We start from the raw sequence: 57,671 nt of genomic DNA, 5'->3' as shown, positions 1-57,671 counted from the left end.
GGGCGTCCAGTTGTCGCCGTCGACCGCGGCACCGGCTACGACATCGACGGCGTCGTGATGGCGAACCGCGATGCCGGGCGCAGTGCGACCGAGCAGCTGATCGGGGCCGGATACACCCGCATCGCGCACATCGCGGGACCCGAGCACATCGAGACCGCGGTGGAGCGCGTGGACGGCTGGCGGACCGCCCTTGCGGCGCACGGTCTTGCCTCGGATCCCGACCTCCTGCGGTTCTCCTCCTTCCGGGTGGACGGCGGGCGCGAGGCCATGGAGGAGCTGCTGGCCCTCCCCGAGCCTCCGGACGCCGTGGTCGCGGGCAACAACCTCATCGGCGTGGGAGCGATCCAGGTGCTCACAGAGCACGGCCTGACTCCGCCGGCCATGGGCGTCGCGGTCGTGGGCTCGCTGCCCTTCACGACCCTGTCGCCGAGCGTGGTCACGGTGGTGCGCCTTCCCGCGCGGCACATGGGCGTGACCGCGGCGCGCATGCTGCTGGACCGGATCGGCGGCGACGACCAGCCCGCGCGCACGATCGTGCTCCGCAACGAGATCCAGGCCGCGACCGTCTCGCGCTGAGCTCTACTCGGAGTCGTGCCAGAGACGGCGCGCGAGGTTCGAGACCTCACGATCAAGCGCGTCGAACTTCACCTCGAGGCGCCCGATCTCGGACCGCACCACACGGGTGAGCAGTGTCGTCATCAGCGTCATTCCGCCGAGCATGATCGCCGCGAAGACCCCGATCAGGGTCCACACCTGCGGTTCGGTCATGTCCATGCCTCCATTCTCTTCGGTTCCGCCGAGCTTGTCATCCCCTGCGCGGGGGTGGATCGGTTTCACGGAATCGGTGGAAAGCCGCCGCAGATTCCGAGCTGTGTGGAGTGATTGCAAGCCGATTGCGCTTGAAATCGATTTCGCGTAGTGTGATCGCCGTCCGGTCAGGACGAGCGATCGAGGAGGATGCGCGTGCGATGCACCATCGGTGTCGACATCGGCACCTCGAGCAGCAAGGGCGTCCTGGTCGACGCCGGCGGCGCGATCCTCGCCCAGGCGACGCGGGCGCATGACGTGAGCCGTCCGCGCACCGGCTGGGTCGAGATGGACGGCGGGATCTGGTGGGACGAGTTCGTCGCGCTGTCCCGCGAACTGCTCGCCGCCGTGCCGGATGCCGAGGTCGCCGCGGTCGGGGTGAGCGGTATGGGGCCCTGTGTCCTCCTGGCCGACCAGGACGGCGAGCCCGTGCGCCCCGCGATCCTCTACGGCGTCGACACCCGCGCGGGGGAGCAGATCGCGCGGATGACGGCCGACCTCGGGGTCGAGGCGATCACGCGCGTGGGCGGATCAACGCTCACCTCCCAGGCCGGGGGCCCGAAGATCCTCTGGATCCAGGAGGAGGATCCGGCGGCGTGGATCCGCGCCCGCCGGATCTTCATGCCGGCCTCCTGGCTCGCGCACCGGCTCACCGGCGCCTATGTGCTGGACCACCAGTCCGCGAGCCAGGTCTCGCCCCTCTACGACATCGATCGGGAGCAGTGGCACGACGAATGGTGGCAGCGGTACGCCGCGCCCCTCGAACAGCCCGCCCTGCTCTGGGCGGGCGACGTCGCCGGCACTGTGGCGGGCGAGGCCGCGGCGCTCACCGGGATCCCCGAGGGCACGCCCGTGATCGCCGGCACGATCGATGCCTGGAGCGAGGCCGTCAGCGTCGGCGCGCACGGCGCGGGTGACCTCATGCTCATGTACGGGACCACCATGTTCATGGTCTTCACCCGCGGCGTCGCGACGGGGGAGGAGACGCTCCGCACGCCCTCGATGTGGACCACGGCCGGTGCTTTCGCCGGCACCCGCAACCTCGCCGGCGGACTGTCGACGTCCGGCGCCCTCACGGCATGGTTGAAGGACCTCACCGGAGCCGACTACCCCGAGCTGCTGGCCGAGGCCGAGGCCTCGGGAGCCGGTGCCCGCGGCCTCGTGCTGCTGCCGTACTTCGCGGGGGAGCGCACGCCGATCCAGGATCCGGACGCGCGCGGCGTGATCGCCGGCCTCACCCTCGCGCACGGCCGCGGCGACCTGTACCGGGCGGCGCTCGAGGCCACGGCGCTCGGGGTGCGGCACAACGTGCAGACCATGCGCGATGCGGGCGCGGACATCCGGCGGATCGTGGCGGTGGGCGGCGGCACGCAGGGGCGGCTCTGGCTGCAGATCGTGTCGGACGTCACGGGCCTCGTGCAGGAGGTGCCGCGGGTGACGGTCGGCGCGAGCTACGGCGCGGCCTTCCTCGCCGCGGGCGCCGTCTCCGACCCCGCCCCGGCGATCGCGGACTGGAACCCGGTCGTCACGACGATCGCGCCGGATCCCGCCCTCGGCGCGGTCTACGACACGCTGTTCGATCGCTACCTGCGGCTCTACGCGGGCACGGCCGAGGTCGTGCACGAGCTCGCCGCGCAGCAGCGGGCCGATGACGAGAAGGAGACGCCCGCATGACGCGCCGCGCCCGTCCCATCCCGCACACCGCCGAGCGTGCGGCGTTCCTCCTCGGCGGCATCGGCACCGGCAACGTGTCGCTCGGCGCCCGCGGTGAGCTGCGCGACTGGGAGCTGGAGAATCATCCCGACAAGGACCGCCGCAATCCCCGCACCTTCTTCGCGATCCACGCGGCGCCAGAGGGGGCGGATCCGGTCACCCGGGTGCTCGAGGCGCGGGTGACGGGCCGGCGCGACCTCGATGCCGGGTTCTCGTTCGACGACCTCGCGGGTCTCCCGCGACTCGACGCGGCCACGATGCACGGCGAGTACCCAGTGGTCGACATCGACTTCGCCGACCGCGTGCTTCCGGTCGAGGTGTCGCTGCACGCCTTCACCCCGCTCGTGCCGCTCGACGCCGACGCCTCCGGCATCCCAGGGGCCGTGCTGCGCTACCGGGTCGCGAACCCCGGCGACGTGCCGGTCGCGGTGACGGTCGCCGGCAGCGTCTCGCACACGGCCGGCCGCGGCGAACCCGGGCCGGACGCGCCCTGGGGGATGCGCGGCACGCAGACCGTGCGCTGGCGCGACGACGGGGATGTGCGCGGCCTCGACTTCGGCATCGACCTGTCCGAGGACGATCCGGGCTACGGCACGCTCAGCCTCACCACGACCGACCCGTCCACCACGGTCAAGCCGCAGTGGGTCACGAGCTACTGGCCCGACGGCGCCCGCATGTTCTGGAGCGATCTCACGGCCGACGGGCTGCTCGACGCCGAGCCGCGCCTCACGCTCGAGGACCGGCCGCGAGGCCTGTTCGCGGAACAGGGCGCTGATCCGGCGGCGCGGCCGCTCACCGAGGAGGAGATGCTCGCGAAGCTGCCCCGGCTGCGCACCGGATCCCTCGGGATCGTGCACACGCTCGCGCCCGGCGAGGCTCGCGACTTCGAGTTCGTGCTGAGCTGGTCGTTCCCGAACCGGCGGCGCGGCTGGCACGGGCACATCATCCTCGACGACGAGCCGACGGATCCGGCGCTATCGCCGATCGTGCGCAACCACTACGCGACGCTCTGGCCCGATGCCTGGGCCGCCGCGGCCCACCTGCACCGCGAACTCCCCTCGCTCGAGGCGGCCACCGACGCCTTCGTCGAGGCTCTGTACGGCGGCACTCTGGATCCCGTGCTCGCCGAAGCCGCCGGGGCGAACCTCGCCGCGGTGCGCTCCACCACCTGCTTCGTCCTGGAGTCGCCGAACCCGGTCATGGGGGAGGGGCCGGTGTTCGCCGCGTGGGAGGGATCCTTCGACCACGGCGGCTCCTGCGAGGGCACCTGCACGCACGTCTGGTCGTATGCGCAGACGGTCGCCTGGCTGTTCCCCGCGCTCGAGCGCAGCGCCCGCCGCCCGGAGTTCCTGCTCGAGACCGACGGGGACGGCGCGCAGAAGTTCCGCGGCAACCGGATCCTCGGATCCTCGCCCTGGTTCATGGGGCCCGCCGTCGACGGGCAGCTCGGCACGTTCCTGCGGCTGCATCGGGAATGGCGGTTCTCGGGCGACGACGCATTCCTGCGCGAGCTCTGGCCCGCCGCCGTGCGCACCCTCGAGCACGCGACCCGCGAATGGGACCGCGACGGCGACGGCCTCCTGGACGGCGAGCTGCACAACACCTACGACATCGAGTTCCACGGAATCGACCCGCTCGCCAACGGGATCTACCTCGCCGCGCTCCGCGCCGGGTCCCGCATGGCGGCGCACCTCGGCGAGGCGGAGCGCGCCCGCGACTGGGCGGCTCGCGCCGATCACGTGGCCGCCGCGATGGACGATGTGCTGTTCGACGGCGAGTACTACCGGCAGGTGATCGACGACGTCGACGCGCACCGCTATCAGTACGGGGACGGGGTGCTGTCGGACCAGCTGCTCGGACAGTTCCACGCCTTCGTGAACGGGCTCGGCCCGCTGCTGCCGCAGGAACACCTCGACAGCGCGCTCGCCGCGATCGTGTCGCACAACCACCGTGCGGACCTGTCCGCGCACGAGAGCACGCAGCGCGTGTACGCCCTGAACGACGAGGGCGGGCTGCTGCTCGCGTCGTGGCCGCGCGGCGGCAGGCCGGCGATCCCGTTCGTCTACTCCGACGAGGTGTGGACCGGGATCGAGCATCAGGTCGCGGCGACCCTGCTCTACGCGGGACGGGTCGACGACGCACTGCTCGTCGAGCGCACTCTGCGCGCCCGCTACGACGGGGCGCACCGCAATCCGTGGAACGAGATCGAGTGCGGCAACCACTATGCGCGCTCGCTCGCGTCCTGGGCGCTGCTGCTCGCGGCGAGCGGCGCGCAGTGGGACGCCCCCGCCCGCGCGCTGTCCGTCGCACCGGTCGCGGGAGCGTTCGCTGACGACGAGGTGCAGCGCTTCCTGTTCACCACCGGCACCGGCTGGGGGCGCGTCGAGATCGATGCCGACCGTCTCCTGCTCCATCTCGACGGCGGCCGGCTCGACCTCGCCGAACTGCGCCTGCACGGCACGGTCCTCGCGCGCGACCTGCGCCTCGACGGCGGCGAGATCCGTTCGTTCCCCATCCCGGTCCCTGACACTTCCGTCCCCATCCCGGTCCCTGAGCTCGTCGAAGGGCCATCCACCCGCAACCGGAGTAACTCATGACCTACGCCATCCCCGCGCCGACCGAGCGCCCCGCCTCTGCGCCGAAGACCGCCTATCTGATCACCTCCGGCGACCTCCGCGAGTCGGCGAACGTCGCGGGATGGCCGGTGCAGGAGGCGACAGAGACGGCCGTCACCGCGGCCTTCGAGGACCTCGGCTGGACGGTCATCCGGCCCTTCGGCGTGGATCCGAAGACGGGCCACGGCTACATCTCGAGCCAGCGCATGGGCATGGAGGTGTTCACGGCGATCCCCGAGGACGCGCCGCTCATCGTCGCGACCGCGAATTGGCAGTACTCGCACCATGTGCTCGCGGGTCTGCGCACGCACCGCGGTCCGATCCTCACCACGGCCAACTTCGCGCCCGACTGGCCCGGCCTCGTGGGCCTCCTCGGTCTGAACGCCGGGCTCACGAAGATGGGGAAGCCCTATTCGACGATCTGGTCGGTCGACTTCTCCGACGACTGGTTCCGGCAGGGCCTCAAGGAGTGGACCGAGACCGGCGGCATCACGCACGACGCCTCGCACGTGCGGGCGCTGCCGGCGCTGCCCGAGGGCCCGGAGCGGCAGCTCGGCGAGGCGCTCGCCGCCCAGCTGCGCGCGGACAAGGCCATCATCGGCGTCTTCGACGAGGGCTGCATGGGCATGTACAACGCGATCTTCGACGACGAGCTGCTGAACGCCACTGGCATCTACAAGGAGCGCCTGTCGCAGTCGGCGCTGTACGCGGAGATGCTCGAGGTCGCCGATGCCGAGGCCGACGCCGCCTACGACTGGCTCATCGCGCACGGCATGACGTTCGTGTACGGCGAGGATGCCGCGACCGAGCTCACCCGCGACCAGGTGCAGTGGCAGTTGAAGATGTACATCGCCGCCCTCCGCATCGCCGACGACTTCGGCCTGGACGCTGTTGGGATCCAGTACCAGCAGGGCCTCAAGGATCTGGTCCCCGCGTCGGATCTCGCGGAAGGGATCCTGAACTCCACCGAGCGTCCGCCGGTGACCTCGCGCGACGGATCCCGGATCCTGCACGAGGGGCGCGCGTTCCCGCACTTCAACGAGGCCGACGAGGGCGTCGCGGTCGACGCGCTGGTGACCGACCGGGTGTGGCGGGCCATGGGGCTCGTGCCGGACAACACACTTCACGACGTGCGCTGGGGCGAGGACTACGACGGCGAGTTCGTGTGGGTCTACGAGATCTCCGGATCCGTCCCCGCCTCGCACCTCGGCGGCTGGGACAGGGCGGAGGGCTGGCGTCAGGGGCACGTGTTCTTCCCCGCCGGCGGCGCCACGATCAACGGGGTCTCGAAGCCCGGCGAGGTCGTGCTCTCGCGCATCTTCATCGCCGAGGGGGTGCTGCAGGCGGACGTGTTCCGCGGCACGGTCGTGGAGCTCCCCGCCGAGGAGACGCAGCGCCGCAAGGACGCCACGAACCCGGAGTGGCCGATCGCGCACGTCGTGCTGCACGGGCAGAGCCGCGACCAGTTCATGGCCCGGCACAAGGCCAACCACGCCCAGCTCGTCTACGCCCCCGACGCCGAGACCGCGGACAAGGCGCTCGTCGCCAAGGCCGCGATGCTCGACGGCATGGGCATCAGGGTCAACCTCGTGGGGGACGTGAACGTGTGACCCGCGCCGGCGCCGCCCGGGCGGATGCTGGCCCATGGCGGGACGGATGCACGATCCCGATACGGATGCACGACGGATCCGGCGATCCGGTCGTGCATCCGTGCCCGGATCCTGCAGGTGAACCGCGACGACGGGTCAGGCTCGTGGCAGCAGCCCCGCGACCAGGGCGTCGACCACGTCGTCGGTCGGCGTCCCGGGGTCGATCGACGATGTGAGCCGGTCGAAGACGAGACCTTCGATCGCGTAGTGGAACAGCGCGATCTCCGCGCGGCCGCCCGGGAGTCCCGCCGCCGAGTTGAAGGCGACGTCGCCCTCGAAGCCCGCGTGCTGCCACTCCTCGAGCGCCGCGGCGAGCTCTGGTCGCCGTGCCGCCTCGAGCCGCAGCTCGAACAGGGCGAGGGTGACCTCGCGCTCGCCGAGCAGGCGGCGCACGATGTCGCGCAGGTAGTCGGCGAACAGCGCGGGACTCGGCGTCTGCACCGCGCGCCGCGCGAGGTCGTCCGGCGTGGGGGCGAGGCGCTCCCCGATGCGCTGGAACAAACCGGCGATCAGCGCCTCCCTGCTGCGGAAGTAGTTCGACGCCGTGCCGGTCGGCACGCCGGCCTCGTCGTCGACCGCGCGATGGGTGAGTCCGCGTGACCCTTCCCGCGCCAGCACCGCGATGCCGGCATCGGCCAGGGCGCTCCGGCGTGCTTCGTTCTTGGCCATGCCCTCAGAATAGCGCAACCACAACATCTGTTGTAGTCTCCAATCACTGCACCTGTTGTGGATGGTGCCCGAAGAGCGGAGGATCTATGCGCGAGCTCACTTATTACGTCGCCGTCAGCCTGGACGGCTTCATCGCGGGGCCCGAGGGCCAGTTCGACGCGTTCGTCTTCGAAGGCGACCACATGACGGCGATCAACACCCGCTTCGCCGATGCGATCCCCACCTCGTTCGCGGAGGCGCTGGGCATCGTGCAGGATCGCTCGACGTTCGACACGGTCCTGATGGGCTGGAACACCTACGCGGTCGGCCTGCCCGCGATGCCCAGCCCGTACGGTCACCTGCGTCAAGTGGTCTTCACCCGACGGGATCCGGATCCGGTCGACGGCCTCGATTTCACGGACCGCGACCCGATCGACGTGGTGCGCGACCTCAAGGCCGAGGACGGCGACGGCATCTGGCTGTGCGGCGGCGGCGCGCTCGCCGCATCGCTCGGCGGCGAGATCGACCGCCTGGTGCTGAAGGTCAACCCCGTGCTGTTCGGTGACGGGATCCCGCTGTTCGGGCGGAGCGGCTACGCCCCTGCGGCGTTCACCCGCACCGCCGCCACGGCGTTCGACTCGGGCGTGACGCTGCTGGAGTACCGTCGCGGCGCCTGAATGCGGGCGACGGATGCAGGGCCCCGCGACGGATGCACGACGGATCCGGCGCAGGGATCCTGCATCCGTCGCCGGTCCGTGCATCCGTCACAGCCCTTGAGGGCGGAGCGCGGGCGGGGGAGGATCGGATCCATGGCGACGATCGACGACGTCCGTGCTCTGGCCCTCGCGCTGCCCGGCGTCGAGGAGAAGGTCGGCGGGCACACCGGCGAAGCCGCCTGGCGCTGCAACGGCGGCCAGATCGCGTGGATGCGCGGACCGTCGCAGACGGATCGGCGCCAGCTCGCCGAGCTCGGCCGGTCCTGGCCCGACGGAGCGGTGCTCGCGGTGCGCACCGAGACGGTCGCCCTCGCCGGAGAGCTCGTGGCCGCGGATCCGGGGGTCTTCTTCACGATCCCGCACTTCGCGGGCTACCCGGCCGTACTGCTGCAGCTCGACGCGATCGCCCCCGACCACCTCGGCGAGCTCCTCGCCGACACGTGGCTGCTGCGCGCCCCGAAGGCCGTCGCGCGGGCCTGGCTCGACGAACGCGGGCTCGCCTGAGAGCGCGCCCCGAGTTGCGCCCGATCCGCGAGAAACCACTTCCTGCACGAGACGCCACGGCAGCGCTGGTGTCTCGGGCTGGATCTGGTTTCTCGCGGGTGGTGCGCGGAATCATCGCCGCGTTCGTGTGTTTCCTTCGGAGAGCAACTGCTCGACGCCCCGATCGATGGAGACGACATGCCAGCCCAGCCCAGACCCGCGGCGATGCCGTGACGCGGTCGACGACCAGCGCCCTCGATGTGCGTCACGACTCCTTCACCATCGAGCGCCACATCGACGCGGCGCCCGAGGCGGTGTTCGCCGCATTCGCCGACGACACGACCCGTCGACGCTGGTTCCGCCTGCCCGGCGCGCGGGAGGCCGATCGTCACGAGTTCCGCGTCGGCGGAGGCGCGGACGCCACCAGCACGTTCGTGCTCCCCGGCATCGCACCGGAATGCCTCGCCTACCACTCCGACTACCTCGACATCGTCCCCGATCGCAGGATCGTGTTCTCCTACACCTCGACGGTGGACGACCTGCCGCGGTGGGCGTCGCTGGCGACTGTCCTGTTCGCCGCCGACGGCGCCGGCTGCGTCCTGACCTGGACCGAGCAGGTCGCGTTCCTGACCCGCACGGGCGACGGAGGTGACGACTTCCCGCACCTGCGCGGCGCCACGGCCCTCCGCCTGAACGGCCTCGCCGCGGCTCTCCACGCCGGCCGCTGACGGCCCTGTGGGCGCGCGGCTCCCGCGAGAAACCACTTCCTGCACGAGACACCACGGCAGCGCTGGTGTCTCGGGCCGGATCTGGTTTCTCGCCGCGGGCGCGTTCAGCCGACCGGGTCAGGCCGGCGGCAGCCGCAGCACCGGACCCGCCTCGCCGACCGCGAGGTCGTCGGCGGTGCGCAGCGTGCGGGCGATCTCGTCCACGGCGGAGATCACCGTGCCGAACCGCTCCCGATCGCCGCACACGGCCTGCAGCGTGATGAGGTGCGTGCCGGTGTCCCAGGTGTAGGTCGCGAACGGCGGGGCCGTCTGCCCGGAGGGGCCGGGCTGCGGGAGCGGCACCACGAGTTTCTCGCCCGCGCCGAGGTAGGGGTTGCGGAACTCCTCGGTGTCGTCGTACTCCATGGGCATCATCGCGCGGGCGGTGCGCACCTGCGGGGTGAGCTCCTGCGCGCTCGCCATGGCCACGATGAGCTCGGGCTCCGCCTTCCAGGTCCACACCAGTACGCGCCCGTCGGCCTTGCGCATGAGGAAGGGCGCCGCCTGGCTGAGTGCCCAGGCGCCGAAATGCCATCGTCCGCCGGTCCCTGAGCCTGTCGAAGGGCGGGACTCGGCGCCGACAGCCGCGCCGGCCTGACCGAGCAGCATCCGGATCGCCGCCTTGCGGTGACGGCGGCCGTGCAGGCCCAGGGATCCGGTCACGGGGATCCAGCGTGCGGGGTCGGCGTCGGCGAGCAGGCGCATGCTCAGAGCGTAGGGGGCGAAAGTGGGGGTCAGCCGTGCGTCCGCCCCGCGACGAAATATGTACACCGCCTCTACTATTCGGTTGGGAAAGCGCATACCATGGTGCGCGAATCCTTCCCCGAACCACCCGGAGGCCGATGATGTCCCCCCTCGAAATGAACCGCCGCGCCCTGCTCGGACTGCTCGGAGCCGGCGCTCTCGTCGCCGTCGCCGGCGAATCCGCGAGTGCCCGCACGCTGCCCGGCGTCAGGGCCGCCGCCGAAGATCCGCTCGCGGTGCTCGTCCAGCGCCGCGCGATCATGCTCGCCGGCGACGGCAGCGCGGCATCCGTCCCCGAGCTCGCCGGTGTGCTGAGCGGCATGAGCGACGCGGCGGCCGCGTCCTGGAACGCGATGGTGCGCCCCGCGGCGTCCCCCGGGATCTGGAGCGACCTGCCGCTCTCCGGCGTGAGCGGCACCGTGCTGTCCGGGAACATGGGCGTCACCTTCAACCGGATCTTCGACCTCGCCCTCGCGTACGCCACCGCGGGGTGCGCCCAGCACGGCGATGCCGCACTCGCTGCCGATCTCGTGGATGCCCTGACCTGGCTCAGCGCGAACGTCTACAAGGCGGGCAAATCCCCGGTCGGCAACTGGTGGTTCTGGGAGATCGGCGTGCCCCGCAAGGCGGCCGACATCTGCATCCTGCTGCACGACGTCGTCCCGGCCGATGTGCGCACGTCGCTCCTGGCCGCCGCGCGTTACTTCACGCCCGACCCGAACTGGCGCGGTCGCGGCACGAGCCTCGCCGAGACGGGCGCCAACCGCACGGACAAGGCGCTGTCCTGCGCCCTGCGCGGGATCCTCGACGGGCGCGCCGACGAGATCGCACTCGCACGCGACGCCCTCAGCGACACGGTCCGCGCCGGGAAGAACAGCGTGTTCGGCTACGTCACGAGCGGCGACGGCTTCTACGTCGACGGATCCTTCGTGCAGCACACCTACCTGCCCTATGTCGGCACCTACGGCGTGGTCACGCTGGGCGGCATCGCCGAGATCCTGGGGCTCCTCGGCGGGAGCGACTGGGACGTGACGGATCCGAAGAAGTCGGTGGTCCTGGACGCGGTCGAAGCCTCCTACGCCCCGTTCGTCTGGAACGGCCGCATGATGGAGGCCGTCCGCGGCCGGGCGGTGTCGCGTCAGGCGGAGCCCGACTACGTCGACGGCGCCGCGGCGATCACCGCGATCCTGCTGCTCGCCCAGGGCGCGGGAGAGCCGTACCGCGCCCGCTACCTCTCGCTCGTGAAGGGCTGGCTGCAGCGCTGCACCGACGAGAAGCTCTACGGGCTGCCCACGCAGACCGTCGCGAAGTCGCTGCTCGTCACCTCGATCCTCGGCGACAGCTCGGTAGCGCCGGCCGACGCCCCCGTCTACACGAAGGCGTTCGGCGACCAGGATCGTCTCGTGCACCACCGCCCCGGCTTCAGCGCCGTCGTCAACCTCTCCTCGAAGCGGATCGGCCGCTACGAATGGGGCAACAGGGAGAACAACCTCGGCTGGTACCAGGGTGACGGGCTCACCTTCTTCTACAGCGCCGCGGATCCGGCCCAGTACAGCGCCGACTTCTGGCCCACGATCGACCCGTACCGGCTGCCGGGCACGACCGTCACCGCGGCGCCGCGGGCGAACGGCGCGACGGATGGCACGGGCATCCCGCGCGCGTTCCAGGCGTTCGGCGGCGGCCTCGCGCTCGACGAGCGCTGGGGTGTGCAGGGCATGGACCACCTGAACTTCGACAAGTCGCTCAGTGCGCGCAAGTCGTGGTTCTTCCTCGACGACAAGGTCGTGTGCCTGGGATCCGCGATCGCGTCGGCGTCCGGGTTCGACGTGTTCACCACGATCGACAACCGCTCGTTCGCGCAGGGAACCGTGCCGAACGTGCGCACCGACAACCGCAACCGCGTCCTCACCGCGGCCGACGGGGCGATCACGGTCAAGCGCAACGTGCACATCATGGGCCACGGCGGATACGTCTTCCTCAAGGGCGAGAACGTCTCCGGTGCGATCGATGTGCAGGTCGTGCCGCGCTCCGGCGACTGGCAGACGATCAACTCCGGATCCGACACAGGCGGCACGACCGACGTGAAGAACCGCGACTACGTCACGGTGACGCACCACCACGGCACGAACCCGTCCGGCGGCGGCTATGCCTACATGGTGCTGCCGAACGTGGCGCACTCGGTGACGTTCGCGGAGTCGGGGTCGCCGACCGTCGAGGTCCTCGCGAACAACGCGCAGGCGCAGGCGATCCGCGTGGCGGGGCAGGGTCTCGTCCTCGCGAACTTCTTCCAGGCGACGCCGTCGGGCACGACGCCCGCATACGGCATGACGGTCGGGGGACCGTGCTCCGTCGCCGTGCGCACCGATTCGGGACGCACCACGGTCGCGCTGTCGGATCCGAGCCGCACCCAGACGACGGCGCGGGTCGTGCTCGCCGGCGTCACGGAGTCGACCATGGTCGAGGGCGACGACGGAGTGCGAGTCGTCGGAACGTCGCCGCTCACGCTCGAGTTCGACCTCGACGGGCATGGCCACGCCAAGAGGATCGTGCTCGGCGCCTGAGCGGCGCGGAGGGTCGGCCTGCGCTCTGCGGGCCGGCCCTCCGCCGTGCGGTGCGGCCATGCCGGATCCGCCTCCCTCGGATCCCCAGGCCCCTCCGGTAGAGTGGCCAGCGCCCGATCCAGGCCATCTCCGCGGGGTTCGAGCGGCCGATGAGGTGCTCGCCGGCACCGCGGCCCAGCAAAAGGCAGCAATCACGTGACTTCCCCCGGCGACCATCGCCCGCAGGCCACCTCCGACACCGCCGCGTCCGCCGCAGCCGAGCCCGCCGCGGCGCCGCGCCCGCTGCGGATCCTCATCGGTGCCGACACCTTCGCTCCCGACGTGAACGGCGCCGCCCGGTTCACGGAGCGCCTCGCCGCCGGCCTCGTGCAGCGCGGCCACGACGTGCACGTCGTCGCCCCCAACCAGGCGTACCGCACCGCGAAGCCTCACATCGAGGTGATCGAGGGCGAGGCGATGACCCTGCACCGGCTGCCGTCGGTGCGCTGGGCGCCGCACGACTGGCTGCGCTTCGTGTGGCCGTGGCGCTCGAAGCACTACGCCAGGAAGGTGCTCGACGAGGTGCAGCCCGACGTGGTGCACATCCAGTCGCACATCGTGATCGGACGCGGCCTGTCACGGATCGCGCACCAGCGCGGCATCCCGGTGATCGCCACGAACCACGTCATGGCCGAGAACATCCTCGACCACACCACGATGCCCAAGTTCGTCGACGACATCGTGCTGCGCCTCGCCTGGGCCGACGCCGGTCGCACGTTCGCGCTCACCCGCGCCGTCACGACGCCGACCCGCCGCGCGGCGGACTTCCTCGAGCGCACGATCGACGTCGAGGGCGTGATCCCGATCAGCTGCGGGATCGACCGCACGCAGTACACGCCCGTCATCGGTCCGCGGGAGAAGAACCGCATCGTGTTCGTCGGCCGCCTGACCGCCGAGAAGCAGGTCGAGGTCATCCTCAAGGCGATGACCAAGCTGGATCCCGCTCTCGACGTGACGTTCGACATCGTCGGCGGCGGAGACCAGCGCAAGCAGCTCGAGTCGCTCACCCAGCAGCTGGGCCTGCAGGATCGCGTGACCTTCCACGGCCGCACGACCGATGCCGAGCTGCGGGCAGTCCTCAGCCGCGCCTCGCTGTTCGTGATCGCCTCGATCGCCGAGCTGCAGTCGATCGCGACCATGGAGGCGATGGCTTCGGCGCTGCCGATCGTCGCAGCGGACGCGGTCGCGCTGCCGCACCTCGTGCACGACGGCGAGAACGGCTACCTCTTCGAGCCCGGCAACGTGAACGAGCTGGCCGCACGGCTGACCGACGTGCTCACGGCGGATCCGGCCGAGTACGAGCGCATGCAGCATGCCTCGCTCGATGGTGTGGCCGTGCACGACATCAACCGCACGCTGGACACCTTCGAGGCGCTGTACCGCGACGAGCCGCTGCCGGAGTAGCCCGGATGCACATCGTCTTTTTCGGCGACCAGCACGCCGAGTCGCTGGGCGGGGCGCAGGTCTCGATGCGGCTGCAGCGGAAGTACCTCGAGCGCGCAGGGCACACGGTCACGATCGTCGCGCCGCGGATGCACTCGGCGCGCGGCGCCGGGGCGGCGGGGGATCCTGGTTACGTCGACCTCCCGTCGATCCCGATCACGGCCGACCGCGAGTACTCGCTGACCTGGCCGGGGCGGCGCACCGACCGCTTCCTCGACCAGGCGCTCACGCGCCGGCCGCCGGTCGATCTCGTGCACGTGCAGGCCGACTTCTGGGGTGCGTACATTGGGCACCGCTTCGCGCACCGGCACGGCATCCCCGCCGTGCACACGATGCACAACCGCGTGGACGTGGGCATTGCCGCGGTGACCCCGCTGCACCGGCCTGTGCTGGGCGCGCTGAACCTGTGGCGGCGCATGGCGCTGCGCGGGATCGGCGTGCAGCCGCACGCTGCGGACGGCTGGGCGTACCTCGCCGGGATCGCCGCGGAGTCGCGGGCCGTGACCGCGCCCTCGGGGCACTTCGCCCGACGACTCGAGCAGCACGGGGTCTTCGGATCCGTGGACGTGATCTGGAACGGCATCGACGACGAGGTGCGCGAGCAGGTGCTCGCGGAGGCGCCGGCGGAGCGCGTCCCCGGTCGGCCGCGGTTCATCTGGCTCGGCCGGATGAGCCCGGAGAAGCGGCTGCTGCCGTTCCTGGAGGCGGTCGTCGCGAGCGACGTGGACGCGGACATCGAGATCGTCGGCGGCGGGGGAGAGCGGCGCGCGGCCGAGCGCATCGCCGCGCGCGCGGGGCGTCCGGGGATCCGCTTCGCGGGACGGATCGGCTACGCCGACGTGCTCGTCCGGATCGCCGCGGCCGACGCCGTGGTGCAGACCTCGATCGGCTTCGAGACCCAGGGGATGACGCCGTTCGAGGCCGCGACCCTCGGCACCCCGACGGTCGTGAGCGATCCCGACATCGCGGGTGAGCTGCGGGGAGGGCTGTGGGCGGTGCCGTCGGCCGACGACGAGCCGCACCGGGTGGCGGCGCTCGCCGAGACGCTCCGCCTCGCCGCTGCGGACATCGCCGCCGGGCGTGCGCCGGAGCCGGATCCGCAGGTTGCCGCGGACTTCCGGCAGTCGTCGCGCACGGCCGCGATGCTCGAGGTGTATGGGCGGGCGATCGCGGGCTGAGTGCGCGTCGGTCCGAGTCCGCGGTAGCGCGCCGGGGCTCAGACCCGCATGAGCGTGGAGTACAGCGCAGGGATCATCATGCTGAAGAGCACTCCGAGCAGACCCACGGCGGCGACGCCGATCGCGATGCCGCCCTTGACCCCGCTGCCGCGGCGCGCCGCGATGATCCCGAACACGAGCGCCAGCACGTCGAAGACCACGATCACCAGGCCGCCCAGCACCGGGAAGACCCATGCTGGTGTGTGAAATCGGTAGGCCATGAAACTGCCGAGCGTGTTCATCCAGCCGGAGAGCACCGCGATTCCGGCGAACACCAGGGCGAGCACGGCGGCGCCGCGGCCGCCGTTCGGGCGCGCGGCCGCGGCGAACGGTGCGCCATAGCCGGGTGCTGCGGGGGAGCCGTAGCCCGGTGCTGGATATCCCGGTGCGGGGTAGCCCTGGCCGCCGCCGTACGGAGGCGCGGCAGGGGGCTGCGGGGCGGGGGCGTGCTGCTGCGGATCCGTCATGCTCCCGACGCTACCCGGGCGGCCGGGATCCTGGAATGGGCAGCGATGCCCATGCGCGAGGTCCGGCGGGAAGGCCGGTTCAGCCCCAGTGCGCCGGCGCGGGCAGCGCGTGGTCGCGCACCTCCACGCCGTCGGGGCCGACCGACGCGGTGCAGTACAGGAGGGACTGCGTCGGGTAGCCGTGCGGGCGGTTGTCTCGGATGATCGCGCGGTCGTCGGCGGGATCCAGCTCCGCGGTCGTCGCGAGCAGCCGGATCCAGGACTCCGGCCACTCCTCGTCGCGGGTCGGATGCGCGCGGAACTCCGGCAGCCAGCGCGCGATGCGGGCGGTCTCCGGGTCGTCGAGATCGGAGTGCGCGATCATGTGCACGCCAGGGGGCACCGGGGTCTCGCGGAGCTCGGTGCCGTCCCAGGACAGCACGCGCGCGCCGGTGGGAGAGACCTCGAGCAGGTTGAAGCCGTGCATGCGCTCCGAGCCCGTGGGCGAGGTGCCGGTGACGGACGCCGGCGCGAGCGTCCCGCGCGAGACGGCCTGATCGTCGGGGAGGTCGAGCACGTCGGCGCGATTCAGCAGCACCGCCAGCCGGTGCGAGGCCGGATCGACCGCGAGCCACGCGCCTCCCGCCCGGCGGTCGCGGATCCCGATCACCCCTGGGCGGTCGGGCCACCACTCGCCGAGCGCGTCCCACTCGCGCAGCGGATCCTCGTCCCGCACCGCGAGCAGCCGCACCACCGGTCCCTGGGCCCCTCCCGGGGTGCCGACCTCGATCACGACCGTGCACACGCGCCTCAGTCTAGGCACGCCACGCCCCCTCGGGGCGTCGAGGCCCCCTCGTGTGCGCGTCCACAGGCGGGGGCGCCGATCGTAGGAGGGGGCGTGGCGGGGATGGGTACGCACGGACCCGGCGCCGCGCGAGCGCTCGCGCGACACGGGCAGGCATGCGCCCGCGGGCATGCGTCCGCGGGCGCCCGCGCGCCCACGTGCACCGCTCCCAGCCCGCACTCCCGGCATGTCGGGCAGAATCGAGGGATGGACATCGTGGTGGGGGTCTCCGGCGGCATCGCGGCCTACAAGTCGGTGCAGCTTGTGCGGCTCCTCGTGAAGGCGGGGCACACGGTCACCGTCGTCCCCACGGAGGATGCGCTGCGCTTCGTGGGCGCACCGACGTGGGAGGCGATCAGCCGCAACCCGGTCACCACGAGCGTGCACGACGACGTGGCGAACGTACGCCACGTGGCGCTGGGACAAGGCGCCGACCTCGTCGTGGTCGCGCCTGCCACCGCGAACACGATCGCGCGCATGGCCGCGGGCATCGCCGACAACCTCCTCGGCACGACGCTCCTGGCGACGACCGCTCCCGTGCTCATCGCCCCCGCGATGCACGCCGAGATGTGGGCCCACCCGGCGACGCAGGCGAACATCCGCACGCTTGTCGAGCGCGGCGTGCATCTGATCGGGCCGGACGACGGCGAGCTCGCGGGCGGCGACAGCGGACCCGGCCGGATGAGCGAGCCCGAGGCGATCGCGGAGGCCGCGCTGCGCCTGCTCGCCCCGCAGGATCTCGCCGGCCTGACGGTTGTGGTCTCCGCGGGCGGCACGCGCGAGCCGATCGACACCGTGCGCTATCTCGGCAACCGCTCCAGCGGGCGGCAGGGCGCGGCCCTCGCCGTCGAGGCCGCGACCCGCGGCGCCGACGTCGAGCTCGTCGCGGCCAACCTGGCGGGGGAGGTCCTCGCCGAGGCGGGACATCCGCGGATCAGGATCCGTCCCGTCGCGACCGCCTCCGAGCTCGCGACCGCGATGAAGGAGGCGGCGGACCGCGCGGATGTCGTGGTCATGGCCGCCGCCGTCGCCGACTACCGGCCCGCCCAGGCCGCCGCGCACAAGCTCACCAAGGAGGACGGGATCCTCGAGCGGATCGAGCTCGTGGAGAACGAGGACGTGCTCGCCGCGCTCGGAGCCGCCCGGCGCAAGGGCTCGGCGCCCGAGGGACAGGTCATCCTCGGCTTCGCCGCGGAGACGGCGACGGATCCCGAAGCCCGGCGCGAACGCGCTCGCCGCAAGCGCGAGCGCAAGGGCGCCGACCTGCTCGCCGTGAACCTCGCCGACGCCGAGCACGGGTTCGAGAAGCACGACAACGCCGTCGAGGTCATCGGTCCCGACGGGGCCGTGGTCGCCGCGGCGTCCGGCTCGAAGCGCGCGGTCGCCGCGGCGCTGTGGGATGCCGTGGTCGCGCTCCGCGCCTGAAGCCGGGCCCTGTCCAGGGCTGGTGCCCGCGTGCGAGCGGGAGTAATCTTTTCATATCGCAAAAGTCAAGTTTCATAGAATGGAATGCAATGAACGCTCCTCTGCCTACCACCAGCCCGCGCGAGATCGCGCCGGAGCTGGCGCGCTCGTGGCTCCTGGTCGCGGCGACGAGGCCGGAGACGTTCGACGACGCGGCGCGCTCGCACGCCGACGCCGTCGTGCTCGACGTGGAGGACGCGGTCGACGCGAGCCACAAGGACTCCGCACGCGATGACGTCGTGCGCTGGCTGCACGTCGCCGACGCGGACGGCAAGGCCAACCGCGCGTGGGTGCGCATCAACGACGCGACCAGCGAGCACTGGTCCCCGGATCTGGACGGGCTGCGTGACGCCCCTGGTCTGCAGGGCGTGATGCTCGCCAAGACCGAGTTCGGCGGCCAGGTGATGGACACGTTCAACCGTCTCGGCGCCAGGGTGCCCGTCGTCGCACTCGTCGAGTCCGCTGTCGGCATCGAGAACGCGACCGAGATCGCGCGGGCCAAGGGCGTGTTCCGGCTCGCCTTCGGCAGCGGAGACTTCCGCCGCGACACCGGCATGTCGGCCGACCGCGAGGCGATGGCCTACCCGCGGGCGCGCCTCGTCATCTCGAGCCGCGCCGGCGGCCTGCCCGGTCCGATCGACGGCCCGACGGTCGGATCCAGCCACCCGATCCTGCGCGAGCAGTCCGCCATCACCGTGTCGATGGGGATGACCGGCAAGCTCTGCCTGCAGGCCGACCAGGCCCCGGTCGTGAACGAGGTCATCAGCCCCACCCGCACCGACGTCGAGTGGGCCTACGAGTTCCTCGAGGACTTCGAGGCGCGCGGATGCATCGTCCGCGATGGCAGCGACCTGCCCCGCCTCGGCCGCGCCCGCAAGATCATGCAGCTCGCCGAGGCCTTCGGCGTGCTGCCCGCCGCCCGCTGACCTCCGGTCGCTGAGCCCGTCGCAGCGCCCGGCCCCCTGGATCCGCCGACCCCCATCCGAAACGGAGACATCATGACCACTCGCCTCGCCCCCGGCGACGCCGCCCCCGCCTTCGCCCTCGACGACGCCGACGGCGTCCGCACCGCCCTCGAGGACTACCGCGGCAAGAACGTCGTCGTGTACTTCTACCCCAAGGCCGCGACCCCGGGCTGCACCACCGAGGCCTGCGACTTCCGCGACAACCTGTCGTCCCTCGCGGCCGCGGGCTACTCCGTGATCGGCGTCTCGCCCGACGAGGTCGCCGACATCCGCGCCTTCTCGGACGCGGAGGGCCTGACCTTCCCGCTGCTCGCCGACACCGACGCCGCCGTGGCGCGGGCGTGGGGCGTGTGGGGCGAGAAGACCGTGGGCGACCGCACGTTCGACGGCGTGATCCGCTCCACGTTCGTCCTGGACGGCGACGGCGTCGTGCAGCGCGCGGAGTACGGCGTCGACGCCTCGGGTCACGTGGCCCGCCTGCGCGCCGAGCTCGGAGTCTGACCCCGGCGCACCCTTCCACCACCCCGAGTCGTCCCCCTCGGCGGAGCCCAGAGCGTCCGCTGAGGGGGACGACTCGCAATGGGGGTTGACAGAGTCGGATCCGGTCCGCAGAATAGTTACACATGCTGAAATAACAGTTCCGGACTACGGAAACTATCCTCGCGATAGCAACGGACCCTCTCGATAGGATCCGACCGTACTGACTTACACGCCGGATGCCAGCATGGCTTGAGGATCGAAGATGTTGCTCGAGGAGTTCAACTCCGCAGGCCGTGACGACGCCACGGCCGCTGTGAAGCCCGCACTGGACATCGCCCGCTGGATCGGAGCGATCGTCGACGGCCGTCCCTACGCCTCGGTCGACGCGCTCTCCGCCGCCGCCCTCGAGGTCGCGGCGCCGCTCGCCGAGGCCGAACTCGACGGAGCGCTCGCGCATCACCCGCGCATCGGCGCCAAGGTCGACGGCACGAGCGCCGAGGCCGCGCACTCGCGCCGCGAGCAGCCGAGCGTCGACGACGCCACGGCGGCCGCCCTCGCCGAAGGCAACCGCGCCTACGAGGAGCGGTTCGACCGCGTCTTCCTCGTGCGCGCCGCCGGGCGCAGCGCCGAGGACATCCTCGCCCTGCTGCACGAGCGGCTCGGCAACACCGACGAGCAGGAGCTCGCCGTCGTCGACCAGCAGCTGCGCGAGATCGCGGCGCTGCGGCTCGCGGCGGCCATCGAGACCGAAGGAGCGAGCGCATGAGCGTCTCCCACGTGACCACCCACATCCTGGACACATCGATCGGGCGCCCAGCGTCCGGCGTCGCCGTCGCACTCGAAGCCCGCGACGGCGAGGGATGGGTCGGGATCGGTACGGGCTTCACCGATGCTGACGGGCGGGTGAAAGAGCTGGGTCCGGAGCGGCTGGAGAGCGGTGCATACCGCCTCCGGTTCGACACCGCGGCCTACTTCGCCGGCATCGAAACGGACACCTTCTTCCCGGAGGTGGTGCTGACCTTCCTGGTCGACGCCGAGCAGGCGCACTACCACGTGCCGCTCCTGCTCAGTCCGTTCGCCTATTCCACCTACCGAGGAAGCTGAGATCGCTATGACCAACATCATTCTGGGCAAGAACCAGTACGGCAAGGCCGAGAACCGCGTCGTCCGCATCACGCGCGACACCGACCGTCACGAGATCGAGGACCTGAACGTCACCTCGCAGCTGCGCGGCGACTTCGCCGCCGTGCACTTCGAGGGCGACAACGCCCACTGCGTCGCGACCGACACGCAGAAGAACACCGTCTTCGCCTTCGCCAAAGACGGCATCGGCAGCCCCGAGGAGTACCTGCTCCGCCTCGGCCGCCACTTCACCGGCGAGTTCGACTGGGTCACCGGTGGCCGCTGGGCCGCCGAGCAGTACACCTGGCTGCGCATCCAGGGCGATAACGGCGAGCACGACCACGCGTTCGTCCGCGGCGGCACCGAGACCCGCACCGCGATCGTGCAGATCGACGGCGACGAGACCACGGTCACCGCGGGTCTGCAGGACCTCACGGTCCTCAAGTCCACGCAGAGCGGCTTCGTCGGCTACCCGCGCGACAAGTACACCACCCTGCCCGAGACCGAGGACCGCATCCTCGCGACCTCAGTGACGGCTCGCTGGCGCTACAACCGCACCGACATCGACTTCAACGAGACCTTCGCCGACGTGCGTCGTCTGCTGCTGGCCGGCTTCTCGCGCAACTACTCGTACGCGCTGCAGCACACGCTGAAGGAGATGGCCGAGGCCGTCCTCGCTGAGCACCCGGAGATCGACGAGATCCGCTTCTCGACCCCGAACAAGCACCACTTCGTCGTCGACCTGTCGCCGTTCGGCCTGGAGAACCCCAACGAGGTGTTCTACGCCGCCGACCGCCCCTACGGCCTCATCGAGGCGTCGTTCCTGCGCGAGGGCGCAGACGCCGACCACTGGTCGTGGGACGCCTTCGCCGGCTTCTGCTGAGCGCGCGCCGCACTGATCTCCGCAAGGACGCTCCGCACTGAGATGAGGGGATGGATCTGCCTGATGGGATCCATCCCCTCATCCGTCGCCTCAGCCGCGTCCGCCGAAGGGCATCCCGCTCGCGGTCACCGTGAGCGCGCCGATGTTCGCCTCGGCGGGCAGGTCCGCCATGAACAGCACGGTGCGGGCCGCCGCGTCGACGTCGAACGTGGGCTCGACCCTGCGGCTGCCGTCGGCCTGCAGCGCGCCGGAGCCGACGCCGAGCTCGTCCATGATCTCGGTGCGGGTGTTGCCGATGTCGATCTGCCCGCAGGAGATGCGGAACGGGCGGCCGTCCAGGTCGATCGAACGCGTGAGCCCGGTGAGCGCGTGCTTGCTCACGGCGTAGGCGACCGAGAGCGGGCGGGGCGCCTGCGCGGAGATGGATCCGTTGTTGATGATCCGACCGCCCTGCGGATCCTGCGCGCGCATCACGCGCATCGCGCCGCGCGCGCACAGCAGCGCTCCGGTGACGTTGACGGCGAGCGTCCGCTCCCAGTCGTCGAGCGAGATGTCGGCCGCCGACACCGCGGGGCCGAACGCGCCCGCGTTGTTGAACAGCACGTCCACCCGGCCCCACTCCTGCACGACGCGGTCGAAGAGGGCGTCCACCTCGGACTCGACCGTGACGTCGGTCGGCACCACGAGAGCGTTCGACGGGATGGCTCCGCCCTCGGGCGCATCCGGACCCCCTGCCGCCGTCGCGGCCAGCGCGGCCTCGCGCCGCCCGGCCAGCGCCACGCGGTAGCCGGCCGCCAGCATCGTGCGCGCGACGGCGCGCCCGATCCCCGATCCTGCACCCGTCACCACGGCGATGCGTCCGCTCATCGTCACTCCTCGAACCTCAGAACCGCTGCCCGATCGGCAGCCTCCTACATGTAGCAGATCAGCCCCGCCGCCCGATCGGCGGCCTCCCGATACATCTCACAGAAAGGCCGAAGATGCGCGAACAGAGCAGCTCCGCCGCCCCCGGATCCGAGACCCTGGATCACGACCCCGAAGAGACCGCCGAATGGCTCGAGTCGCTGGACGCGCTCGTGGCGCAGCGCGGGGCAGAGCGCGGCGAGCACATCGTGCGCTCGCTCGCCGCCCGTGCCGGCTACGCGCCGGAGCCCACCGCGACGACGGACTACGTCAACACGATCGCGGTGTCCGACGAGCCCGCCTACCCCGGCGACCAGGAGCTCGAGCGCCGCTACCGCGCCTGGATGCGCTGGAACGCCGCGATCCTGGTGCACAGGGCGCAGCGCCCCGGCATCGGCGTCGGCGGCCACATCTCCACGTACGCGGGCGCCGCGACCCTGTACGAGGTCGGCTTCAACCACTTCTTCCGCGGCAAGGACCACCCCGGCGGTGGCGACCAGGTGTACTTCCAGGGCCACGCGTCGCCCGGGATGTACGCCCGCGCCTTCATGGAGGGGCGCCTCAGCGAGGAGGACCTCGACGGCTTCCGTCAGGAGAAGTCCCGCGAGGGCCATGCCCTGAGCTCCTACCCGCACCCGCGGCTCATGCCCGAGTTCTGGGAGTTCCCGACCGTGTCGATGGGCATCGGCCCGATGAACGCGATCTACCAGGCGCAGTCCAACCGGTACCTGCAGGGCCGGGGGCTCAAGGACACGAGCGACCAGCACGTCTGGGCCTTCCTCGGCGACGGCGAGATGGATGAGCCGGAGAGCCGCGGACTGCTGCAGCTCGCGGCCAACGACGGCCTCGACAACCTGACCTTCGTGGTGAACTGCAACCTGCAGCGCCTGGACGGGCCGGTCCGCGGCAACGGCAAGATCATCCAGGAGCTCGAGGGCTTCTTCCGCGGCGCCGGCTGGAACGTCATCAAGGTCGTCTGGGGCCGCGAGTGGGACGACCTGCTCGCGCGCGACGCCGACGGCGCGCTGCTCGACATCATGAACACGACCCGCGACGGCGACTACCAGACCTACAAGGCCGAGTCGGGAGGGTTCATCCGGGAGCACTTCTTCGGCAAGGATCCGCGTGCGCTCGCGCTCGTCGAGAACCTCACCGACGAGCAGATCTGGGGCCTGAAGCGCGGCGGGCACGACTATCAGAAGGTGTTCGCGGCGTACCAGCAGTCGCTCTCGCGCAACGGCAAGCCCACGGTCATCCTGGTCAAGACGGTCAAGGGCTACGGCCTCGGCCCCCGCTTCGAGGCGCGCAACGCCACGCACCAGATGAAGAAGCTCACGCTGCAGGATCTCAAGGACTTCCGCGACCATCTGCGGGTGCCGATCACGGATGCCCAGCTCGAGGCCGATCCGTACCAGCCGCCGTACTACCACCCCGGTGCCGACGCCCCGGAGATCCGGTACCTGCAGGAGCGCCGCCGGGCGCTGGGCGGCTACCTGCCGGAGCGCCGCCCGAACGCGTCGGGGGAGATCGCTCTGCCCGACCCGAAGGCGTACGAGGTGGCCGCACGCGGATCTGGCAAGCAGCAGGCTGCGACCACCATGGCGTTCGTGCGCGTGCTCAAGGACCTCATGCGCGACCCCGGGTTCGGCACGCGGATCGTCCCGATCATCCCCGACGAGGCGCGCACCTTCGGTATGGACGCGTTCTTCCCGACCGCGAAGATCTACAACCCGAACGGGCAGAACTACCTCGCCGTCGACCGCGACATCGTGCTCTCGTACAAGGAGTCCACCGCGGGGCAGATCCTGCACGTCGGGATCAATGAGGCCGGATCCATCGCCGCGTTCACCGCCGCGGGCACCGCCTACGCGACGCACGGGGTGCCGCTCGTGCCGGTCTACGTGTTCTATTCGATGTTCGGCTTCCAGCGCACCGGCGACTCCCTGTGGGCGGCCGCCGACCAGATGACGCGCGGCTTCCTCATCTCGGCGACCGCGGGCCGCACCACGCTGACCGGCGAGGGGCTGCAGCACGCCGATGGGCACTCGCCGCTGCTCGCCGCGACGAACCCGGCCGTGGTCACCTACGACCCGGCGTTCGGCTACGAGATCGGCCACATCGTGCGCGCCGGGATCGAGCGCATGTACGGCGCCGACTCGACCGACCGCAACCACATCTACAACCTCATGGTCTACAACGAGCCGATCGTGCAGCCGGCCGAGCCGGAGGGCGTCGACGTGGCCGGGATCCTCGGCGGGATCCACCGGATCGCGCCGGTCGAGGCTCCGCGGGCGCACCTGCTCGCGTCGGGCATCGGCGTAACCTGGGCGCAGGAGGCGCAGCAGCTCCTCCGTGACGACTGGGGCGTGGACTCCGACGTGTGGTCGGTGACGAGCTGGACCGAGCTGCGCCGCGACGCGGTCGCCGCGGAGGAGGACGAGTTCCTCGGGCGCGGCGCGCGCACGCCGTTCCTCGCGCAGCAGCTCGCCGACGCGCATGGCCCGATCGTGGCCGTGAGCGACTACGCCAAGGATCTGCCGGACCAGATCCGCCAGTTCGTCCCGAACGACTGGGCGAGCCTCGGCGCCGACGGCTTCGGCTTCTCCGACACGCGCGCCGCGGCCCGCCGGTTCTTCAAGATCGACGGACCGAGCGTCGTGGTGCGCACGCTGCAGCTGCTCGCCGCGCGCGGCGAGCTGGACGCGGCGATCCCCGCCCAGGCCGCCGAGAAGTACCGCCTGCTCGACGTCAACGCCGGCACGAGCGGCACCGACGCGGAGTAAGCCCGTCACCGGGCCGTGCGAACAAAGGACGGATGCAGTTCTGCAGGACGGGATCCCAGGATCCATCCTGCAGAACTGCATCCGTCCTTCAAAGTTGCGGGCGGGGGCGCCCTGTGGGCACCCGGCCCGGGCTAGGCCGCGACGTCGGCGGCGATCGCGCCGGCGGCCTCGCGGAGCAGCGGCACGGCGCGCTGGCCGAACTCCTCGGTGACGCGGGCGATCGGGCCGGACACCGATACCGCGGTCGGCGTGGGGGCGCCCGGTACGGCCATCGCGTAGCAGCGCACGCCGATCTCCTGCTCCTGCTCGTCGATCGAGTAGCCGCGTTCGCGGATGACGTCGAGTTCCGCGAGCAGCGCGTCGACGGTGCCGATGCTGAACGAGGTCGGGGTGCTCATGCCGGTGCGGCCGACGATGCCGCGCACGGTGTCATCGTCGAGCTGGGCGAGGATCGCCTTGCCGACGCCGGTGTCGTGCACGTTGGCGCGGCGGCCGACCTCGGTGAACATGCGCATGGAGTGCTGCGAGGGCACCTGGGCGACGTAGACCACCATGTCGCCGTCGAGCACGGCCATGTTGGCGCTCTCGCCGAGGGCGTCCACGAGGGTCTTCAGCTGCGGGCGCGCGAGCGCCCCGAACTGGCGGGAGGCGCCCTCGCCGATGCGGATCAGCCGCGGGCCGAGCGCATAGCGGCGGTTCGGCAGCTGGCGGGCATAGCCCAGCGAGACGAGCGTGCGCAGCAGCCGGTGGATCGTCGGCAGCGGGAGGTCGGTCGACGCGGACAGCTCGCTGAGCGTGACGTCGCCGCCGGCGTCGGTCACGAGCTCGAGCAGCTCGAACACCCGCTCGACCGACTGCACGCCGGATCCCGCACTCCTGCCGGGTTTCGGATCTGCGACCTTCGCGCCTGTCGTGCTCGGATTCTCCGCCATGTCAGCTCCCGTCCTTGCGGTAATTCCATCATGCGAGAGTGCCGCGCCGGAAATCCGAGAGGATCCGGATTCCGCCTTGCGCAAAACTTCCACGATAGAGATAATAGTGTCCACTATACGAAAGTTGTAAGAGTTCATCACGCAACCAGCGCCCGAGGCCTCCGCCCGGGACGCCTCGATGAGGAGGAACCATGGCGAACCCGGGTCCCGGAAATTCGATCACGCTGCGCATCGACGCGCCGTCCAACTTCACCGTCACGAGCGAGCTCGCCGCGGCCGCTGCGGCCGCCGGCGCCGTCGTGACCGCCCTCGACGTCGTCGAGTCGCACCCGACGACGATCGTCGTCGACCTGACCTGCAACACCACGGGCGAGGAGCACGCCGACGACGTCCGCGCCGGCGTCGAGGCGCTCGAGGGCGTGGCCGTGCGCCAGGTCAGCGATCGCACCTTCCTGATGCACCTGGGCGGAAAGCTCGAGGTCGTGCCCAGCGTGCCGCTGCGCAACCGCGACGACCTGTCCCGCGCCTACACGCCCGGTGTCGCCCGCGTGTGCATGGCGATCGCCGAGGACAAGAGCAAGGCCCGCAACCTCACCGTCAAGCGCAACACGATCGCGGTCGTCACCGACGGCACCGCGGTGCTCGGCCTCGGCGACATCGGCCCAGAGGCCGCGCTCCCGGTCATGGAGGGCAAGGCCGCGCTGTTCAAGCAGTTCGCGAACGTCGACGCCTGGCCGGTCTGCCTCGATACCAAGGACACCGAGGAGATCATCAAGATCGTCAAGGCGATCGCCCCGGTCTACGGCGGCGTGAACCTCGAGGACATCGCGGCCCCGCGCTGCTTCGAGATCGAGGCGCGCCTGCGCGAGGAGCTCGACATCCCGGTCTTCCACGACGACCAGCACGGCACCGCGATCGTCACGCTCGCCGCTCTGCGCAACGCCCTCAAAGTCGTCGGCAAGACGATCGGCGAAGTGCGGATCGTCGTCTCGGGCGTCGGCGCCGCCGGCAACGCGATCGTGCAGCTGCTGCTCGCCCAGGGCGCGGTCGACATCGTCGCCTGCGGCCGCAACGGCGCGATCCATCGCGGCCAGGAGTACACCGACGCGCACCGCACGGAGCTCGCCGCCACGACCAATCCGCGGGACTTCTCCGGCACCCTCAAGGAGGCGGTCGTGGGCGCAGACGTGTTCATCGGCGTGAGCGCCCCGCACGTGCTCGACGAGAACGACATCGCCGCCATGGCGGATGACGCGATCGTGTTCGCGATGGCGAACCCGACCCCCGAGGTCGACCCGGTCGTCGCGGCCAGGCACGCGGCCGTCGTCGCCACAGGGCGCAGCGACTTCCCGAACCAGATCAACAACGTGCTCGCGTTCCCCGGCTTCTTCCGGGGCCTCCTCGACGCGGGCGTGTCGGACATCACGCCGCCTATGCTGGTCGCAGCCGCGCAGGCGATCGCGGAGCGCGTCGGCGATGACGAGCTCAACGCGAGCTTCATCATCCCGAGCGTGTTCGACCCGCTCGTGGCCGGCGCCGTCGCCGAGGCGATCGTGCGCGTCGTCGAGTCCTCGAAGGAGTGAGCCGGATGGCCGCAAGCACCCTGGGCGAGGCCGACCTCGCCGACATCGACGCCCGCCTCGCCGGCACCGACACGCTGCTGTCGACGGAGTACCCCGGCGACGACGGATCCCGCCAGCCCGTGCACACCCTGTACGTGCCCGCCGACCGATTCCGGCTCGACCTCCCTGCCCAGTCGGGGCAGGCGGCCGCCGCCTCCGTCGCGGAGTTCGGCGGGACCGTCGCGCTCGCCCAGGCGGTCGGCCTCGGCGCCCTCGCCGCAGAGCTCGCACCCCTCGTGGACGCGAAGCTCGAGCGTGAGCCCATCGAGGACCTGCGCCTGGACTTCGAGGACGGCTACGGCGCCCGGCCCGACGAGGAGGAGGACGCGGATGCGGTCCTCGCCGCCGAGCGGGTTGCCGCGGCCGTCGCCGCCGGCGTCGCACCGCCCTTCATCGGGATCCGGTTCAAGTGCTTCGAGGCGCCCACGCGCCGCCGCGGGATCCGCACGCTCGACCTGTTCCTGTCGACCCTCGTCGCGAACGGTCCGCTGCCGGACGGCCTCGTGCTGACGCTGCCCAAGGTCACCACGGTCGAGCAGGTCGAGGCCATGGTCTCGCTCTGCGCGCTCTTCGAGGAGCGTCTCGGACTGCCCGCGGGCCGGCTGCGCTTCGAGGTGCAGATGGAGACGCCGCAGCTCATCGTCGCCGCCGACGGATCCGTCCCGGTCGCGACGCTCCTGCACCGCGCCGACAGCCGCGTGTCCGCACTGCACTATGGCACCTACGACTACAGCGCCTCGCTGCAGATCGCGGCCGCATACCAGTCCATGGAGCACCCCGCGGCGGACTTCGCCAAGCAGGTCATGCAGGTGGCGGTCGCCGAGACCGGTGTGCGGATCTCGGACGGATCCACCAACGTGATCCCCGTCGGGGATCCGGATCACGTCCTCGAGGCGTGGACGCTGCATGCCCGCCTGGTGCGGCGCTCGCTCGAGCGCGGCTACTACCAGGGCTGGGACCTGCACGCCGCGCAGTTGCCCACCCGGTACCTCGCGACCTACGCGTTCTACCGCGAGGGCTTCGCCGCAGCGGCCCGGCGCCTGGACAACTACCTGCACGGCAGCGACGCCACGATCATGGACGAGCCGGCGACCGCCAGGGCCCTCGCGCGCTTCGTCGTGCGCGGTCTGGAATGCGGCGCGCTCACGGCCGATGAGGTCCGCGCGGCGACCGGATCCGAGCCGGCGGAACTCATCCGTCTCGCCCACCCGAAGCTCAACACCAAGGAGGCCGTCTCTTGAGCGCCCGCACCTACTACACCCCGGCCGGCGGCCTGCCCCCGCAGTCCGACCTGCTCACCGACCGCGCGGTCGTCAAGCTCGCGTACTCGTTCATCCCGAAGGGCGTGCTCCGCGACATCGTCACCTCGAGCCTCCCCGGCTTCAGGGACTCCCGCGCGTGGATCCTCGCCCGGCCGACGCCGAGCTCGGCGCAGACCTTCTCGCAGCTCATCGTGGAGATCGCGCCGGGCGGCGGTGCCGCAAGGCCCGAGGCCGAGGCGGGCGTCGAGAGCGTGCTGTTCGTCACGGCCGGCGAGCTCACCCTCACGCTCGAGGGGGAGCGGCACGTGCTCGAGGCCGGCGGCTACGCGTTCATCACGCCGAACGCGCAGTGGTCGCTCTCGAACGAGGGATCCGAGATCACCAGCTTCCACTGGATCCGCAAGGCCTACGAGTACCTCGAGGGCGTCGATGCACCCGCCTCGTTCGTCACGAGCGACAACGACATCGAGCCGGTCTCGATGCCCGACACCGACGACGTGTGGGCGACCACCCGCTTCTCGGACGCGAGCGACATGGCGCACGACATGCAGGTGAACATCGTCACCTTCAAGCCGGGCGGATCCATCCCGTTCGCGGAGACCCACATCATGGAGCACGGCCTGTTCGTGCTGCAGGGCAAGGCTGTCTACCGCCTCAACGACGACTGGGTGGAGTGCGAGGCCGGCGACTACATGCTGCTGCGCGCCTTCTGCCCGCAGGCCTGCTACGCCGGCGGTCCCGAGGACTTCCGCTACCTGCTCTACAAGGACATGAACCGCCAGATCAAGCTGACCTGACGTTCCTGAGCCTGAAATGATCGCGCCTCTCGGGAATCGGGAGGCGCGATCGCATTCGTCGGGTGCACCGCTTGCTGCCGAGCGCACCGGAAGTCCGCGCCGATATCCCGTGCACTCGGCACGTTCCGGTGCGCTCGGCGGGAACAGCGCAGCAGGATCCGGATCCGGATCCGACCCGTTGACATCCACCGCCTCTCGGCCTAAACTTTCATCAATCAAGATTTTCTTTCCATAATTCGGAAAGTCCCGATCTAAGACATCAAGGACGATCTCATGAGCTACACCGTCAACGCCTCGATCCTGCTGACCGACCTGCCGATCCTGGAGCGCCCGGCCGCCGCGAGGGCAGCCGGCTTCGACGCCGTGGAGTACTGGTGGCCGTTCTCCGTCGCGGTGCCCGCGCAGAACGAGGTCGACGCCTTCGTCGCCGCGATCCAGAACGCGGGCGTGCAGCTCACGGGCCTGAACTTCTTCGCCGGCGACATGCCGGGCGGCGACCGCGGCCTCGTGTCGTGGGTCGGCCGTGAGGAAGAGTTCGCGGGCAACATCGACGTCGTGGTCGAGATCGGCCGCCGTCTCGGCACCAAGGCGTTCAACGCGCTCTACGGCAACCGCCTCGAGGGCGTCGACGAGAAGGCGCAGGACGACCTGGCCGTGAAGAACCTCGCCGCCGCCGGACGTGCGGTCGCGGAGCTCGGCGGCGTCGTGCTGCTCGAGCCGGTCAGCGGCACCCCGGCCTACCCGCTGAAGACCGCGGCCGACGCGCTCGCGATCATCGCACGCGTGAAGGAAGAGGAGGGCGTGGATAACGTCAAGCTCCTCGCCGACTTCTACCACCTCGCCGTCAACGGCGACGACGTTCCGGCCGTGATCGCGGGCCACGCCGCCGAGTTCGGCCACATCCAGATCGCGGACGCCCCCGGCCGCGGTGAGCCCGGAACGGGCGAGCTGCCGCTCGGCCAGTGGATCTCCGACGCGCAGGCCGGCGGATACGCCGGCGTCATCGGCCTCGAGTACAAGGCCACCCAGGCGGATCCCTTCGCCTGGACCACCACCACCGCGGCCGCCCAGGCCTGACCTCACCAGACTTTCCGCGAAGGAACGAAGACATGACCCGCATCGCATTCATCGGCCTCGGCATCATGGGCCTGCCCATGGCGAAGAACCTCGTCACGGCCGGCTACGACGTCGTCGGCTACAACCGCAGCCAGGAGGCGATCGACAAGCTCGTCGCCGCCGGAGGGGCCGGGGCGACCGGCATCGCCGACGCCGTGAAGGACGCCGACGTCGTCATCTCCATGGTCCCGGATTCCCCGGACGTCGCGGGCGTCGTGCAGGGCCCGGACGGGGTCTTCGCGAACGCGAAGGCCGGAACGCTCTGGATCGACAACTCCTCGATCCGCCCCGACGTGGCCAAGGAGCTCGCCGAGGAGGCCGTCGCCGCAGGGCTCGGCGTCGTCGACGCCCCGGTCTCCGGCGGCGAGCAGGGCGCGATCGACGCGGCCCTCTCGATCATGGTCGGCGGCTCCGCCGAGGACTTCGCCGCGGCGGAGCCCGTGCTGAACGCGATCGGCAAGACCATCGTGCACGTCGGCCCCGCGGGCGCCGGCCAGACGGTCAAGGCCGCCAACCAGCTCATCGTGGCGGTCAACATCCAGGCGCTCGCCGAGGCCGTCACGTTCCTCGAGGCGTTCGGCGTCGACACCGACGCGGCGCTGAAGGTCCTCGGCGGAGGACTCGCCGGATCCAAGGTCCTCGACCAGAAGGGCCAGAAGATGCTGAACCGCGACTTCGCGCCCGGCTTCCGCCTCGCCCTCCACAACAAGGATCTGGGCATCGTCACCTCGGCTGCTCGCTCCGTCGGGGTCACCGTCCCGCTCGGTTCGGCCGTCGCGCAGCTCGTGAACGCCCTCGTCGCCCGCGGCGACGGAGGCCTCGACCACTCGGGCCTGTTCAAGCTCACCACCGAGCTCTCCGGCCGCGACTGATCACTCTCCCTTCTCGGGGTCGCAGCGTCCTTCGTCTCGCTCGCTCAGGAACCGACCTTCTCCGGTCCCTGAGCTCGCTCAGGAGCCGACCTTCTCCGGTCCCTGAGCGAGGAGCGGAGCGACGAGACGAAGGGCGCGACCCCCATCAAGCCAAAGGAAACTCCCATGACCCGCATGCGTGCAGTCGACGCGATCGTCCAGATCCTGATCAAGGAAGGCGCGGACGAGGCGTTCGGCCTCCCCGGCGCCGCCATCAACCCCCTCTACTCCGCGATGCGCGCCAACGGCGGCATCCGGCACACCCTCGCCCGCCACGTCGAGGGCGCGAGCCACATGGCGGACGGCTACAGCCGCACCGGCGACGGCCGCATCGGCGTGTGCCTCGGCACCTCGGGCCCTGCCGGCACCGACATGATCACGGGCCTCTACGCCGCGATCGCCGACTCGATCCCGATGCTGTGCATCACCGGCCAGGCGCCGGTCGCGAAGCTCGACAAGGAGGACTTCCAGGCCGTCGACATCGCGTCGATCGCGAAGCCGGTCACGAAGTTCACCAAGACCGTCCTCGAGGGTGCGCAGGTTCCCGGCGCCTTCCAGACGGCGTTCCAGATCATGCGCTCCGGCCGTCCGGGCCCGGTGCTGATCGATCTGCCGTTCGACGTGCAGATGACCGAGATCGAGTTCGACATCGACACCTACGAGCCGCTGCCCGTGGCGAAGCCGGTCGCGACCCGCGCGCAGGCGGAGAAGGTGCTCGACCTGCTCATCGCCTCGAAGCACCCCGCGATCATCGCCGGCGGCGGCATCGTGAACTCCGGCGCCTCCGCAAAGCTCGTCGAGCTCGCCGAGACGCTGGGCGTGCCCGTGTTCCCGACCCTGATGGGCTGGGGCGTGCTCCCCGACGACCACCCGCTGGCCGCCGGCCTGGTCGGGATCCAGACCTCGCAGCGCTACGGCAACGCGAGCTTCCTGGAGAGCGACTTCGTGCTGGGCATCGGCAACCGCTGGGCCAACCGCCACACCGGGGGCCTGGACACGTACCGCAAGGGCCGTACCTTCGTGCACGTCGACATCGAGCCCACCCAGATCGGCCGCGTGTTCGCGCCCGACTACGGCGTGGTCTCGGACGCGGGCGCGTTCATCGACGCCCTGCTCGAGGCCGCACGCGACCGCGTCGCCGAGCTGCCCGACTACAACGCCTGGGCCGAGGAGTGCCGCGACCGCAAGGCGCGTCTGCAGCGAAAGACCAACTTCGACGACGTGCCGATGAAGCCGCACCGCGTCTACCAGGAGATGCTCTCCGCGTTCGACCGCGACACCACGTTCGTCACCACGATCGGCCTGTCGCAGATCGCCGGTGCGCAGTTGCTGCACGTGTACGGTCCGCGCAAGTGGATCAACGCGGGCCAGGCAGGGCCCCTGGGCTGGACCGGCCCCGCCGCCCTCGGCGTCGTGCGCGGCAAGCCGGGCGAGCAGGTCGTCGCGCTCTCGGGCGACTACGACTTCCAGTTCATGATCGAGGAGCTCGCCGTGGGCGCGCAGCACAAGCTGCCGTACATCCACGTGGTGGTCAACAACAGCTACCTGGGCCTGATCCGCCAGTCCCAGCGCGGATTCGAGATGGACTACGAGGTGTCGCTCGCGTTCGACAACGTGAACACCCCGCAGGACTCCTCCAGCATCGCGACGGGCTACGGCGTGGACCACGTCAAGGTCGCCGAGGGGCTGGGCTGCAAGGCGCTGCGGGTCGAGCGTCCGGAGGATCTGGCCGCGGGCTTCGCCGAGGCGCAGCGCCTGCGCGACGAGTTCCAGGTGCCCGTGGTCGTCGAGGTCATCCTCGAGCGCGTGACCAACATTGCGATGGGCGCGGATCTCGACACGATGAACGAGTTCGAGGACCTCGCGACGTCGCCGGCCGACGCCCCCGAGGCGATCTACGCGCTGCTCGACTGAGTCGCGTCCCTCCGGCCCGTAGCATTCACACCATGCGCATCCTGATCGCCTCGGACAAGTTCAAGGGCTCCGCCACGGGGCCCGCGGTCGCCGCCGCTCTCGCGGAGGGGATCTTCCAGGCCGCGCCGGGGACCGTCATCGACGCGGTCCCCGTCGCGGACGGCGGGGAGGGCACGGTCGACGCCGCGCTCGCCGCCGGGTTCGAGGCGGTCACGGCGACGGTGACGGGGCCCACGGGCCTGCCCGTCGAGGCGCGCTTCGGCGTGCGCGGCGAGCAGGCCATCATCGAGATGGCTGCGGCGAGCGGGCTCGATCTGCTGCCGGGCGGAGTGAAGGACGCGCTCGGCGCCACCAGCCGGGGGACCGGAGAGCTCATCGCCGCGGCGCTCGACCAGGGGGCGACCAGCATCGTGCTCGGCATCGGCGGCAGCGCCAACACCGACGGCGGCGCGGGCATGCTCCAGGCGCTCGGCGTCTCGCTGCGCGACGCCGGTGGGCACGAGCTGCCGGGGGGCGGCGGGGCGCTTGGGCGCATCGCCGCGGTGGACGTGTCGGAGCTGGATCCGCGTCTCGCGGCCACCGAGATCGTGCTCGCGAGCGACGTGGACAACCCGCTCCTCGGAGAGCGGGGCGCGCCCGCCGTGTTCGGCCCGCAGAAGGGCGCGAGCCCGGAGGATGTTGCTGTGCTCGACGCGGCTCTGGCGCGCTACGCGGCGCTGCTCGAGCAGCAGCCCGGCATCCGCGCGGCCACGGACCTGCCGGGAGCGGGCGGCGCCGGAGGCGTGGGCTACGCCGCGCTCGCCGCGCTCGGCGCCCGGCGGGAGCCCGGCGTCGAAGTCGTGCAGCGTCTCACCGGGCTCGCCGAGGCCCTCGGCACCGGCGACGCCAAGGCCGACCTCGTCATCACCGGCGAGGGCAGCCTCGACGATCAGAGCCTGGGCGGCAAGACCCCGCTCGGCGTCGCGGCGGCCGCCCGCGCGGCGGGCATCCCCGTCATCGCCGTATGCGGACGCTCCACGCTGAGCCCGGAGGCGGCGCAGGCGGCAGGGTTCGCCCGCGTCTACGCGCTCAGCGAGCTGGAGCCGGACCCTGCCCGCAGCATGGCCGAAGCGGTCTCCCTGCTCACCGAGGTGGGCCGCCGCATCGGCGCCGAGGTGGGCGAGCTGGTGCCGCAGGGCTGAGCCCCCGGACTCAACGCCCTCGTGCTCCGGATCCGGAGCACAATGAATCCAACGAAGCACGACCGGCGCTCGCCGGAGGAAAGGATCCGCACGACATGTCGCAGGATCAGCACGACCCCGCAGGTTCGCACTACGACCTGGTGATCCGCGGCGAGCGGGTCCTCACCAGCTCGGGGATCCGCCCCCGGGAGGTCGGCGTGCGTAACGGCGTCATCATCGCGATGGAGCCGCTCGGCAACGGCCTCCAGGCGGACGAGATCATCGAGCTCGCCGACGACGAGACCCTGATCCCTGGGCTCGTCGACACGCACGTGCACGTCAACGAGCCGGGCCGCACCGAGTGGGAGGGCTTCTCCTCCGCCACCAAGGCCGCGGCCGCCGGGGGCGTGACCACGATCCTGGACATGCCGCTCAACAGCATCCCGCCGACGATCGACGTCGAGGCCCTGGACATCAAGCGCGACGTCGCCCGCGACCAGGTGCACGTCGACGTGGGCTTCTGGGGCGGCGCCGTTCCCGGCAACGTCGACAAGCTGCGCGGGCTGCACGACGCCGGCGCCTTCGGGTTCAAGTGCTTCCTGCTGCACAGCGGGGTCGACGAGTTCCCGCCGCTGGATCCCGACGAGCTCGAGGCCGACATGCGCGAGCTCGCGACGTTCGACTCGGTCATGATCGTGCACGCCGAGGACTCCCGCGCGATCGACCGCGCCCCCAAGCCCGACGGCGACGACTACGCCAAGTTCCTCGCCTCCCGGCCCCGCGGCGCCGAGAACCTCGCGATCGCCGAGGTCATCGAACGAGCCAGGTGGACCGGCGCCCGCGCCCACATCCTGCATCTGTCCTCCTCGGACGCGCTGCCGATGCTGCGCTCCGCCAAGCACGACGGCATCCGGCTCACGGTCGAGACCTGCCCGCACTACCTCACGCTCACGGCGGAGGAGATCCCCCTCGGCGCGACCGCGTTCAAGTGCTGCCCGCCGATCCGCGAGGCCGGCAACCGCGAGCTGCTCTGGCAGGGACTGGAGGACGGCACGATCGACTTCATCGTCTCGGACCACTCGCCCTCGACGCTCGACCTCAAGGACCTGGAGAACGGCGACTTCGCCGTGGCGTGGGGCGGCGTCGCGTCGCTGCAGCTCGGCCTTTCGCTGATCTGGACCGAGGCGCGCCAGCGCGGCCTGTCCCTGGAGACCGTGGTGTCCTGGATGAGCGAGAGGCCGGCGCAGTTCGCCGGTCTCACCGGCAAGGGCCGGATCGCCCCGGGCTACGACGCGGACTTCTCGATCTTCGCGGCCGATGACGCCTACATCGTGGACGTGACGAAGCTGCATCACAAGAACCCGCTCACGCCCTACAACGGCAAGGCGCTCGCCGGCCGGGTGCGCAAGACCTACCTGCATGGCACGGAGATCGACTTCACGACGCCGCGCGGCCGCCTGCTCCGTCGGGGCATGGCCGAGGTCGGCTGACGACGCCCCATCCTTCGATTCGTCCCCGCCCGCGGAGCTCAGAGCGCGCGTCGGCGGGGACGAGTCTGAGGGGTCGGCGCTGAAGCTCGTCGACGGTGTGCGGACAACGGCGTCCCTCATCGTCGGCGGATCCTCGACACCGCTTGATGGGGCAGGACCAGCCCCTGCAGTCTCCAAAGGAGCTCTTCTTGTGTGGAGGGCGTCGATCTGGCCCGTTGATCGATCAGGCCGTCGCCCGTTCGAGGCGCTGCTTTCGGCGTGGGTGATCCGGCATGACGCGAGTCAGGAGAGCGATGAATCGCGCGGAATGATCTGGGACCAAGAGATGTGCGAGTTCATGCGCGAGCACGTAGTCGATCGCGTCCGTCGGAGCACGAATCAGATCCGGATTAACCGTCAGGCGCCCGCTCGGTGACATTGACGCCCAGCGCGACGACATCGATCGAACAGTGACAGCTGTCGGCCACAGCGGAGGATCGAAGAGCTCGGCGCAGACCGGCAGGCGTTGATCGATGATCTCTCGGGCCCTCGCCCGGTACCAGCTCTGGACGACGCGTTCCATCCCCGCAGAGTCGTCGAAATCGATCCCATCGATGAGCAGAAAGCCTCGCGTCGGACGGACGTGAGGCTCCGTTGCGGTCGTATCGGCGATCCGCAGGCGATACTGCCGGCCGAGGTAGCGGTGGGTCTCGTCCGGCAGCCACCGTCGCGCCGGCGTTCGAGGTCGGAACTGAGCGAAGTAGCGTTGCTGCTCGAGGATCCAGCGGGCACGCGCGCGAATCTGACTTCGGATTTGCAGAAGGTCTGCATCGATCGGCGCAGTGACGACCACTGCACCGTCCGGTGTGATCGTGATGTCGAGCGTCTTGCGTGCAGCCCACCGAACCTCGGCGCTCACCAGCTGAGTACCGTACGCGACGGTCACAAAGGCGGGTGTCATGAGGACAGCCGCGCTCGGGCGATGCGCAGGACGTCGCTGCGGATCGCTTCCTCGTCAGCCGAGGTCAGCTTCAGCCCCATTTCGTCCTCGACGACATCCCAGAGGAACTCGTCGATGGCCGTCTCGAGCGCATTCCGGGCGGTGGCGTTCTCATCCCAGATGCCGACGACCAAATGGCTGCGAACGATGTCGACCAGCCCGATGGTCACGGTCGCGACGGCGTCCTCGGTCGCGGGGCCCTCTCCATCGGCATGCGCGAAACGCGCGAGAATCGCCTCGAACACCGACGCCGCGTGCGGCGTCTTTCGTACGGCTTCCGGCAGGTCAGCCTTGCCGGTCTCGCGCCCCCGGGACACATTCTCCGCGATCTGGCGAATCTGTTCAAGATAGTCCAGCTCGTCCAGTCGGTGGGCGCGGTGCGCGTCGATCGCTTCTTGGAGTAGGCGAGAGAAGCGTTCGTAGAACGCCGGATCCTCATCCATCCGATCCGTGATCCGTCGTCGGGTCGCATGGGCGATGCGGTCCGCGCGGGCAGCAGGGGAAACGCCGGATTCGGTTGCTGCCGCGCTCACCACGGCAGGATCGCTCAGATCGAGCGGGGGGATGTGCTCGACGGCCGGGAGGGCGGTCAGATGATCGTCGAGCAGCTTGCGGATCTTCGGTTCGTAGTCACGCAGGTCGACGCGATCGTTGTACCGATGCTGAGCCGCGCGTCGAAGCGTCACAAACCAGGCCCAGTCCGTCTTGTACCGCTCGAGACGTTCAGCAGACACCACATCGTCCACCAGCTCGCTCGACAGCGCGATGTGCAGAGTGCGGGTGAAGGCCGACAGACGTGCCGTGAACTCGTCGCGAAGATCATCTGGGCTCAGATGCTGCTCCTGGGCCTCTCGGTCCGCGCGGCCGATGCCATCGAAAAGCGTCCAGACAGACGACCAGCGCGCGTCGAGTCTCGCGATCTCTTCGCGCACACTCGAGAGCGCACCGGTGACATCAGCGCTGTCGAAATCGTTGAGAGCGCTGTATTTGTCGAGCGACGTATCGAGTTCTTCGAGCAGGCCCTCATAGTCGATCACCACGCCGAAGTCCTTGGTCGGGTCGTCGGCGGTCGGCGGATCGTAGAGACGATTGACGCGGGCGATCGCCTGCAACAGCGTGTGGTCGTGCAGTGCCCGGCAGATGTACAGAACGGTGTTGCGGGGAGCGTCGAATCCGGTGAGGAGCTTCGAGACGACGATCAGGATCTCGGGGCGATCGGACTCGCGGAAGCCCTGGATGATCTGCTGATTGTATGCGGGCTCGTTGCCATACTCAGCCATCATCCGGTCCCAGAACGCGTCGACGAGTTCCCGTGACTCGCGGTCGCCCGTCACGGGGTCGGTGTCGTCACCGGGAGCCGAGATGATGACTTCACTGCTCACGTCGCCGATTTCGTCCAGGATCTTCTTGAATCGGATCGCGGAGGCCTTGTCGGGCGCGATCAGTTGTGCCTTGAGGCCCGTGCCCTGCCAGTGGCGACGATAGTGCTCGGAGATGTCGAACGCTTTTGCGCGGATCACCTGACCGGCAGTCGATACGGCCTTCTCCGTGGAGAACCGACGTTTGAGATCTCGCTGCTGTTCAGGGGTGAGATCACGGCTGATCATCTCGAACCAGGAGTCGAGACCGCTTTCCGAAATCTGCTTCTCGACGAGGCGTCCCTCATAGAGAAGCGGTACGACGGCATGGTCGTCGTTGGCGTCTTGGATCGTGTAGCGATGGATGAGATCGCCGAAGGTGCGGAAACTGTTCCGCTCCTTCATCATGAGCGGCGTCCCCGTGAACGCGATCACGGTTGCCAGAGGTAGCGCCCGGCGCATCTGCTTCGCGAACTGTCCGTAGTCCCCGAGTCGGGCCGAGTGGCTGCGATGCCCCTCGTCGACGAGGACGAAAACGTTGGGATCGGGTTCCAGATCCGCCGTTTCGAGAGCCCTGGCGGCAGTCTCGAACTTGTTCACGATCGTGGTGATCAGTGGCGCATGTTCTCGGATCAGCTCGGCCAGATGGCGGCCGTTGCGCGCCCGCACCGGATCGAGCCCGCAGGAGCGAAAAGTGTCGCGGATCTGCACGTCGAGGTCGTCACGGTCGGTGACGAGGATCACACGCGGGTTAGTGATACCGGGCTCGTACTCGAGCGCCTTCGCGAGCATCACCATCGTCAGGGACTTTCCTGACCCCTGCGTGTGCCAGATCAGCCCGCCGGGTCGACGCTCACCGGGTGCGCCCGACACGACCTTGTCGAGGGCGTGCTTCACGGCGAAGTACTGCTGGTGGCGGGCGACCTTGCGGGTGCCGCGGTCGAAAACGGTGAAGGTGCGGACGAGCTCGAGGAGCCGCTCGGGGCGGGCGAGAGCGAAGAGCGTCGCGTCCTGTTCACTGGGCGTCCTGGTCTGGAGCGTGTTGACATCGGGAGGAGCCCCACCGAAGAGCGCGGCGATGGCATCGGGGGCGAGGGTGGCACTGACAGCGGCAGCAAGTGCTGCTTGCTCAGCGTGGAAATCGGGTTCGGACTCTGGATGCCGCCACGTCGCCCAGAACTTCGATGGTGTGCCGACGGCGGCGTAGCGGGCCGCGCTGCCGTTGCCCGTGATCAGCAGTTGGTTGTAATGGAAGAGAAGTGGGATCTCGTTCGGGCGCTGATATCGGAGGAGCTGGCGGTCTGCCGTCGCGATGGGTGTGCCGGGCTCTTTGCACTCGATCGTGACGAATGGGATGCCGTTGACGAACGCCACGACGTCGAGTCGATTCGCCGAGGTCGATCCGGTCCGCTCCACGGCATACTCCACGGTGACGTGGTAGCGGTTGTTCGACGGATCCATCCAATCGATGAAACGTACCTGGGGGCTGATCGAGGTCCCATCGATCGTCTTGGAGACCGCGACGCCGCGCACGAGGTCGTCGTAGACCTTCTGGTTGGCCTTGTTCAGGTCCGACAGGTTGCCGGGATCCAGCAAGTGTCCGATCGCCTTGCCTGCGTCGGCGGCATCGAGGGGGTATCTACGGCCCCGATGGTTGACGCTGTTGAGCGCCAGAATGCGCTCTTCGAGCACCTCGTCGAGCACCACATTGCGCCTCTTGCCGCCGCGCATCGACAGCGCCTCTGCCGGCGACAAGGGCGAATATCCTGCGGCAACGAGCACCTGTACCGCGGGAAGCTGTGATTGCGCGCGCTCGCGGGGATCGCGAAGAGGCTCAGCAGTCATCGCGCCGCTCTCTTTCTTTGACGATGTCGGTGGGCAGGCGTAACCTGTAAGCGGATCGGGCTTTTCCTGATCGGCGACTAGGGTCTGAGGGTTCTCGGACCCTTTTCGTTTGCCCTGTCATGGGAAGACCTTTTCGTAGCGGAGCTTCGGCTCGATCAGTTCGTATGCCCGGTTCGGCTGATCGGGGCGCAGCGTCCGCAGCGCGATGGGCCTCGCGACGAGGTCGGCGAGTTGCAGGCCGCTCGAGTTTGCTGCTTTGGGCACGATGAGCGCTTCAAACGACATCCGACGGAAGTCCATGCGTCTGTATCCCCAGCTGCCACCGTTCGTGCAGATTCGTCGGAACTCGACTTCGAGATCGCGATCCTCGTTCTTGCCGCGGCTCTCGAAGATGATCTGGACCGTTCTCCCGGTCTGAAAGCGATTCGCGAGGAACTCGAGAAGACGCTCCATGCAGAACAGCAGCGCGACCTCGTAGGGGTTGTATGCCGTCGTCGGGTACTTGGCGAGCAGACGGTGCTTGTCGATCGTGGCCGCAATCACGTCGAACGGGGCCCCTGCAATGACGCCGTTCAGCCGTTCGAAGAAAGACGCCCGCAATGCGGGACTGCGGCGCAGCAGGCTGAACGCACCGGTCTGCTTGCGGATGTCGGCCTCGTGGAGGACGACGGCGTCGTGACCCCAGAAGTCGAACTTGAGCCGCTCTACCGTGGGAACGATCGAGTCGATGTAGTCCGTCTTGCGGAAGACGCAGAACGCCAGCGTGAACACCGGGAAGTCGGGGTTGATGGAGTTGAGGCCGTGGTCACCGCTCTCGTCCACGTACACGATGTAGTCGGAGAACGTGGGGGCGGTGGGCTCAGTCATCGGGCTCACCCGCTTCCACACGGAGCTCACCGCTGAGCAGTCTCTCCGCGAGCCCGCGCTTCTGCGCGCGGAGGAGTTCGATCTTGCGATCGAGAAGGGCGATCTCCTGGTCGGCAGATGCGAGCACATCGGCCGTGTGGGCTTGATGGGCGCTTGAGGGCAGAGCGATCACTTCAGCCAAGAATTCCCTCGGATTGACTCGGCGGGCCTTGCGTTGCCCGCGCGCCAGATGAAGCTGATTTTCGTAGTAGCTGGGTCGAGTGAGGTAGTTGATCAGCCAGGCTGGATTGACTTGGTCATCAATGTCGAAGGCGGGCAGGTCGAGCGTCGTCTCGAAGCCGTTCAGTTCGTCGGGGACGATTGCAAACGCGCCGTTCAAGAAATCAAGCTTGCTGTAGACCAACTGGCCGGCACGGCGCTCGAAGTATCTCGTCGCTGCACTAGTCTGCGAGATCGCCTTCGCCACGGCACCTCGCCCGTAGAGCCGTATCGTGATTTTCTGAGGGCTGGTTTCAGGCTTCCCAGGGAGGCGGCTCTCGGTGAGGATACTGGCGATGGTGACGCGCTCGGCGGGAACGTTCGCATAGAGATGCTGCCTAAGCCGGTCTCTGCGCGACCGAGCGAGCGCCGAGAGCCGGCTTGTCGCATCGATCGCTTCGTCCCAGGTGCGGAGGATCTCGGCGATCTTCCGCTGTTCCGAGAGCGACGGGTAGCTGATCCTAAGCTTACGAAAGAGCGGAAGACCAATCGTCTTTATCGTTGAGCCGACAGCCATCCGCCCGAAGTACGGCTTTTGCCTTTGAAGGACGTAATAGAGGAACCATGGATCGATCACGCCGCGAGCGTCGCACTGCCACGCGATGAAGTGCTGGCTTACCGCCATCGGCGTCGCGAGCACAGCACTCTTGCCGACGCCCGCGTCGCGGCTAAGGATTACCGTCCGCGCGGGATGGAGCACGGCGGATGATCCGGCAAGCCCACGTCCAGAGATATTTCGCCTGGTTGTGCGAATGTAGCCGGAGTCCAACTGGTCGCTATCCGCGAGCGAAACCCATGGAATGTCACCGTCCCAGAAATCGGGACGTGACTGGCTCGGTGTATGACCGCTACCTCGTATCGTGACGTCGTCGAGCAGAGACTCGGTCCATCGTTGGGAACGGGTCATCTGGCGTCCCTCCCCAGCCGCTCGATCGCCGCGAAATCAGCTGCATCCGCATCCGCAGCGTCACGAGACCGGCGGTGCGCGTCGAACTCGTCATAGCGACCTTCGGCGAGGCGCTTGGCCACGGCTGCCTGCATATTGCCCGCGTGGGTGAGCAGGTCGCGGCCGTTGAACTGCAGGAAGGCGTCGAGCTTCTCCGCCCATTCGTCCATCGTGACGACCTGCCGCCGCCGTGCCTGGTCCTCGGCGAAGTCGAGGTACATCGTGACGATGCGGTTGAGTTCAACCAGCTCGTCCTCGCCCAGATAGTTCTTGCCCACGCTCACATCGGCCTTGCGGACGCGCCCGCCGCTCCAGGCGGTCAGCCCCATGTTCGATGCGCCCGCGTCGCTCCGCGTCGCGACGATCTCCGCCGCCGTCTTGCCCGTCACGGCGAACAGCATCTTGTTCTGCACCTTGGCGAAGAACGTCTTGGCCGCGTCGGATGCGGAATCGTAGTCGACGGCCGTCGCATAGAGATCGGTGACCTTCTGATAGAACCGCTTCTCGGATGCCCGGATGTCCCGGATGCGCTCCAGCCACTCGTCGAAGTAGTCCCACTGCGGCGCATCCTTGAGCTTCGCATCGTCCATCGCAAAGCCCTTGACGAGGTACTCGGTGAGCACGGTCGTCGCCCAGCGACGGAACTGCGTACCGCGCGGCGAACGCACCCGGTAGCCGATCGCCAGGATCATGTCGAGGTTGTAGTGGCGCACTGTTCGGGTGACTTCCCGGGTTCCTTCGATGCGAACCTGTAAGTAGTCGTTACAAGTTGCCGCCTCGGTCAGTTCACCCTCGGAGTAGATCGTCTGGATGTGCTGGGTTATGGCCTGAGGGGTCACCTGGAAGAGCTCTGCAATGCTGCGCTGCGACAGCCATGCTGTGCCGTCCACCGCGCGCAGTTGCACGCTCGCCAAGCCGTCATCGGTCGTGTAGAGGACGATCTCGCCCGACGGATCCGTCTCAGCCATCGATGCCCAGCTCCTTCAGATACCCGGCGATCTTTGCCCGCACTTCGACGAGCTCCGCCTCTACCTTTTCGATCTCGCGCTGCACGGCGGCGATGTCGACCTCAGGCTCAGGCTCGAACGTGTCGACGTATCGCGGAATGTTGAGGTTGTAGTCGTTCTCGGCGATCTTGCCGATCTCGGCGAGCTGCGAGTAACGCTCGATCTCGACGCGACCTCGGTAGGTCTGCACGATCTTGTCGATGTGCGTGGACTCGAGCAGATTCTGAGACTTCACCGGGGAGAATTCCCGACTGGCGTCGATGAAGAGCACATCGTCGCGGTCGGAGTTCGCCCCGCCGGCCTCTCGCGAGCGGTCGAAGAGGAGGATCGCCACGGGGATCCCCGTCGTGGTGAAGAGATTGGCGGGAAGGCCGATGACGGCATCCAGCAGGTTCTCTTCAATAAGGGCTTTGCGGATCCGCCCTTCGGCGCCGCCGCGGAACAGCACGCCGTGCGGAACGATCACGGCGACGCGTCCCGTGTGGCGCTTCGCGACCTCGATCATGTGCGTGATGAACGCGTAGTCACCCTTGCTTCTCGGCGGGACCCCGCGCCAGAAGCGCTTGTACTCGTCCGAGGCGGCGTCTTCGGCACCCCACTTGTCGAGGGAGAACGGGGGATTCCCCACCACGACGTCGAACTGTCGCAGGCGATTCTCGTCGAGAAGCCTGGGCCCCGTGAGGGTGTTTCCCCAGGCGATCGTCGCGGAGTCGTTCGCGTGCATGAACATGTTCATGCGGGCGAGCGCCGAGGTGGCGCCGTTCACCTCCTGCCCGTAGAGCGCATAGTTGTTCGATCCGACCTCGCGTGCGGCCTCGATGAGAAGCGATCCGGATCCGCAGGCAGGATCGAAGATCGTGTCACCGGTCTTCGGCGCAGCGAGCTTCGCGAGGAGAACCGAGACGGAGCGGGGGGTGTAGAACTCGCCCGCCTTCTTGCCCGCATCCGACGCGAAGCGCGAGATGAGGTAGATGTATGTCTCGCCGATGATGTCGTCGCCGACGCGCGATGGGCGGAGGTCCAGCGCAGGGCGGTGGAAATCCTCGAGGAGATGTGCGAGGCGGCGGTTGCGCTCCTTCGTCTCGCCGAGGTTCACCTCCGAGTTGAAGTCGATGTTGCGGAAAACACCGTCCAGCTTGGCCCGGTTCTTCTCCTCGATCGCAGCGAGGGCGATGTTGATTAGCTCGCCGATATTGTCGGCCTTGCGCTGTTCGTAGAGGTTGTAGAAACTGCTGTCCTCGGGAAGGACGAACCGCTCACGGTCGAGGAGGCGCTTGACCTTCTCTTCCTTTCGGGGATCCTCGGCGAAGCGCCTGCCGAGGTTCTCCCGATCCTCGATCCAGATGTCGGAGATGTACTTCAGGAACAGCATCACGAGGATGTAGTCCTTGTACTGCGTTGCATCGACCACGCCCCGGAAGGTGTCGCACGCAGCCCACGCGGCATTGTTGATCTGTTGCTGCGTGACCGTCGGGTTCATCGATTGCTCCTGGATTCTGAGAGGTGCGGCGAGAGGGCTGCGCGGTCGAGCTGTGTCGAGAGGAGGTCATGGCGCAGATCGGAGAGGCGAAGAGAGAGTGCACGCTCTCGTGCGGCGAGCGATGAGCTCAGCGCGATGACGCGCTGAGTCGCGAGCGGGGGCACGTCGATGGGCAGCTTTTCCAGTACCGCGCGGGGGATCATCTTGACCCCTGTGCCCATGGCTTCGGTGGTGAGAAATCGCTGCGCGGCGGGGCGGCCGACGTACCAGGCGAGGTAGGCAGGGTGTACGTCGGAGGTGGGATGCAGAATGAAGAGTGGGGCGACGGCCACCAAGGGTTCGCCGTAGTCGCCGGGAGCCCAGGCGCTCCAGAACGGACCGCGCGAACGGATGACCAGCTCATCAGAGTGGACGCGGTGGCTCGAGTGAGTTGGTGCGTCGATACGAAGCGCTCGATCGGGATTGAACTCGCCCGCGGGGGTCAGATCGCCTTGTTGCACCGCGAGAACGCCGCCCTCGCGGACATCTCGAAGGCGATCGCGGAACGTGAGTCCGGATCGAATCGAGCAGATGTCTCCGAGAAGCATTCCCTCACCTTAGCGGTATGTCTGTACTGCACGCAAGACCAATGATCGCAGTATCGCAAATACTGAAAATTGACGGGTCTCGCGGCCCCTTGTGCATTGAGGTGCCACCCCGCTAAACTTGAGTCTAATCAACTCAACTTTGAAGAGGCGGACCGGATCCGGCTCTTCCGCCACAGACGCAAGGAGAACCCAGGAGGACGAATGGCCACCCCTCAGACGGCACAGCAGGACGGGCAGCAGTCGGCGCTCGAGCAGTTCGGCATCAACCTCACCGATCGCGCCCGGCAGGGCAAGCTCGATCCGGTGATCGGTCGCGACGCGGAGATCCGCCGCGTGAGCCAGGTGCTCACCCGGCGCACCAAGAACAATCCGGTGCTGATCGGCGAGCCCGGTGTCGGCAAGACCGCCGTCGTCGAGGGGCTCGCGCAGCGCATCGTCGCCGGAGACGTGGCCGAGTCGCTCAAGGACAAGGAGCTCGTGTCGCTGGACATCTCCGCTCTCGTGGCGGGGGCGATGTACCGCGGCCAGTTCGAGGAGCGGCTGAAGAGCGTGCTCAAGGAGATCACCGAGTCCGACGGCCGCGTCATCACCTTCATCGACGAGCTGCACGTGCTGATGGGTGCGGGCGGGGGAGAGGGATCCGTCGCCGCCTCCAACATGCTCAAGCCCATGCTCGCCCGCGGCGAGCTGCGGCTCATCGGCGCCACCACGCTCAACGAGTACCGGGAGTTCATCGAGAAGGACGCGGCGCTGGAGCGCCGGTTCCAGCAGGTCTATGTCGGCGAGCCCTCGGTCGAGGACACGATCGCGATCCTGCGCGGCCTCAAGGGGCGCTACGAGGCGCACCACGGCGTGACCATCAGCGACTCCGCGCTGGTCGCCGCCGCGTCGCTGTCGAACCGCTACCTGCCGAGCCGTCAGCTGCCGGACAAGGCCATCGACCTCATCGACGAGGCCATGAGCCGGCTCAAGATGGAGATCGACTCGAGCCCCGTCGAGATCGACCAGCTCAAGAGGTCGGTCGACCGGATGCGCCTCGAGGAGCTCGCGCTGAAGAAGGAGAAGGACGCGGCCTCGAAGGAGCGCCTCGCGAAGCTCCGCGACCAGATGGGCGAGGCCGAGGCCGAGCTCAAGGGCCTCGAAGCCCGCTGGGAGCGCGAGCGCGGCGGCCTGAATCGGGTGGGCGAGCTCAAGAAGCGCCTCGACGAGGCGTTCACCGAGCGCGACAGGGCTCTGCGCGACGCCGACTACGTGAAGGCATCGAAGCTCGAGTACGAGACGATCAAGCAGTTGCAGGCGCAGCTCGCCGACGCCGAGCGGCAGGCCGACGCGCAGAGCGACGAGCCCCGCATGGTGAACGAGCAGGTCACCGACGAGGACATCGCGGCGGTGATCGCGGCCTGGACCGGGATCCCCGTGGGCCGGCTGCTGCAGGGCGAGAGCGAGAAGCTCCTGCATCTGGAGCGAGAGCTGGGCCGGCGCCTGATCGGGCAGAAGGAGGCGGTCGCGGCCGTCTCGGACGCGGTGCGGCGCTCGCGCGCGGGCATCAGCGACCCCGGCCGGCCGACCGGATCCTTCCTCTTCGTCGGACCCACCGGTGTCGGCAAGACCGAGCTCGCCAAGGCGCTCGCCGAGTTCCTCTTCGACGACGAGCACGCGATGGTGCGCATCGACATGTCGGAGTACGGCGAGAAGCACTCGGTCTCGCGTCTCGTCGGCGCCCCTCCCGGCTACGTCGGCTACGAGCAGGGCGGGCAGCTCACCGAGGCCGTGCGGCGGCGCCCCTACAGCGTCGTCCTGCTGGACGAGGTCGAGAAGGCCCACCCCGAGGTGTTCGACGTGCTGCTCCAGGTCATGGACGACGGCCGCCTCACCGACGGCCAGGGTCGGACGGTCGACTTCTCGAACGTGATCCTGATCCTCACGAGCAACATCGGATCCCCGATCCTGATCGACCCGACGCTCTCGCCGGACGAGAAGCGCGACGCCGTGATGGCCCTCGTGCGACAGGCGTTCAAGCCCGAGTTCATCAACCGTCTCGACGACATCGTGATGTTCCAGGCGCTCACAGAGGACGACCTGGCGCAGATCGTGGAGCTCACGATCGACCAGCTGCAGCGTCGTCTCGCCGACCGCCGGCTGACGCTCGCGGTCACGCCCGACGCGCGCGCCTGGCTGTCCGAGCGCGGCTACGACCCGGTGTTCGGCGCCAGGCCGCTGCGCCGCCTCATCCAGAACGAGGTGCAGAACCGGCTGGCGTCGGCCTTGCTGTCTGGGCGGGTGCAGGACGGCGACATCGTGCGCGTGGATGTCGCGGCGGATGGATCCTCCCTCGTGCTCACGAGCGAGGGGCCGGCCGTCCCTCCGCCTCCCCGGGCCGACGCGGACGATGATGTGATCGAGGCCGAGCTGCTCGACGAGTGACGCGACGAAGGTCGAGGAAGGGCCCCGGATCTCCCTGATCCGGGGCCTTTTCCGCGCCTGGACGGCGAGGATGGCTACTTCTTCACTATCCGCATTATGGAATTCTCACTCCGAGATTCGGAAAAAGTTCTTGACTCTGAATGGGGCCTTGGTTAGCCTGAGGGGGTCTCCAGAGCTGGAGACGCATCAGGACTAACAGCACATCCGCCCCGCTTGCGAGGCGGAACGCGCGACTCGCCGTCGAACCGCCATCGCATGGCGTTGCGGACGGCCGCCGCCTCGCTCACCTGGTGCTCTGCCCCCGACGAAGAGGTCGAATTGACTACCAAGCAGAAGAAGGAGCTCGTCCGCCCCGAGGACGAGCGCCTGCCGATCGGCGCGACCATCGGCTACGGCATCCAGCACGTGCTCACGATGTACGGCGGCATCATCGCCCCGCCGCTCATCATCGGGCAGATGGCGGGGCTGAAGCCCGGCGAGATCGGCGTGCTCATCGCCGCGTGCCTGTTCATGGGCGGTCTCGCCACGATCCTGCAGACCGTCGGCGTCCCGTTCTTCGGATCCCAGCTGCCCCTCGTGCAGGGCGTGTCGTTCTCGGGCGTCGCAACCATGGGCGCGATCGTCACGAGCGGCGGTGGGCTCCCGGCGGTGTTCGGATCCGTGATCGCCGCCTCGGTGATAGGCCTGCTGATCGCCCCTGTGTTCGCGACCGTGATCCGGTTCTTCCCGCCGGTCGTGACGGGAACCGTGATCACCACGATCGGTCTCAGCCTGCTCCCGGTCGCGGCCGGCTGGATCATGGGCACCGGCGAGAACACCGGCGGCGCGAAGGGCGGCGCCCCCGAGAACCTGATGCTCGCCGGCATCACCCTGGTGATCGTCCTGATCCTCAGCAAGATCCCGGTGGGCGCGATCTCGCGCCTTGCGATCCTGCTCTCCATCGTGCTCGGCACGATCGTCGCGGTCTTCCTCGGCAAGGCCGACTTCAGCAAGGTCGGCGAGGGCGACATCTTCGCCTTCCCGAAGGTCTTCGAATTCGGAGTGCCGACCTTCGAGATCGCGAGCATCATCTCGATGCTGATCGTGATCCTGGTGACCCTGACCGAGACCACCGCCGACATCCTCGCCGTGAGCGAGATCGTCGGCACCAAGGTCGACTCCAAGCGCATCGCCGCGGGGCTCCGCGCCGACATGCTCTCCAGCGCGGTCTCGCCGATCTTTGGCACGTTCACGCAGTCGGCGTTCGCGCAGAACGTCGGCCTGGTCGCCATCACGGGCGTGAAGAGCCGCTTCGTGGTCACCGCCGGCGGTGGCGTGCTGGTGATCCTGGGTCTGCTGCCGGTCCTGGGTCGCGTCGTCGGGGCGATCCCGACGCCGGTCCTCGGTGGCGCGGGCCTCGTGCTGTTCGGCTCGGTCGCAGCGTCCGGCATCCGCACGCTCGCCAAGGTCGAGTACCGCGACAACATGAACCTCGTGATCGTGGCCACGTCGATCGCGGTGGGTATGCTCCCGATCGCCGTCCCGACGATCTATGAGCAGATGCCGGCCTGGTTCGTGACGATCTTCCACTCCGGCATCAGCTCGGCCGCGGTCGTCGCGATCCTGCTGAACCTGCTCTTCAACCACCTCGGCAGCGTGAAGCGGAAGAACGCGTTCGTGTCGGCGCCGACCCGCAGCATCCCGGTCGCGTACCTGGACGCCTTCGAGGACGGCGACTCGATCATCGACGGCAAGATCGTCGACCGCGACGGCAACGAGGTCATGGTCGATCGCCCGGCGCACTGATCCGGAACGGGGTCGTCGCCCTTCGTCTCGTCGCTGCGCTCCTCGCTCAGGGACCGGCCTCCACCGGTTCCTGAGCGAGCGCAGCGAGACGAAGGGCGTGCGCTCCTCGCTCAGGGGCCGGCCTCCATCGGTTCCTGAGCGAGCGCAGCGAGACGATGGGCGTGCGCTCCTCGCTCAGGGGCCGGCCTCCATCGGTTCCTGAGCGAGCGCAGCGAGACGATGGGCGTGCGCTCCTCGCTCAGGGGCCGGCCTCCATCGGTTCCTGAGCGAGCGCAGCGAGACGATGGGCGTGCGCTCCTCGCTCAGGGACCGGCCTCCACCGGTTCCTGAGCGAGCGCAGCGAGACGAAGGGCGTCGTCCGTATCGCGGAATCCTGATTCTAGGATCCGAAAAAGACCGTTGACCGGCGTCGACCGTCCGTGGTACATCTGAAAGGCCTCCTCGATCGGAGGCGCACCTGGATCAGCAGACAGGTCAAAACTGAGCTGGCCCCCGCGGGGCCACCTTCCGGCTCCGCTCGTCGAACGAGGGAGTCTGCTCGATGTCCGAATCCACCCGCACCATCTGGCTGAAGAACCCGCTCGGGATCCACACCGGCGACGGCGCCGATGCCCGTGGCGGCCTGGTCGTCGCCGGATCCACGATCCTCGAGGCCGTGCCCGTCGGAGGATCCCCGTCCTCGCCGGTCGACGAGGTCTACGACGCCTCGCGCCATGTCATCATCCCCGGCCTGATCAACACGCACCACCACTTCTATCAGACCCTCACCCGGGCGTGGACGCCTGTGGTCAGCGCCGAGCTCTTCCCGTGGCTCAAGGGGCTGTACGGCGTCTGGGCCGGGCTCACTCCGCGCGATCTCGAGCTCGCCACGACCGCCGCGCTCGCCGAGCTGCTGCTGAGCGGCTGCACCACCGCCGCCGACCACCACTACCTGTTCCCGAACGGGCTGGAGGAGGGCATCGACGTGCAGGTCGACGTCGTGAAGCGCCTCGGCATGCGCGCGACGCTGACTCGCGGATCCATGTCCCTCGGCGAGAAGGACGGCGGCCTGCCGCCGCAGAGCACGGTGCAGGACGCGGAGGTGATCCTCGCCGACAGCGAACGCCTCGTCGGCGCCTACCACGAGCGCGGAGAGGGCGCATTCGTGCAGATCGGCCTCGCACCGTGCTCGCCGTTCTCCGTCACCACGGAGGTCATGCGCGATACGGCGACTCTGGCCGAGCGCCTCGACGTGCGCCTGCACACGCACCTCGCCGAGACCATCGACGAGGAGGACTTCTGCCGGGAGCGGTTCGGACTGCGCACGGTGGACTACCTCGACAGCGTCGGCTGGCTCGGCGACCGCACCTGGCTCGCCCACGGCATCCACTTCGACGACGACGAGATCGCCCGCCTGGGCGCCGCCGGCACCGCGGTCTCGCACTGCGCCACCTCGAACATGCGCCTCGCGAGCGGGATCGCGCGCGCGGTCGAGCTCGAGGCCGCGGGCGTGCCGGTCGGACTGGGCGTGGACGGATCCGCGTCGAACGACGGATCCAACATGATGATGGAGGTGCGCCAGGCCCTGTACCTGCAGCGCCTGCGCTACGGCGCCGCGGCAGTCACCCCCGAGCGGGCGCTGGACTGGGCGACCCAGGGATCCGCCCGCGCACTCGGCCGTTCCGACATCGGCGTGCTGAGCCCGGGCAAGCAGGCGGACCTCGCGATGTTCACGCTCGACGAGCTGCGCTTCTCCGGCAGTCACGACCCGCTCGCGGCCCTGCTGCTGTGCGGCGCCGAACGCGCGGACCGGGTCATGGTCGGCGGCACCTGGCGGGTGCTGGACGGTCGGATCGTCGGCCTGGACGTGCCGCAGCTCATCGCGCACCACAGCGAGGCCGCCCGCCGTCTGCTCGCTCGCCACGGCTGACGGGGGTTCGGGGCACTCCGTTTGTTGTTTGTTGTTTGTCCGGTTTTGGGGCGTGCTCTGACGTTTTGGGGCGTGCCACGTCGGGATTCCGTGGCGGGACGCGCCCCAAAACGGTGGGATGCGCCCCGAAATCGGAGTGGTGCCGGAGGCCGTGTGCAGTGGATCCGGGGCCGGATCAGGGGTTGTATCCGGGGCCGGTCCGGGGCCTGACCCGGGTTTGGGGCGCGCTCTGTCGTTTTGGGGCGCGCCACGTCGGGAATCCGTGGCGAGACGCGCCCCAAAACGACCGGCTGCGCCCCGAAACCCGAGCAACGACAGCTCCGGGACTCACTCCTCGAAGCGTGCCGCGATCCATGCGGCGGCGTGGGGCGGGGCGTGCCGGGCGCGCATCGTGCCGGAGTGGTGCGAGGGCCACCAGCGGGCGGTCAGTTCCACGCCTGCGCGCCGGTAGCGGCGCAGCATCCGGGCACTGAGCGGCGCGGGGGCGACCTCGTCGAACCGCGCCGCATCGATGCGCACCGGGGTGCGGAACCCCGTCAGGTCCGCCACATCGTTCGCTCGGAACGTTGTATACAGACGGTCGAAGAGCGCGGATCCGTTCCGGCCGCCGATGCGGCTCGGAACGATTCCTCCCCAGGAGTCGCGTGCGGCGAGCTCGGTCAGGCAGAGGCGGTCGAGGTCGCGCCAGCGCTCGCGGGTGGCGGGATCGAGTCCATCCCCGTCGAGCAGCGCGCGCAGACTCTCGTCCGCGGTCGCCGCACCGCGCAGCATCAGCCCGATGAGAGCCGAGACGACGCCCGATCCCGGAAAGGCCCCCGGCACCGCGCGCGCCCACCGGACGCTGAGGTCCATCCGGGTCACCGGCGTCATGGCCGCGACCCCGCGCAGGCGGCTGGCGGCGTCCGGCTCTGGTTCGACCCCGGCGAACAATGCGGCGACCGCCCCCTCGGAGTGTCCGGCGGCGACCCAGTCGTCGCCGAGGCGGTCGTCGAGCGCGCCTCGCGCGCGGACCATGGATCGCAGCGAGCCGCCGAGCGGTCCGCCGAGCAGATACGGGTGCACGCCGGCGCTGCCGATGCCGGGATAGTCCGGGCGCAGCACCGCGATCCCGCGCTGCAGCAGGAGATCGCACAGCACATCGCCCTGCGACATGCGCCGCCACTCGGGATGGCCGGGATGGCCGAGGCTCGGTGCCGAGCGCGCGGATCCGCCCGTCGTCATGTGCCCGAAGGCGACGACCGGGTAACTGCCGGCGCGCGGAGCCGCGTGCGGCAGATGCAGGATCCCGGACTCCGGTCCGTGATCGCCGTCGAAGTGGACGATGCGCGTCGACCCGTGCCTGATTCCGGCGCCAGGGCCTTGCCGCAGACCGGCCGTCGAGCCGGATCCGCCCCGCGAGCCGGATCCGCTCACCAGCGTCCTCGCGGCAGCAGCCGGCGCAGCGCCGACGGCATGGTGCCGAGCAGGGATCCGCGGTGCCGATCGGCGTCGTCGACGACATCCACGAAGAAGCGGGCGACGGGCTCGAGCTGCGCGGTGTCGATCCGCTCGATCGTGTCGGCATCGTCGTAGAGGTAGAGCGGTCCGGAGATGAGGCTCACGGTCGGCACGCCCGAGACAAAGGTGAACGACGCATCGGTGGGGATCCCTCCGGCGAAGAACTCGAGCAGCCCCGCACCGAGGATGCTGGTCGCGTGCATCCCGTGCCGCCGGATCAGGCCGGCGATCCGTGCCGTGAACGCAGGGTTGACATTGAGGAAGATGCCGCGGGGCTCGGTCTCGCCGGTGTTTGCGAAGCCGCCGCCCGGGCCCTCCACGGCGCGCAGGCCGATGTGCTCGATCGTGGCGTTCAGCACGATCCGCCACGGCGCCGCGCGGGACAGTACATGCCGGCGCGCGAACTCGCGGTGCGCCTGATAGCCGGTGAAGTGCGTGTCAAAGGTGGTGAACAGCAGCGTCTTCGCGGGACGCCGCCCGTCGGCGGCCTCGGCGGCGTAGTGCTCGGCGAGAGCGATGACCTCCGCGGCCCCCGAGGCGTCCTCGACCGCCCCTGCGCCGACCGAGTCGTGGTGCGACTGGATCATGATGGCGTCGCCACGTGGAGCGACGCCTGCGTGGCCCCGGCGTCCGGCGCTCCCGGCCGGTCCCGCGGAGTGACCGGACCCGCGTCGTCGCGACAGGTCGTCGCGCCCCGGCAGCACCCCGATCACCGTGCGCGAGACGACTTCGTCGCGCGCGATGCCGAGGGTGAGCGTCGCGCGCGGGGATCGGCGCAGTTCGGCACGCAGCTGGGTGCCGCCGGCGCGGGTCACCCAGGCGCCGGGCAGGCGGAACAGCGTCCGGCGGTAGTACTCGTTGTGGTAGCCGAGCGAGTCGGGGTAGTCCCGCAGCACCCCGATCACGCCGACGGCCCCGGCGGCCGCCGCATCGCGCATCGTGCGTGCGAGAGAGGTCACGTAGGGGTTGCGGCTGCGCAGCACCTCCCGCCGCATGACCCGTCGGCCAGGATCGTGCAGGAACAGCGTGAGGGGCAGCGTGTGCGCGAGCGTCATGTCGAAGGTGAGGTCGAACAGCACGATCGCGCCGCGCACGTCGTGCCGGCGCACCCGATCGGATCCGATGTCGACGACGGGCGCCTCGACCACGTGGCGGACCGTGCCCGCCCAGTCGTGCGCGGGGAGCGCGGAGTGCAGGATCGGCGAGCACGGGACCTCCACGCCGTCGCCGACCCGGACGCCGCACTCGGTCGCGCGCCACGCGAACGACGGCACCTCGAGGATCTCGGTCTCCAGGCCCGCCCGCGCGAACCGGCCCTCCATGTACGCGGCCGCGGCGGCGCCGCCCGCGGATCCGGTGGCGCGCGGCGCGAGGGCGACCAGGTCCTCGATGGTCGCCAGGATCCGGTCCGTCGTCATGCTCATGAGGTGAGCGTAGGTTTCCGCGCGGATTCCGGATGTGAATGACCTGAAACCGCCATTCCAGACATGCGTGTGCGTAGTCTTCGTCACATGGAAGACACCGAGCCCCGAGTGCTGGATGAGGTCGATCTCGCCCTGATCCATACGCTGCAACTGGACGCGCGGGCGCCGTGGACGCGCATCTCGGCGGCGATCGGCGTGGATGCGGCGACGGTCGTGCGCCACTGGGGCGCGCTGCGCGACGAGGGGCTCGCCTGGCTCACCGCATGGCCGACGCCCGAGCGCTGGGCATCGAGCACCGACCTCGCCCTCGTGCTCGTGCACGCGGGAGCCTCGGCCGCCGCGAGGACGGCGATCGTGCGCCGCCCCTGGGTGCTCGGCGTCGACGAGACCTCGGCGGGGCTGCTGCTGCTCGTCGCAGCATCGGCCGGGTTGCCTCAGCTCGGTGAGCGGGTGCGCGATCTGGAGACCGAGGCGACCGTGCTGCGGATGGACGTGGCTGCGGGCGTGGCCGCGGAGGACTCCACCTGGAGGCTGCGCGTGCTGTCGGCCGTGCAGCAGCGGATGCTGCGTTCCGCGCGGCCCGCGGCGGCGGAGAGCGCCCGGCTGCCCAAGCCGCAGACGGTCGCCGAGATCGCAGCGGCGCTGGACGAGGATCCGCGCATGCCGTCGGCGACGCTCGGAGCACGGCTCGGTGTCTCGGAGGCGACCGCACGCCGGGCCGTCGACCGGGCGACCTCGGCGGGCCTGCTGCGGTTCGGATGCGATCTGGCGATGCCCGGGGCGGGGTTCCGTCGCGGCGCGGTGCTGTGGGCCCGCGGCGCCGATCCCGAGGCCGCCGCGGCGCGCGCGGCCCGACTGCCCGAGGTGCACCGCGCGGTCGTGGCGGTGGGACCGGCGCCGCTGTCGGTCTCCGTGCGCGCCAGGTCTCTCACGGCGCTGCCCGCGATCGAGCGGGCGTGGGGTCCTGACGTCGAGATCGTCGACCGCTGGACCGTGCTGCGCTCGATCAAGCGCAACGGCCACGAGCTCGATGCGGCCGGACGCTCGATCGCGCGCATTCCGCCCCGTTGGTGAGGCGGGGTCAGTCGTTCGCCAGCGCGCCTGCTTCCGTCGTGCCGGTTTCCGCTGTTCCGGCCGAGGCGCGCAGCCGGTCGTCGAGTCGGTAGCGCGACAGCGGGATCAGGCTGACCAGGCACAGCAGGGCGGGCACGAGCGAGACACCGAGCACGATGGCCCACTGCGCGCTGTCGGGCTGCGGCGCGGCGTCACCGGTCGAGGCGCGGTAGCCGCCGAGCGTCAGCACGAGGCCGAGCAGGGCGGGGCCGAGCGCGTAGCCGAGGAGCTCGAACCCCGACCACACGCCGGAGATCATGCCGATCCGGTTCGTGCCGCTGCGGCGCGCGTCCTCGGCGGCGAGATCGGGCAGCATCGCCAAAGGGAAGAGCTGCGCCCCCGCGTAGCCGACCCCCACCACGCCCGACGCGAGGAGCAGGGGCACTGCGTCTCCCGTACGCGCTGCGAGCAGCGCGACCAGACCCGCCGCCATGGTGATGGTGGCGACCGCGAACCCTCGGCGCTTGCCGACCCTGGCGCCGAGGCGCGCCCACGCAGGCGTGAGCACGATCGCGGGGGCGACGAAGCACACGAACGCATAGGTGGCGATGGACGCGTCGTGCACGACGTGCCGCGCGACGTAGACGACGCCGCCGAGCACCATGCCGATCGCGACCGCCTGCAGCACGTAGGCCACGATCAACCTGCGCGCGTCCGCATCGCGCAGCACGATCGCGAGCTGCGAGAACAGGCGCCCGCCGGCCTGTTCGCCGCGGGTGAGCGGGACGGAGCGCGTGCCGAACCACACGCCAGCGGTGCCGACGAGGATGAGCACGCCCATCGCGACGGCCATGATCCGGTAGCCCGTGACGCCTCCGAACGACTCGACGAGCGCGGGCGCCGCGGCACCGGAGACGAGGATCGCGAGCGTGAACACGATCACCCGCCACGTGATCATGCGGGTGCGCTCGGCGTAGTCGTCGGTGATCTCGGCCGACATCGCCAGATACGGGACCTGGAAGAACGCGTACACGGTGGCGGAGGCGAGGAAGGCCGCGAGCACCCACAGCGCCGCCGCGACCGGGGGCGCGGTGGGGCCGAAGAACATCGCGGTGAACGCGAGCGCGAGCAGGATCCCCGCGCGCAGGATGAACGGCCTCCGTCGATCCCGAGGATTCCGGGAGCGGTCGCTGATCCGACCCGCGACCGGGTTGAGGAAGAAGTCCCAGGCCTTGGGTGCGAACACGATCATGCCGGCCAGGGCCGCCTGGACGCCGAGCAGGTCGGTCAGGAACGGCATCAGGATCAGCCCTGGCACGGTGCCGTAAGTGCCGGATGAGATGCCGCCCAGGGCGTAGCCGACCCGGACACGGCGGGGGAGCGCGGTCATGCGCCGATCGTAGGGGCGCTCGTGCGGAAGGAAGCCCCCGATGCGGCGGATCCGTCACCCGAGCGGGTCGGGAGCAGGGGATCCGTCGGATCCCGGCTTCGCTCGGGACGGGCGCTGGGGCGGGGAACTCGAGGGCGCGTCCGATTTCGGGGCAGGAATGACCGTTTTGGGGCGCGTCCCGCCGGGATTCGACGGCAGGACGCGCCCCAAAGCGGTGGGATGCGCCCCAAAACCGGTGGTGCAGGGCAGGCAAAGTCCGGCCGGCGACGGCGTGCGCCCCGGGATCCGTCGGATTCCGGGTCGGATCCGGAGTCGGTTCGGACCCCGGGTCGGGCGCCGGGGCGCACGCCGTCGCCGGCCGGACTT

46 protein-coding genes (1 of these 46 running past the window's edge) are annotated in these 57,671 nt (G+C 69.7%); 29 read left to right on the top strand and 17 right to left on the bottom strand.

All coding sequences use genetic code 11. The features are described 5' to 3' along the window. Positions 1–576, top strand: the 3' portion of a protein-coding gene (locus tag CQ044_RS10720; RefSeq protein ID WP_105688466.1) for a LacI family DNA-binding transcriptional regulator. The gene continues 405 nt to the left of window position 1, outside the view; only the last 576 of its 981 coding nucleotides appear in the window; the start codon falls outside the window, past its left edge; it ends in the stop codon at positions 574–576. Between the two features lie 3 nt (positions 577–579). Here the strand turns inward: CQ044_RS10720 and CQ044_RS10715 are convergent, their stop codons facing one another. After that, a complete protein-coding gene (locus CQ044_RS10715; protein ID WP_105688465.1) occupies positions 580–774 on the bottom strand; it encodes a hypothetical protein in 195 nt (64 codons plus the stop codon). Positions 775–957: 183 nt separating this feature from the next. Here CQ044_RS10715 and CQ044_RS10710 point away from each other — a divergent pair, with 183 nt between their 5' ends. The 3 genes from CQ044_RS10710 to CQ044_RS10700 are packed head-to-tail and all read left to right on the top strand — an operon-like array spanning position 958 to position 6,745. Further along, the gene (locus CQ044_RS10710) at positions 958–2,481 is read left to right on the top strand and encodes an FGGY-family carbohydrate kinase (protein ID WP_105688464.1); all 1,524 of its coding nucleotides are present in this window, start codon (positions 958–960) and stop codon (positions 2,479–2,481) included. Further along, positions 2,478–5,117 (top strand): GH116 family glycosyl-hydrolase, encoded by a 2,640-nt coding sequence (locus CQ044_RS10705; protein ID WP_105688463.1) that lies wholly within the window; start codon positions 2,478–2,480, stop codon positions 5,115–5,117. The genes CQ044_RS10710 and CQ044_RS10705 overlap by 4 nt, the downstream gene beginning before the upstream one ends. Further along, positions 5,114–6,745, top strand: coding sequence for a fucose isomerase (locus tag CQ044_RS10700; protein WP_105688462.1), 1,632 nt, complete (start codon positions 5,114–5,116; stop codon positions 6,743–6,745). The genes CQ044_RS10705 and CQ044_RS10700 overlap by 4 nt, the downstream gene beginning before the upstream one ends. Before the next feature lie 135 nt (positions 6,746–6,880). On the opposite strand, the gene CQ044_RS10695 is transcribed toward CQ044_RS10700, so the two are convergent. Beyond that, on the bottom strand, positions 6,881–7,453 hold the full coding sequence (locus CQ044_RS10695; protein ID WP_105688461.1) for a TetR/AcrR family transcriptional regulator: 573 nt from the start codon (positions 7,451–7,453) through the stop codon (positions 6,881–6,883). An 86-nt stretch (positions 7,454–7,539) separates the two neighbouring features. On the opposite strand from CQ044_RS10695, the gene CQ044_RS10690 reads away from it, so the two are divergent. The 3 genes from CQ044_RS10690 to CQ044_RS10680 all read left to right on the top strand — a co-directional run bounded on the left by CQ044_RS10690 (position 7,540) and on the right by CQ044_RS10680 (position 9,359). Further along, complete coding sequence (locus tag CQ044_RS10690) at positions 7,540–8,109, top strand: dihydrofolate reductase family protein (RefSeq protein WP_105688460.1); 570 nt, start codon at positions 7,540–7,542, stop codon at positions 8,107–8,109. A 132-nt stretch (positions 8,110–8,241) separates the two neighbouring features. Next, positions 8,242–8,652, top strand: a complete 411-nt coding sequence (locus CQ044_RS10685) for an MmcQ/YjbR family DNA-binding protein (protein WP_105688459.1) — start codon at positions 8,242–8,244, stop codon at positions 8,650–8,652. A gap of 209 nt (positions 8,653–8,861) precedes the next feature. Next, positions 8,862–9,359, top strand: coding sequence for an SRPBCC family protein (locus CQ044_RS10680; RefSeq protein WP_258133257.1), 498 nt, complete (start codon positions 8,862–8,864; stop codon positions 9,357–9,359). A gap of 117 nt (positions 9,360–9,476) precedes the next feature. Here CQ044_RS10680 and CQ044_RS10675 read toward each other — a convergent pair whose 3' ends face one another. After that, positions 9,477–10,103, bottom strand: a complete 627-nt coding sequence (locus CQ044_RS10675; RefSeq protein WP_105688458.1) for a hypothetical protein — start codon at positions 10,101–10,103, stop codon at positions 9,477–9,479. A gap of 155 nt (positions 10,104–10,258) precedes the next feature. Between CQ044_RS10675 and CQ044_RS10670 the strand changes: the two genes are divergently transcribed. The 3 genes from CQ044_RS10670 (at position 10,259) to CQ044_RS10660 (ending at position 15,363) form a co-directional block, all read left to right on the top strand. Beyond that, on the top strand, positions 10,259–12,703 hold the full coding sequence (locus tag CQ044_RS10670) for a polysaccharide lyase 8 family protein (RefSeq protein ID WP_105688457.1): 2,445 nt from the start codon (positions 10,259–10,261) through the stop codon (positions 12,701–12,703). Positions 12,704–12,985: 282 nt separating this feature from the next. Continuing rightward, on the top strand, positions 12,986–14,146 hold the full coding sequence (locus CQ044_RS10665; protein WP_258133267.1) for a glycosyltransferase: 1,161 nt from the start codon (positions 12,986–12,988) through the stop codon (positions 14,144–14,146). Positions 14,147–14,151: 5 nt separating this feature from the next. Then, positions 14,152–15,363, top strand: a complete 1,212-nt coding sequence (locus CQ044_RS10660) for a glycosyltransferase family 4 protein (protein WP_105688455.1) — start codon at positions 14,152–14,154, stop codon at positions 15,361–15,363. A 38-nt stretch (positions 15,364–15,401) separates the two neighbouring features. On the opposite strand, the gene CQ044_RS10655 is transcribed toward CQ044_RS10660, so the two are convergent. Further along, entirely contained in the window at positions 15,402–15,869 is a 468-nt protein-coding gene (locus CQ044_RS10655) for a hypothetical protein (protein WP_105688454.1), read from the bottom strand. A gap of 79 nt (positions 15,870–15,948) precedes the next feature. Then, a complete protein-coding gene (locus tag CQ044_RS10650; RefSeq protein ID WP_105688453.1) occupies positions 15,949–16,653 on the bottom strand; it encodes an NRDE family protein in 705 nt (234 codons plus the stop codon). A gap of 246 nt (positions 16,654–16,899) precedes the next feature. On the opposite strand from CQ044_RS10650, the gene coaBC reads away from it, so the two are divergent. The 6 genes from coaBC to pucL all read left to right on the top strand — a co-directional run bounded on the left by coaBC (position 16,900) and on the right by pucL (position 21,606). Further along, the gene (gene coaBC / locus CQ044_RS10645; protein ID WP_105688452.1) at positions 16,900–18,117 is read left to right on the top strand and encodes a bifunctional phosphopantothenoylcysteine decarboxylase/phosphopantothenate--cysteine ligase CoaBC; all 1,218 of its coding nucleotides are present in this window, start codon (positions 16,900–16,902) and stop codon (positions 18,115–18,117) included. Between the two features lie 89 nt (positions 18,118–18,206). Beyond that, entirely contained in the window at positions 18,207–19,082 is an 876-nt protein-coding gene (locus CQ044_RS10640; RefSeq protein ID WP_105688451.1) for a CoA ester lyase, read from the top strand. A 72-nt stretch (positions 19,083–19,154) separates the two neighbouring features. Next, complete coding sequence (gene bcp / locus CQ044_RS10635; RefSeq protein ID WP_105688450.1) at positions 19,155–19,622, top strand: thioredoxin-dependent thiol peroxidase; 468 nt, start codon at positions 19,155–19,157, stop codon at positions 19,620–19,622. 241 nt (positions 19,623–19,863) lie between these two features. Next, entirely contained in the window at positions 19,864–20,367 is a 504-nt protein-coding gene (gene uraD, locus CQ044_RS10630; protein ID WP_105688449.1) for a 2-oxo-4-hydroxy-4-carboxy-5-ureidoimidazoline decarboxylase, read from the top strand. Next, positions 20,364–20,705, top strand: a complete 342-nt coding sequence (gene uraH / locus CQ044_RS10625; RefSeq protein WP_105688448.1) for a hydroxyisourate hydrolase — start codon at positions 20,364–20,366, stop codon at positions 20,703–20,705. The genes uraD and uraH overlap by 4 nt, the downstream gene beginning before the upstream one ends. Before the next feature lie 7 nt (positions 20,706–20,712). Then, positions 20,713–21,606 carry a factor-independent urate hydroxylase gene (gene pucL, locus CQ044_RS10620; protein ID WP_105688447.1) on the top strand — a complete coding sequence of 298 codons (894 nt, stop codon included), beginning with the start codon at positions 20,713–20,715 and terminating at the stop codon, positions 21,604–21,606. A gap of 90 nt (positions 21,607–21,696) precedes the next feature. Here the strand turns inward: pucL and CQ044_RS10615 are convergent, their stop codons facing one another. Continuing rightward, positions 21,697–22,473, bottom strand: coding sequence for an SDR family oxidoreductase (locus CQ044_RS10615; protein WP_105688446.1), 777 nt, complete (start codon positions 22,471–22,473; stop codon positions 21,697–21,699). A gap of 113 nt (positions 22,474–22,586) precedes the next feature. Here CQ044_RS10615 and aceE point away from each other — a divergent pair, with 113 nt between their 5' ends. Then, a complete protein-coding gene (aceE, locus tag CQ044_RS10610; RefSeq protein ID WP_105688445.1) occupies positions 22,587–25,292 on the top strand; it encodes a pyruvate dehydrogenase (acetyl-transferring), homodimeric type in 2,706 nt (901 codons plus the stop codon). 131 nt (positions 25,293–25,423) lie between these two features. Here aceE and CQ044_RS10605 read toward each other — a convergent pair whose 3' ends face one another. Next, positions 25,424–26,224 (bottom strand): IclR family transcriptional regulator, encoded by an 801-nt coding sequence (locus tag CQ044_RS10605; protein WP_105688444.1) that lies wholly within the window; start codon positions 26,222–26,224, stop codon positions 25,424–25,426. Positions 26,225–26,415: 191 nt separating this feature from the next. On the opposite strand from CQ044_RS10605, the gene CQ044_RS10600 reads away from it, so the two are divergent. The 8 genes from CQ044_RS10600 (at position 26,416) to allB (ending at position 36,496) form a co-directional block, all read left to right on the top strand. Next, on the top strand, positions 26,416–27,807 hold the full coding sequence (locus tag CQ044_RS10600; RefSeq protein ID WP_105688443.1) for an NAD-dependent malic enzyme: 1,392 nt from the start codon (positions 26,416–26,418) through the stop codon (positions 27,805–27,807). Positions 27,808–27,812: 5 nt separating this feature from the next. After that, positions 27,813–29,087 carry a DUF6986 family protein gene (locus CQ044_RS10595; protein WP_105688442.1) on the top strand — a complete coding sequence of 425 codons (1,275 nt, stop codon included), beginning with the start codon at positions 27,813–27,815 and terminating at the stop codon, positions 29,085–29,087. After that, positions 29,084–29,905, top strand: coding sequence for a bifunctional allantoicase/(S)-ureidoglycine aminohydrolase (locus tag CQ044_RS10590; RefSeq protein ID WP_105688441.1), 822 nt, complete (start codon positions 29,084–29,086; stop codon positions 29,903–29,905). The genes CQ044_RS10595 and CQ044_RS10590 overlap by 4 nt, the downstream gene beginning before the upstream one ends. 273 nt (positions 29,906–30,178) lie before the next feature. Beyond that, on the top strand, positions 30,179–30,982 hold the full coding sequence (locus tag CQ044_RS10585) for a hydroxypyruvate isomerase family protein (RefSeq protein WP_105688440.1): 804 nt from the start codon (positions 30,179–30,181) through the stop codon (positions 30,980–30,982). 32 nt (positions 30,983–31,014) lie between these two features. Next, positions 31,015–31,893, top strand: coding sequence for a 2-hydroxy-3-oxopropionate reductase (locus CQ044_RS10580; RefSeq protein ID WP_105688439.1), 879 nt, complete (start codon positions 31,015–31,017; stop codon positions 31,891–31,893). 165 nt (positions 31,894–32,058) lie between these two features. Beyond that, positions 32,059–33,846 (top strand): glyoxylate carboligase, encoded by a 1,788-nt coding sequence (gene gcl, locus CQ044_RS10575; protein WP_105688438.1) that lies wholly within the window; start codon positions 32,059–32,061, stop codon positions 33,844–33,846. A gap of 32 nt (positions 33,847–33,878) precedes the next feature. Further along, positions 33,879–35,027: a glycerate kinase gene (locus tag CQ044_RS10570; RefSeq protein ID WP_105688437.1), complete on the top strand. Its 1,149-nt coding sequence runs from the start codon at positions 33,879–33,881 to the stop codon at positions 35,025–35,027. Positions 35,028–35,122: 95 nt separating this feature from the next. Next, positions 35,123–36,496 (top strand): allantoinase AllB, encoded by a 1,374-nt coding sequence (gene allB, locus CQ044_RS10565; protein WP_105688436.1) that lies wholly within the window; start codon positions 35,123–35,125, stop codon positions 36,494–36,496. 223 nt (positions 36,497–36,719) lie between these two features. On the opposite strand, the gene CQ044_RS10560 is transcribed toward allB, so the two are convergent. The 7 genes from CQ044_RS10560 to CQ044_RS10530 form a co-directional block, all read right to left on the bottom strand. Continuing rightward, positions 36,720–37,421, bottom strand: a complete 702-nt coding sequence (locus CQ044_RS10560) for a M48 family metallopeptidase (RefSeq protein WP_181158277.1) — start codon at positions 37,419–37,421, stop codon at positions 36,720–36,722. An 11-nt stretch (positions 37,422–37,432) separates the two neighbouring features. Then, positions 37,433–40,678, bottom strand: coding sequence for a type I restriction endonuclease subunit R (locus CQ044_RS10555; RefSeq protein WP_105688434.1), 3,246 nt, complete (start codon positions 40,676–40,678; stop codon positions 37,433–37,435). Positions 40,679–40,795: 117 nt separating this feature from the next. Next, positions 40,796–41,500 carry a DUF3800 domain-containing protein gene (locus CQ044_RS10550; protein WP_258133256.1) on the bottom strand — a complete coding sequence of 235 codons (705 nt, stop codon included), beginning with the start codon at positions 41,498–41,500 and terminating at the stop codon, positions 40,796–40,798. A gap of 37 nt (positions 41,501–41,537) precedes the next feature. Beyond that, the gene (locus CQ044_RS10545) at positions 41,538–42,710 is read right to left on the bottom strand and encodes a restriction endonuclease subunit S (RefSeq protein WP_105688432.1); all 1,173 of its coding nucleotides are present in this window, start codon (positions 42,708–42,710) and stop codon (positions 41,538–41,540) included. Beyond that, a complete protein-coding gene (locus CQ044_RS10540) occupies positions 42,707–43,717 on the bottom strand; it encodes a virulence RhuM family protein (protein WP_105688431.1) in 1,011 nt (336 codons plus the stop codon). Before CQ044_RS10540 ends, CQ044_RS10545 begins: the two co-directional genes overlap by 4 nt. Further along, entirely contained in the window at positions 43,710–45,236 is a 1,527-nt protein-coding gene (locus CQ044_RS10535) for a type I restriction-modification system subunit M (RefSeq protein WP_105688430.1), read from the bottom strand. The genes CQ044_RS10540 and CQ044_RS10535 overlap by 8 nt, the downstream gene beginning before the upstream one ends. After that, on the bottom strand, positions 45,233–45,823 hold the full coding sequence (locus CQ044_RS10530; RefSeq protein WP_105688429.1) for a restriction endonuclease subunit S: 591 nt from the start codon (positions 45,821–45,823) through the stop codon (positions 45,233–45,235). Before CQ044_RS10530 ends, CQ044_RS10535 begins: the two co-directional genes overlap by 4 nt. A 201-nt stretch (positions 45,824–46,024) precedes the next feature. Between CQ044_RS10530 and CQ044_RS10525 the strand changes: the two genes are divergently transcribed. The 3 genes from CQ044_RS10525 (at position 46,025) to CQ044_RS10515 (ending at position 51,941) form a co-directional block, all read left to right on the top strand. Next, complete coding sequence (locus tag CQ044_RS10525; protein ID WP_105688428.1) at positions 46,025–48,247, top strand: ATP-dependent Clp protease ATP-binding subunit; 2,223 nt, start codon at positions 46,025–46,027, stop codon at positions 48,245–48,247. Positions 48,248–48,502: 255 nt separating this feature from the next. Next, positions 48,503–50,032: a nucleobase:cation symporter-2 family protein gene (locus CQ044_RS10520; RefSeq protein WP_105688427.1), complete on the top strand. Its 1,530-nt coding sequence runs from the start codon at positions 48,503–48,505 to the stop codon at positions 50,030–50,032. 541 nt (positions 50,033–50,573) lie between these two features. Further along, positions 50,574–51,941, top strand: coding sequence for an 8-oxoguanine deaminase (locus tag CQ044_RS10515; RefSeq protein WP_105688426.1), 1,368 nt, complete (start codon positions 50,574–50,576; stop codon positions 51,939–51,941). 327 nt (positions 51,942–52,268) lie between these two features. Here the strand turns inward: CQ044_RS10515 and CQ044_RS10510 are convergent, their stop codons facing one another. Then, complete coding sequence (locus CQ044_RS10510) at positions 52,269–53,354, bottom strand: S9 family peptidase (RefSeq protein WP_105688425.1); 1,086 nt, start codon at positions 53,352–53,354, stop codon at positions 52,269–52,271. Further along, complete coding sequence (locus CQ044_RS10505; protein ID WP_105688424.1) at positions 53,351–54,862, bottom strand: hypothetical protein; 1,512 nt, start codon at positions 54,860–54,862, stop codon at positions 53,351–53,353. Before CQ044_RS10505 ends, CQ044_RS10510 begins: the two co-directional genes overlap by 4 nt. Before the next feature lie 87 nt (positions 54,863–54,949). Between CQ044_RS10505 and CQ044_RS10500 the strand changes: the two genes are divergently transcribed. Further along, a complete protein-coding gene (locus CQ044_RS10500) occupies positions 54,950–55,936 on the top strand; it encodes an AsnC family transcriptional regulator (protein WP_181158276.1) in 987 nt (328 codons plus the stop codon). A 7-nt stretch (positions 55,937–55,943) separates the two neighbouring features. Here the strand turns inward: CQ044_RS10500 and CQ044_RS10495 are convergent, their stop codons facing one another. Further along, on the bottom strand, positions 55,944–57,305 hold the full coding sequence (locus CQ044_RS10495; protein WP_105688422.1) for an MFS transporter: 1,362 nt from the start codon (positions 57,303–57,305) through the stop codon (positions 55,944–55,946). Positions 57,306–57,671 lie beyond the last annotated feature (366 nt).

It is taken from the genome of Microbacterium sp. MYb64 (genome assembly GCF_002979495.1).
GTDB lineage: Bacteria > Actinomycetota > Actinomycetes > Actinomycetales > Microbacteriaceae > Microbacterium > Microbacterium azadirachtae_A.
Note: the sequence above shows the minus strand (reverse complement) of the source record. Positions and strands in the feature narration are given on the sequence as shown.

Bases quoted from the DNA above. Each gene is read 5' to 3' on its own strand.
- CQ044_RS10695 (WP_105688461.1), bottom strand. From the start codon at position 7,453: ATGGCCAAGAACGAAGCACGCCGGAGCGCCCTGGCCGATGCCGGCATC.
- CQ044_RS10595 (WP_105688442.1), top strand. From the start codon at position 27,813: ATGGCCGCAAGCACCCTGGGCGAGGCCGACCTCGCCGACATCGACGCC.
- CQ044_RS10570 (WP_105688437.1), top strand. From the start codon at position 33,879: ATGCGCATCCTGATCGCCTCGGACAAGTTCAAGGGCTCCGCCACGGGG.
- CQ044_RS10605 (WP_105688444.1), bottom strand. From the start codon at position 26,224: ATGGCGGAGAATCCGAGCACGACAGGCGCGAAGGTCGCAGATCCGAAA.
- CQ044_RS10580 (WP_105688439.1), top strand. From the start codon at position 31,015: ATGACCCGCATCGCATTCATCGGCCTCGGCATCATGGGCCTGCCCATG.
- CQ044_RS10715 (WP_105688465.1), bottom strand. From the start codon at position 774: ATGGACATGACCGAACCGCAGGTGTGGACCCTGATCGGGGTCTTCGCG.
- CQ044_RS10585 (WP_105688440.1), top strand. From the start codon at position 30,179: ATGAGCTACACCGTCAACGCCTCGATCCTGCTGACCGACCTGCCGATC.
- CQ044_RS10555 (WP_105688434.1), bottom strand. From the start codon at position 40,678: ATGACTGCTGAGCCTCTTCGCGATCCCCGCGAGCGCGCGCAATCACAG.
- CQ044_RS10530 (WP_105688429.1), bottom strand. From the start codon at position 45,823: ATGCTTCTCGGAGACATCTGCTCGATTCGATCCGGACTCACGTTCCGC.
- coaBC (WP_105688452.1), top strand. From the start codon at position 16,900: ATGGACATCGTGGTGGGGGTCTCCGGCGGCATCGCGGCCTACAAGTCG.
- CQ044_RS10690 (WP_105688460.1), top strand. From the start codon at position 7,540: ATGCGCGAGCTCACTTATTACGTCGCCGTCAGCCTGGACGGCTTCATC.
- CQ044_RS10500 (WP_181158276.1), top strand. From the start codon at position 54,950: ATGGAAGACACCGAGCCCCGAGTGCTGGATGAGGTCGATCTCGCCCTG.
- CQ044_RS10535 (WP_105688430.1), bottom strand. From the start codon at position 45,236: ATGAACCCGACGGTCACGCAGCAACAGATCAACAATGCCGCGTGGGCT.
- gcl (WP_105688438.1), top strand. From the start codon at position 32,059: ATGACCCGCATGCGTGCAGTCGACGCGATCGTCCAGATCCTGATCAAG.
- allB (WP_105688436.1), top strand. From the start codon at position 35,123: ATGTCGCAGGATCAGCACGACCCCGCAGGTTCGCACTACGACCTGGTG.
- uraD (WP_105688449.1), top strand. From the start codon at position 19,864: ATGTTGCTCGAGGAGTTCAACTCCGCAGGCCGTGACGACGCCACGGCC.
- CQ044_RS10525 (WP_105688428.1), top strand. From the start codon at position 46,025: ATGGCCACCCCTCAGACGGCACAGCAGGACGGGCAGCAGTCGGCGCTC.
- CQ044_RS10660 (WP_105688455.1), top strand. From the start codon at position 14,152: ATGCACATCGTCTTTTTCGGCGACCAGCACGCCGAGTCGCTGGGCGGG.
- CQ044_RS10670 (WP_105688457.1), top strand. From the start codon at position 10,259: ATGAACCGCCGCGCCCTGCTCGGACTGCTCGGAGCCGGCGCTCTCGTC.
- pucL (WP_105688447.1), top strand. From the start codon at position 20,713: ATGACCAACATCATTCTGGGCAAGAACCAGTACGGCAAGGCCGAGAAC.
- bcp (WP_105688450.1), top strand. From the start codon at position 19,155: ATGACCACTCGCCTCGCCCCCGGCGACGCCGCCCCCGCCTTCGCCCTC.
- CQ044_RS10515 (WP_105688426.1), top strand. From the start codon at position 50,574: ATGTCCGAATCCACCCGCACCATCTGGCTGAAGAACCCGCTCGGGATC.
- CQ044_RS10710 (WP_105688464.1), top strand. From the start codon at position 958: ATGCGCGTGCGATGCACCATCGGTGTCGACATCGGCACCTCGAGCAGC.
- CQ044_RS10600 (WP_105688443.1), top strand. From the start codon at position 26,416: ATGGCGAACCCGGGTCCCGGAAATTCGATCACGCTGCGCATCGACGCG.
- uraH (WP_105688448.1), top strand. From the start codon at position 20,364: ATGAGCGTCTCCCACGTGACCACCCACATCCTGGACACATCGATCGGG.
- CQ044_RS10675 (WP_105688458.1), bottom strand. From the start codon at position 10,103: ATGCGCCTGCTCGCCGACGCCGACCCCGCACGCTGGATCCCCGTGACC.
- CQ044_RS10700 (WP_105688462.1), top strand. From the start codon at position 5,114: ATGACCTACGCCATCCCCGCGCCGACCGAGCGCCCCGCCTCTGCGCCG.
- CQ044_RS10520 (WP_105688427.1), top strand. From the start codon at position 48,503: ATGGCGTTGCGGACGGCCGCCGCCTCGCTCACCTGGTGCTCTGCCCCC.
- CQ044_RS10640 (WP_105688451.1), top strand. From the start codon at position 18,207: ATGAACGCTCCTCTGCCTACCACCAGCCCGCGCGAGATCGCGCCGGAG.
- CQ044_RS10495 (WP_105688422.1), bottom strand. From the start codon at position 57,305: ATGACCGCGCTCCCCCGCCGTGTCCGGGTCGGCTACGCCCTGGGCGGC.
- CQ044_RS10685 (WP_105688459.1), top strand. From the start codon at position 8,242: ATGGCGACGATCGACGACGTCCGTGCTCTGGCCCTCGCGCTGCCCGGC.
- CQ044_RS10545 (WP_105688432.1), bottom strand. From the start codon at position 42,710: ATGACCCGTTCCCAACGATGGACCGAGTCTCTGCTCGACGACGTCACG.
- aceE (WP_105688445.1), top strand. From the start codon at position 22,587: ATGCGCGAACAGAGCAGCTCCGCCGCCCCCGGATCCGAGACCCTGGAT.
- CQ044_RS10540 (WP_105688431.1), bottom strand. From the start codon at position 43,717: ATGGCTGAGACGGATCCGTCGGGCGAGATCGTCCTCTACACGACCGAT.
- CQ044_RS10705 (WP_105688463.1), top strand. From the start codon at position 2,478: ATGACGCGCCGCGCCCGTCCCATCCCGCACACCGCCGAGCGTGCGGCG.
- CQ044_RS10615 (WP_105688446.1), bottom strand. From the start codon at position 22,473: ATGAGCGGACGCATCGCCGTGGTGACGGGTGCAGGATCGGGGATCGGG.
- CQ044_RS10655 (WP_105688454.1), bottom strand. From the start codon at position 15,869: ATGACGGATCCGCAGCAGCACGCCCCCGCCCCGCAGCCCCCTGCCGCG.
- CQ044_RS10505 (WP_105688424.1), bottom strand. From the start codon at position 54,862: ATGAGCATGACGACGGACCGGATCCTGGCGACCATCGAGGACCTGGTC.